The following is a 44,223-nucleotide window of genomic DNA, read 5'->3' on the forward strand; positions in this document are numbered from 1 at the left end:
ATCCGCGTCGAGGCCGTCGCCGAGCATGGCATGGCGACGATATGGGATGCTGACATCCTGATCTGGGCGGCCTCGCAAATCGTCGAGGCGCGCGATCTCGGCCTGCGGCCGTCGCGCCTCATGGCGACGACGCCCTACGAAATCCTCAACTTTATCGGCCGCGGCGTGTCGCTACGCGACTACGACCGCCTGAAAGCGGCGCTGGACCGGCTTCAGTCCACCACCGTTGCCACCTCCATTCGCCAGATCTCCGAGCGGCGGATGCACCGCTTCTCCTGGATCAACGAATGGAAGGAGCGCGCCGACCATCGCGGCCGACCGCTCGGCCTCGAACTGATCGTTCCCGACTGGTTTTACGGCGCGGTGCTTGACGACGCGCTCGTCCTCACCATCGACCGCAATTATTTCGGCCTCACCGGCGGGCTCGAACGCTGGCTTTACCGCCTCGTGCGCAAGCACGGCGGCCGCCAGGAATTCGGCTGGAGCTTCGACTTCCCGCATCTCCACGCCAAGTCCGGGAGCCTCTCGCCGCTCAAGCACTTCGCTTACGACCTGCGCGCCATCGTCCGCCGCCAGCCGCTCCCCGGCTACCGGCTCACCATCGAGCAATGCGGCGGTGGACCCGAAATTCTTTCCTTCGCACCGACCGACCCGGATGCCCTGGGCATCCCGCGTCGCCGACGCCGCCGCAAATCACGTCCTGGGGATAAGCTGTGAATTGTCTCGTGCTATCAGGGACCGGCGCTATCGTGCCATCAGGGACCCGATCCTCGTGCTATCGGGGACCGAAATCGACGAATCCTCGCTTTGAATCAGTACCTTGCGAGCCCTGTAACTTATCTAACCTAGATTCCTTCGGAATCTGTCTAACGCAGCAGCGTCATTCGCGTGCTGTGGACACCTCCGCGTTTCGCGGGAGCCGGTCATGATCGTCGCGCTGCTCAATCAGAAGGGCGGTGTCGGCAAGACGACGCTCGCTCTGCATCTTGCCGGCGAATGGGCGCGTCATGGCCAGCGCGTTACGCTGATCGACGCCGACCCCCAGGGATCGGCGCTCGACTGGTCGCAGCAGCGCAGCCGGGAGGGACTGGCACGGCTGTTCGGCGTCGTCGGCCTGGCCCGCGATACGCTCCACCGTGAAGCGCCGGAACTGGCCCGCGACTGCGACCATGTCGTCATCGATGGCCCGCCCCGTGTCGCCAGCCTGATGCGCTCGGCGCTTCTCGCGGCCGATCTCGTGCTGATCCCTGTGCAGCCGTCGCCGCTCGATGGCTGGGCCTCGGCAGAGATGCTTTCCCTGCTCAGCGAGGCGCGCATCTATCGCCCGCAGCTCGCCGCCCGCTTCGTGCTCAACCGCTGCGCGGCGCGCACGGTGCTCGCCCGTGAAACCACCGAGACGCTGGCCGATCATGAGCCGCCCTTGCTCTCCGCAACGATTGGCCAGCGCATCGTCTTCGCCGATGCCCTGCAGACCGGCCGACTTGCCGCCGAGCAGGACGAGGCCTGTCCCGGCGCGCGCGAAATCACGCGGCTCGCGGCCGACGTCGCGAGGATCGGTGCATGAGTGAGCATTCCCCCAAACGCCGCTTCGCGTCTCGCCCCGGCGATGCCGAAAGCTGGATCAAGGCGCCCGAGCGGCACGCGCGGCAGGGTCAAGCTGGTGAGGCTTTCCCGGCCAGGCTGACCATCGATGTCACCGCCGACATGCGCGGTCGCATCAAGATCGCCGCGTTCCAGCGCGGCCAGACCGTTGCCGACATGCTGCGCGAACTGTTCGAGCGTGAATTCCCATCCCAGTCAGGAGAAGCATCATGACCGCGCTTGTTGCCGCACCTATGTCGGCCGGCGGTGCCGACGCAAACGCGCCGACCGACGACCTCACCCAGGTCGAACTCGTCTGGATCGAGAAGCGGACCGAGCACTGGATCCGCTTCGGCCGCGACGTGGGCGAACAAATCCTCGACCGCCGCAGACGCATTGTCTTCTTCGCTCCCGGCGCGGTGTTCGCGCTCGTGCGCTGGGCATCGAACGACTATGGAACCATCTTCTCTCGGCTCGACATCGTGCGCGCCGTCCGCAGCGGCGAGGCATTCCAGACGCACCCCACGGTAATGCCCGGCGGCGCCATTCTCTTGCGCGCGAACGGCTGGCCGGACGTCGAGCGCGTGCTCCAGATCATCGATGCGGTCGAGGCGGTCGGCATCGATCCGGTGGATGCCGCCCCCGATCATTGGCGCCACGTCCACAACCGGCTGGCCGCCGGCGAAACGCCGCGCGCCTACACGCTGGCTCGCCATCGCGCATTCGGCATGCGCCGGGAGATCGGCGTATGACCCGCTTCGGTTATGTGATGGCGACCTATTTCGCGACGATGGGCGTCGCGATCGCCTCGATCGTCGCGCACCCGACGAAGCTCGTCTGGAACGCGTCGGCCAGCACACCCATCGGCCTTTACACAATCGCACCGGATCGGTCGCCGCAGCTCGGCGATCTGGTCGCCGTGCGCGCGCCAGAACCGCTTGAGAGCTTCATGGTCAGGCGCGGCTATATCGGTCGAAGCGTGCCGCTCATGAAGCATGTTGCCGCGATTGCCGGACAGCGCGTCTGCCGCAACGGCCACACGATCACGGTCGATGCCGAACCGTTGGGCGAAGCGCTTGCGCGCGATCGTCTCGGCCGCGCGCTGCCCGTCTGGAAGGGATGCCGCGTCCTCGCCAAGGACGAGCTGTTCCTGATGAACTGGCAGGTCCGCGACAGTCTCGACGGCCGCTATTTCGGTCCTCTGCCCGTCGCTGCGGTCATCGGCCGAGCCACTCCACTCTACACCGACGAGGACGGCGATGGCCGCTTCGTCTGGCGCGCGCCGACGCGGTGACGACGCACGCCTGGTCATCCTCACCGCCCATCCCAAGGAAGAAACCATGTCTCTCATCGGTCAATTCACCCGCGATGATTCCGGCTTCATCGGTCATCTCGACACACTCTTGCTGCACCAGGATATCATCATCCTTCCCGCCGAACCTTCCGAGGCCGAGAACGCGCCCCATTTTCGCGTTCACATCTTCGACGGCATGAACAACGAAGCCGGCCCCGAGATCGGAGCGGGCTGGAATCGCACTGGCGACAAAGCGGGCGACTATGTCTCGCTTCAGTTCGACGATCCGAGCTTCGGGCAGCCTATCCGCGCCAACCTGTTCCAGTCGTCCGACGATAAATCCTCCTGGGTGCTGCACTGGAGTCGCCCGCCCAAACGCGGCGAGCGGGATTGAAAAATGCCAGCCTGCCGCAATCAACGTGTCGCCGGGCGGTTCACCACCGTCCGGCTGACAGTCCTCCTTCTCCTTTCCGGTCTTGTTCTGACCGGCGCTCCTGCCGCCTTGGTCGAGGCGCAGACGCCGCCGCCGACCGCCGGTTCGGTCCGCGATCCTTATGCGCCTTTCGTTACCGAGGCAGCGCAGCGGTTCGGCATTCCCGAGGCGTGGATTTATGCTGTCATGCGTATCGAGAGTCGAGGCGATGCGCGCGCGATCTCACCCAAAGGCGCGATGGGCCTCATGCAGATCATGCCTGCCACCTGGACAGTGTTGCGCGCGCGATATGGGCTGGGCAGCGATCCCTATGATCCGCGCGACAACATCCTTGCCGGCGCCGCTTACTTGCGCGAAATGCACGACCGTTACGGCGCACCCGGCTTTCTCGCGGCCTATAATGCCGGTCCCGGCCGATATGAGGCATATCGCGCGACCGGCCGTCCATTGCCGGCTGAAACGGTCACCTATGTTGCGATGATCGCGCCGCGGATCGGTGCTCAAGGCCGCATCGCTCCCGTTGCTGTCGCCGTGCCCGACCCCCTCGCATGGATGCGTGCGCCGCTATTCGTCGAGCGCACCGGCAGCAGTCCGGTTGCAGATGACGAGCAGAATTTCAGTGCTTCGATGGCATCCACAACGCCGTCGGCTGCGCGCCAAATTGCTCCTGTTGAGACCGTTTCCAGCGGCCTGTTCGTGCGCCAGGCGGATGGAGCACGCGGGCAATGATAGGAATGCTGCCCGATCGCGTCGTGGCGAAGCGCAGCGTGGAAGAGGCGGCATGGCGGGGAAGGACGAGCACCACAACCGGACGATGGCAGGATAAAAGGGCGCACATTGTGCGCCGGTCGGTCGGTTGGTTTTCTGGGCGTTTTGCCTGCGCTCCGCACATTGTCCACGCGTGGCACAATGTGCGCTCCGAGCTCAGAGCAGCGGATTTCCGTCATTTTTCGCACAGTGTCGAGCGATTTCATGGCCGATGAACGCGAGTTCCGCATCCGGCCTGGCCGTATCCGCTCGACGCGTGCGCAGGCGGCACGGCCCTTCATCGCGCAAGCATTGGCAGCCGCAAAGAAGGCGGGTGGCGGCGTGTCGCGATCCGGGCGCATCACGTCCGGCAATCGCTCGCGCTTCGGCCACGGCCAGCGCGCCAGCATCCAGGCCAACCGCCTCATCACAGCGCGATCGCGGGGCGCCGTCATCAAGGCGCGCGTGGTACGCCAATCGGCACGCACGGCGCCGCTCGCTACCCATCTCGATTACCTGCGCCGCGATGGCGTCACCCGGGATGGGGAAAAGGCGCGGCTGTTCGGACCGGGAGAGGAGGAAGCGGATGGCCGCGCCTTTGCCGAGCGGTGCGAGGGCGACCGGCATCATTTCCGCTTCATCGTCTCACCCGACGACGCGCTGGAAATGTCCGATCTGCGATCCTTCACAAAGGAACTCGCGGGTCAGATGGAAAGAGATCTCGGCACCAGCCTTGACTGGGTGGCGGTCGATCACTGGAACACCGAGCATCCGCATGTCCATCTCATCGTGCGCGGCGTGCGGGACGACGGCGAGGATCTCGTCATCTCGCGCGACTATATCAAGCAAGGCATGCGCGACAGGGCGCGCGATCTCATCACCCAGGAGCTTGGCCCGCGCACCGATCTCGACATCCGGCGCAGTCTTGAAAGTCAGATCGCATCCGAACGCTTGACACAGCTCGACCGCCAGCTCCTTCGCGACGGTCGACGCACCGGCATCATCGATGTCGCGCCGCCGACTGGCGAACAGCCCGACGCATTCCACGCACTCAAGGTCGGACGCCTGCGCAAGCTCGAAACACTCGGCCTCGCCGAGCAGATCGGTGCCGGCCAATGGACGATCGACGACAAGGCCGAGGCAACGCTGCGCGAACTCGGCGAACGCGGCGACATCATCAAGCGCATGCACCATGCGTTGACGGCACGCGGCATCGAGCGCGGATCAGCGGATTATGTACTGGCGGCTGAAAGTCTCGATGCGCCGATTGTCGGCCGCCTGGCCGAGCGCGGCCTTGATGACGAACTCAAGGGCAGCGCCTATGCCGTGGTCGACGGCATCGATGGACGGAGCCATCACATCAGGCTCGCTGATCTCAACGCCGCCGGCGACAGTGCTCCAGGTTCGATCGTCGAGCTGCGCGCCTATGACGATTCGCGCGGCCAGCGCCGTGTCGCGCTCGCGGTGCGCTCGGATCTCGATATCGAACATCAGGTAACCGCGATCGGCGCAACCTGGCTCGATCGGCAGAACACCTCGCGCGACCCGGCAGTGCTGTCCGAGAGCGGGTTCGGCGCCGACGTCCGCGATGCCCTCGACCGCCGTGCGGAACATTTAGTCGAGCAGGGCTTCGCCGAGCGGCAAGGTCGGCGCACAGTCTTCGCTCGCAGTCTCCTCGAGACGCTGCGCCGCCGCGACGTGGAGGCGCTGGGCGAGAAACTCGCCGATCAGACCGGCCAGTCTTTCCAGCGCGCCGAAAGCGGTGAGTATGTCGCCGGCACTTATCGTCGCCGCTTCACGCTTTCCTCTGGCCGCTTTGCGATGATCGACGATGGCCTCGGCTTTCAGCTCGTCCCCTGGACACCCTCGATGGAAAAGCATCTTGGCCATCACATCTCCGGCGTTGGGCGCGGCGATGGCGGAGTCGACTGGAGCTTCGCTCGCCAGCGAGGACTCGGCCGTTGAGCGCGGGTGTCAATCCAAGCGCAAAGCGCCAAAGCGCGGTCGGCTCCGCACACCCGCCGTTGTGTATCCGTTAGCCGCCGTTCCCTCGATCGCCGGGCGGCAGGTCTTGTCCGCGCTGCTCCTGCCTCCCAGCGTAGTGCTATTTGCACGGGTTATTGCTCATGTCAGGCACGAAAATTCTCTGGGGCCAGATCCTCATCGTATTCACAATCGTCCTCGCCACGACCTGGGCGGCGACGGAGTGGACGGCATATCGGCTCGGCTTTCAGCCTCAGCTCGGGACGCCATGGTTCGAAATCGCCGGTTGGCCGGTCTATTATCCGCCTTCCTTCTTCTGGTGGTGGTATTTCTACGACGCCTACGCGCCGCCGATCTTTGTCGAAGGCGCCTATATTGCCGCGTCCGGAGGATTCATCGCCATCGCGGTCGCGATCCTCATGTCGATCTGGCGCGCACGCGAAGCGCGCAATGTCTTTACCTATGGATCGGCGCGATGGGCAAACCAGGATGAAGTCGAGGCGGCCGGGCTCCTCGGTCCCGATGGCGTCGTTCTTGGAAAGCTCAGAAACGATTACCTGCGCCACGAGGGGCCGGAGCATATCTTGTGCTTCGCCCCGACGCGATCCGGCAAGGGCGTCGGGCTCGTCATACCCTCGCTACTCACTTGGCCCGGATCCGCCATCGTCCACGACATCAAGGGCGAGAATTGGCAACTCACGGCAGGCTTTCGCGCGCGGCACGGCCGTGTGCTGCTCTTCGACCCGACCAATGCGAAATCGGCTGCCTACAATCCACTTCTGGAGGTCCGGAAAGGGGAATGGGAGGTGCGCGACGTTCAGAATATCGCCGATATCCTGGTCGATCCGGAAGGGTCGCTGGAAAAGCGCAACCACTGGGAAAAAACCAGTCACGCGCTCTTGGTCGGCGCAATCCTGCATGTCCTCTACGCCGAACAGGATAAGACCTTGGCCGGCGTTGCTGCCTTTCTGTCCGATCCCCGACGGCCGATCGAGTCAACCCTGGCCGCGATGATGAAGACCGCTCACCTAGGTGAGGCCGGCCCACACCCGGTCATCGCCAGCGCCGCCCGCGAGTTGTTGAACAAGTCCGAGAACGAGCGGTCCGGCGTACTTTCAACAGCCATGTCGTTCCTTGGCCTTTACCGCGATCCCGTGGTCGCGCGCGTGACGCGCCGCTGCGACTGGCGCATCACCGATATGGTCGGCGGCAAGCACCCCACGACGCTTTATCTGGTCGTGCCTCCCTCCGACATTAACCGCACGAAGCCCTTGATCCGCTTGATCCTCAATCAGATCGGGCGGCGGCTGACCGAAGACCTGCACGCGAAGACCGCTCGTCACAAACTTCTGCTGATGCTCGACGAGTTCCCGGCGCTCGGCCGTCTCGACTTCTTCGAGAGCGCGCTCGCCTTCATGGCGGGTTACGGGCTCAAGAGCTTCCTGATCGCGCAATCGTTGAACCAGATCGAAAAAGCCTATGGGCCGAACAACTCGATCCTCGATAATTGCCATGTCAGGGTGAGCTTCGCCACCAACGACGAGCGAACCGCCAAGCGCGTGTCAGATGCACTTGGCACCGCAACCGAGATGCGGGCGATGAAAAACTACGCAGGGCATCGCCTCTCGCCTTGGCTCGGACACCTCATGGTGTCGCGGCAGGAAACCGCGCGGCCGCTGCTTACGCCCGGCGAGGTCATGCAGCTCCCTGCCGCCGATGAAATCATCATGGTGGCTGGCACTCCGCCGATCCGGGCGAAGAAAGTGCGCTATTTCGAAGACAGGCGCTTCGGGGAGCGCATCCTGACACCGCCGGCAACGACGGCATCGCCCAGAGGGAAGGCCGATGACTGGACGAACCTGCCATTGCCTGCCGTCCCGCAAGTCAGCGCCGATAGGAGCCTGTCCGACGACGAAGACACGACCGGTTCGGAGCCTCGGCGCCAGCCTGAGCTCGACCGCACGAAGCCGGTCGAAAAGAAGCCTCCGCTCGAAAATGAGTTCGATTTTGACGCTGCCGATGACGATCAGGAAGCCCCGGCGCGCAACAATCGAATGAGCCGAATGATGCAACGCGTGGCACGACAGGTTTCGATGGACCCGAAAGACGGCCTGGAGCTCTGAAGCATGTCAGGTCGCAGGAAGAAAACGCAAATCTCAGTCTATCTCGACCCGGAAGTCATGACGATGCTTGCCGATTATGCGGCGCGCCGTGACCGCTCGCAGTCCATGGTTGCCGAAGCCGCGATCGCGTCGTTCCTCTCTCCCGACGACGCGGAACGACGCGAGGCCGTAGTCGCCAAACGGCTCGACCAGCTCGATCGCCGCATGGCCCGCCTCGAGCGCGATCTCGGGATTTCCGTCGAAACATTGGCTGTGTTCGTTCGCTTCTGGCTCACGACGACGCCGGCACTGCCCGAGCCGGCCGCCCAAGCGGCCCGGGCCAAGGCGGGAGAGCGCTATGAGGCATTCGTCGCCGCACTGGGCCGGCGCCTCGCCAAGGGGCCAAAGCTCCGCCAGGAGATCTCCGAGGATATCAGCCCCTCCGGTGATTGAGAGGCTCGCCATATCCTGGTGCGGCTGTCCGATTCGCTTTCCTTGCGCCTAAGTCACTCGACCGTTCGCTGAACGGAATCCGCCGATTCCCTGTCTTTCTACGCTACAGCACGATGGCCACGCATCGGTTGTTGAACTCGTCGAATTTCTGCCTCTTCTACTTTTCCCCAATCCATGGCCGCGCGCAGGGCGCGCCCGAACAAGGATGGGGCGACATGGCGAATGTACAGAACATTACGGAGGCAAGCTCACGCGGCGCGCGCATGCTGCGCACGGCGCTCGGTCCCGCGATCGCCGAATTTCTGGAAGACGTCGCCGTCGTCGAGGTGATGCTCAATCCCGACGGACGCCTTTGGGTCGACCGCCTTTCGGAGGGCCTCACCGAAACTGAAGAACGGCTGTCTCCCGCCGACGGCGAGCGGATCATTCGTCTCGTCGCCCATCATGTCGGGGCCGAGGTCCACCCCGGCGCGCCGCGCGTCTCCGCGGAGCTACCGGGAACGGGGGAGCGCTTCGAAGGTCTCCTGCCGCCTGTGGTCGCCGCGCCGGCGTTCGCGATCCGTAAGCCCGCCGTCGCTGTCTTCACGCTCAACGACTATGTGGCCGGGGGCATTATGGTGGCGGCCCACGCGGAGGTTCTGCGCCTTGCCGTTGCCGAGCGGCGCAACATCCTTGTCGCCGGCGGCACGTCGACCGGCAAAACGACGCTGACCAATGCCTTGCTCGCCGAGGTCTCGAAGACCGCCGACCGTGTCGTACTGATCGAAGACACGCGCGAGCTGCAATGCGCCGCGCCGAATCTCGTCGCGATGCGCACCAAGGACGGCGTCGCCACACTCTCCGACCTGGTGCGGTCCTCGCTCCGTCTGCGTCCCGACAGGATTCCGATCGGCGAGGTTCGCGGCGCCGAAGCGCTCGACCTGCTCAAAGCCTGGGGGACAGGACATCCGGGCGGCATCGGTACGATTCACGCCGGAAGTGCGATCGGTGCGCTACGGCGCCTCGAGCAGCTCATCCAGGAAGCAGTCGTCACCGTGCCGCGCGCGCTTATCGCCGAAACCATCGACATCGTTGCCGTCCTCGCCGGCCGCGGCCGTTCGCGCCGGCTCGCCGAACTCGCTCGCGTTGAAGGGACCGGCGCCGATGGCGACTACCGCATCAGCCCTGTCACCTTGCCCATCGAAGGAGCACCCGCATGATCAGCCGCATTCCTCGCTTTCGCAAGCGTATCGCCTCGACCGCCTCGGTCCTTCTTTTCAGCATGATGCTGGCGCCGGCGGCGCATGCGTCGGGTTCGTCCATGCCCTGGGAGGCGCCGCTCCAGTCGATCCTGGAGTCGATTGAGGGGCCGGTGGCGAAGATCATTGCCGTGATCATCATCATCATCACCGGCCTGACGCTGGCATTCGGCGATACCTCGGGTGGCTTTCGCCGGCTCATCCAGATCGTCTTCGGCCTTTCGATCGCCTTTGCAGCGTCGAGTTTCTTCCTTTCGTTCTTCTCGTTCGGCGGCGGAGCGCTCGTATAATGCCCGGGCCGATCGATCAGGGCGAGGTTCCGGGCTTCGCCGTGCCGGTCCACAGGGCGCTGACCGAGCACATCCTGCTCGGAGGCGCGCCCCGCTCGGTGGCGATCCTCAATGGAACGCTGGCAGCGGCGCTTGGACTTGGCCTGCGTCTCTGGCTCGTTGGTCTGGGTCTGTGGGCGATCGGTCACTTCGCTGCGGTCTGGGCAGCAAAGCGTGACCCCCAATTTGTCGATGTCGTGCGTCGGCACCTGCGCATTCCCGGTCATCTGAGGGTCTGACGCGATGATGAACCTCGCCGAATATCGTCAGACCGCCACGCGCCTCGCCGATTTCCTGCCTTGGGCCGCGCTGGTGGGAGAAGGTGTCGTCCTGAACAAGGATGGCAGCTTCCAGCGCAGCGCGCGCTTTCGCGGCCCCGACCTCGACAGCGCGGTCCCCGCTGAACTGGTCGCGGTTGCGGGCCGGCTCAACAATGCCTTGCGTCGCCTCGGTTCCGGCTGGGCGATCTTCGTCGAAGCTATGCGACAGCCGGCACCCTATTACCCCGACAGCCGCTTTCCCGAACCCGCCTCTGCACTTGTCGATGCCGAACGAAAGGCCGAGTTCGAAGAAGAGGGCGCCCATTTCGAATCGGGCTATTTTCTCACATTCGCCTGGCTGCCGCCCGCCGAGGATGCGGCGCGCGCCGAAAGCTGGCTTTACGAAGGCAAAGCCGAGCGCGGCGTTGACCCGCATGAAGCGCTCAAGGGCTTTCTTGATCGCACTGATCGCGCCCTCCAGCTCATCGACGCCTTCATGCCGGAATGCGCCTGGCTCGATGATGCTGAGACGCTCACTTATCTCCATGCGACCGTCTCGACCAACCGGCACAGGGTCCGCGTACCCGAAACCCCGATGTATCTAGACGCGCTGCTGGCCGACCAACCGCTCACCGGCGGGCTCGAGCCGAGGCTCGGCACCGCGCACCTGCGCATTCTCACGCTTGTCGGATTTCCCACTGCAACCACGCCGGGAATACTCGACGATCTCAACCGGCTCGCTTTTCCCTATCGTTGGTCGACGCGCGCGATCCTCCTCGACAAGACCGACGCCAACAAACTTCTGACCCGCATTCGTCGGCAGTGGTTCGCCAAGCGCAAGTCGATCGCCGCGATCCTCAAGGAAGTCATGACCAACGAGGCGTCGACCCTGGTCGACACCGACGCCGCCAACAAGGCGGCCGATGCTGATCTCGCGCTGCAGGAGCTGGGTGCCGACTATGCAGGCCAGGCCTATGTGACCGTGACCGTGACCGTCTGGGATGCCGATCCGAAAGCCGCAGACGAAAAGCTCCGACTTGTCGAGAAGGTCGTACAGGGCCGCGACTTCACAGCGATGTCCGAGACCGTCAACGCGGTGGATGCCTGGCTCGGCTCGTTGCCCGGCCATCTCTATGCCAATGTCCGGCAGCCACCGATCTCAACGCTCAATCTCGCCCACATGATCCCCCTGTCAGCCGTGTGGGCGGGGCCGGAACGGGACGAGCACTTCGACGCGCCCCCACTGCTCTACGGCAGAACCGAAGGCTCAACACCGTTCCGGCTTTCCCTTCATGTGGGCGATGTCGGGCACACGCTCGTGGTCGGACCGACCGGCGCCGGCAAATCCGTGCTGCTTGCCTTGATGGCGCTTCAATTTCGGCGCTACGCCGGTTCCCAGGTCTTCGCCTTCGACTTCGGCGGCTCCATCCGGGCTGCAGCGCTTGCCATGGGCGGCGACTGGGAGGATCTCGGCGGCGGCCTGGCGGAGGGCGACGGTGATGCCGTTACCCTTCAGCCGCTCGCACGGATCGGCGACACGCAGGAACGCGCATGGGCGGCCGACTGGATCGCCGCAATCCTGATGCGCGAGGGCGTCGCTGCATCGCCGCAGGTCAAGGAGCATCTATGGACGGCGCTCACATCGCTCGCCTCCGCTCCCGTCGAGGAACGCACGCTCACCGGCCTGGTCGTGCTTCTACAGTCGAACGATCTCAAGCAGGCCCTACGGCCTTACTGCGTCGGCGGGCCTTATGGCAGACTGCTGGATGCAGAAACCGAGCGTCTCGGCGCGGCGTCGGTGCAGGTTTTCGAGACCGAGGGGCTCATCGGGACCGGTGCCGCGCCGGCGGTGCTCGCTTATCTCTTCCACCGCATTGAGGACCGCCTGGATGGCAGCCCGACGCTGCTCATCGTCGATGAAGGCTGGCTGGCGCTCGACGATGAGGGATTTGCCGGGCAACTGCGCGAATGGCTGAAAACCCTTCGGAAGAAAAACGCCAGCGTCGTCTTCGCCACCCAAAGTCTCTCGGACATCGACGGCAGTGCGATCGCGCCTGCCATCATTGAAAGTTGCCAGACCCGCATTCTCCTGCCGAACGAACGCGCGATCGAGCCGCAGATCACCGCCATCTACCGCCGGTTCGGCCTCAACGACCGCCAAATCGAGATTCTCGCACGCGCCATGCCCAAACGCGACTATTATTGCCAGTCGCGCCGCGGCAATCGTCTGTTCGAGCTTGGTCTCGGCGATGTGGCGCTCGCGCTCTGCGCCGCCTCCTCCAAATCCGACCAGATCATGATCGCCGAAATTCTCGCCGATACCCGCGACGTGGGATTTCTGGCGGCCTGGTTGCGCCGGCGCGGCGTCGCCTGGGCCGCCGACCTTATTCCCAATCTCAACAACCTGGAGAGCCAGCCATGAATCCGCGTTTCCCTAAGACGGCCCTTGCTGCCGCGTTGCTTACGACGTCGATCGCGACAATATCGTTTTCTGCGACGCCGGCCCATGCCCAGTTTTTTGGTGGAATCGTCTACGATCCCACCAACTACGCCCAAAACCTGCTCACTGCGACGCGCGCGCTACAGCAGATCAACAATCAGATCACGTCGCTCCAGCATGAAGCGCAGATGCTGATCAACGAGGCGCGCAATCTCGCGAGCTTGCCATATTCCTCGCTCCAACAGCTTCAGCAATCGGTGAGCCGGACGCAGGCGCTTTTGCAGCAAGCCCAAAACATCGCCTACAATGTCCAGCAGGTCGATCAGGTCTTCGATCGTCAATATAAGAATGTGAGCCTCAGCGCACCGGATCAGCAACTCATCACCGATGCCAAGACGCGCTGGCAAAACACGGTGGGGGGCTTGCAGGACGCCATGCGCGTGCAGGCCGGCGTCGTCGGCAATATCGACACCAATCGCAGCGAAATGGCCGCGCTCGTCGGACAGAGCCAGGGGGCAACCGGTGCCCTGCAGGCGACCCAGGCCGGCAATCAGCTTCTCGCGCTCCAAGCGCAGCAGCTCGCCGATCTCACGGCTGTTATCGCGGCAAATGGCCGGGCACAGGCACTCGCTGATGCCGAGCGCGCCGCAGCCGCCGAGCAGGGACGAGAACAGCGCCGCCGCTTTCTCACGCCGGGCGAGGGCTACAAGCCCGGCAATGCGCAAATGTTCTACGGCAACGATTGAGCCGTGGACCCAAGCGATGGAAGGGAAAACGACCGCCCGCATTGCCGCAGCGATCTTTGTCGGGTTCGCGATTGCGGCGTCGCTGATCCAGCTCTCCCGGAAGGAGGAGTCGCCGATTGCGGCGAGGCCGGCGCCCGTGGTCGTCCCATCCGATCCGCTCGCACAAACACTGCGGCACTGCCGCGACATGGGCATCGCGGCGGAACGCGATCCTGTCTGCCTGGATGCCTGGGCCACCAACCGCGAGCGTTTTCTCGGCCATACTCCAAAACCGCGTCAAGCGCCGGCCGCGCACCCGCCTGCCTCGATGTTCCCCAGCGAAGACGAGGCGTCCCTTAGCAAGGAGTCGGCGCCGGCTCCCCTGCCGGAGCAATGAGCATGGGCGGCACGGGCGTTATCGACCATTTCCTCGAGGTCTTCACACGGTACATCGACGGCGGCTTCGGCCTGCTCGGCGGCGAGGTGGCGTTCATCGCCACGACCTTGATCGTCATAGACGTCACGCTTGCCGCGCTCTTCTGGTCGTGGGGCGCGGATGACGACATCATCGCCCGGCTCGTGAAAAAGACCCTGTTTGTCGGCGTCTTCGCCTACATCATCGGCAATTGGAACAACCTGGCCCGCATCGTCTTCGAGAGCTTCGCCGGACTTGGGCTGAAGGCATCGGGTACTGGGTTCACCACCGCCGATCTTCTGCGCCCTGGGCAGGTGGCCCAGACGGGGCTCGACGCCGGCCGGCCGTTGCTCGATTCCATCTCCGGCCTGATGGGCTGGGTCTCCTTCTTCGAAAATTTCGTCCAGATCGCCTGCCTGCTCTTTGCCTGGGTGCTGATCCTGCTTGCCTTCTTCATTCTCGCAATTCAGCTCTTCGTCACGCTGATCGAGTTCAAACTGACGACGCTTGCCGGCTTCGTCCTCATCCCCTTCGGGCTGTTCGGCAAGTCGGCCTTCATGGCTGAGCGTGTGCTCGGCAATGTCATTTCGTCGGGCATCAAGATTCTCGTCCTTGCGGTCATCATCGGCATCGGCTCGACACTCTTCTCCGAATTCACGGCCGGATTCGGCGGGGCTACGCCTTCCATCGACGATGCCATGGCGATCGTACTCGCCGCGTTGTCGCTGCTGGGACTGGGGATCTTCGGTCCTGGAATTGCCAATGGCATCGTCTCCGGCGGCCCGCAGCTCGGTGCCGGCTCGGCCGTTGGAACCGGTCTGGTGGTCGGCGGCGCGGCGATGGCAGGCAGTGCGGCCGTCGGTATGGCCACGGGGGGCGTCGGCGCCCTTGCAGGCGGAGCCGCAGCAGCGGCGCGCGGTGGCTCGACACTCGCCGGCGGCGCGACCGCGGCCTACCGCGCGGGAGGCGCGACCGGCGTCGCGCGCGCAGCGGCCTCCAGCGTGGGTTCGGCTGCGACCAGCCCCTTCCGCCGCGCTGCCGCCTCGATGAAGAGCAGTTTCGAGGCAGGTGGCCGATCTGTCACCGGCGCGGCCGATCCCGCCGCAGCGGGCGCTGGTGCGGCCTCGGCTACGTCCTCAACACCCGATGGGCCGCCTGCCCGGGCAAAACGCATGAAGCGGTCCCAGTCGATGAGCCATGGCGTCACGCTTGCCGCGCACTCGCTGCGTGCGGGCGATAGCCACGGCGGCGGTTCCTCCATCTCCGTTTCTGAAAGCGATCGACCATGAGCCTCTTCAAGCGCCCCACGACCCACTATGGCAAGAGCCCCGAGCCGGTGACACCATATCAGCGTGCAGCCCAGATTTGGGACGACCGCATCGGCACCGCGCGCGTGCAGGCGCGCAATTGGCGCTTGATGGCCTTTGGCTCCCTGTTTCTCTCCGGAGGCTTCGCAGCAGCGCTGGTCTGGCAATCCACGCAAGGGACGGTTGTGCCCTGGGTGGTCGAAGTCGACAAGCTCGGCCAGGTCCAGGCCGTCGCACCGGCCACCGCGGGCTATACGCCATCAGACGCCGAGATCGCATACCATCTTGCGCGTTTTATCGAGGAGGTTCGCGCGATCCCCTCGGATCCCATCGTGCTGCGTCAGAACTGGCTGCGGGCCTATGACTTCACGACCGACCGCGGGGCAGCGGCGCTAAACGATTATGCGCGCGAGAACGATCCTTTCAAGGACATCGGACAGCGCGAGATCGCCGTCGACGTCTCGAGCGTTATCCGTGCTTCGCCGACCAGTTTCCGCGTGGCCTGGACGGAGCGGCGCTACGAAAACGGACAGCTTGCCGGCACGACCCGGTGGACGGCAATCCTGACGATCGTCCTCCAGCCCCCGCGCGACGCCGACCGCCTCCGCAAGAACCCGCTCGGCATCTATATCAACGCCATAAACTGGTCGCGGGAGCTCGAACAATGAGTGCGGGCTCTCACGAACGCGGATTGCCGCTATTCCGTAAATCCGCACTTCCGCTTCTCATCATTGCCGCAAGTGCGCTTGGCGGTTGCGCGTCGACCGGCAAACCTCCGCAGATCGGCTACGACTCCAGCGTACCGCCGCTACCGGCCGTGCCTGAGGTGAAGGTGGTCAGGCCCAAGCCGCTCCAGGTTCCGCCGGCATGGACGCCCGCGCATGGCGGCGCCGATGCTGCGACCCCCGCGGGGCGCATCGAAAATGCCAATGCGGCTGCACGGATCGAACCGCGCCGGGACGGCTATTACAATGCAATCCAGATCTATCCGTGGAGCGAAGGGGCGCTCTATCAGGTTTATGCCGCACCCGGGCATGTTACCAACATCGCGCTGGAACCCGGCGAAACACTGACTGGCGAGGGTCCGATTGCCGCTGGAGACACCGCGCGCTGGATCATCGGCGACACGACCAGCGGCAGCGGCGCGACGCAACAAATCCATGTCCTCGTGAAGCCAACGCGCGATGATATCAGCACAAACCTTGTCATCACCACCACGCGGCGCACCTATATGATCGAACTGCGCGCCGGCAAGACGCTCTTTATGCCTGCCGTCTCTTGGTCCTATCCTGCGCCGCTAGCGGGACCGGACGCAGCCGTGCCGGCGACGCCCGCAATCCCGCCTACGTCTGCACGGCATTACCGATACGCTCTGACAGGCGACACTCCACCCTGGACGCCGGTTTCGGTGTTCGACGATGGACGCCACGTCTATATCGAATTTCCCGGCGGGATCGCGCAGGGCGAAATGCCGCCGCTGTTCGTGATCGGCGCCGATGGCGAGCCGCAGATCGTCAATAGCCGCGTCTATCATCACATTCTGATCGTCGACCGGATTTTTGCCGCGGCCGAACTGCGTCTTGGCAGTGGCAAGCGACAGCAGACCGTCCGGATCGTGCGCGTCGACGGGAGACCGACATCATGAACGAATCCGAATTCCACGACGAGCGCGATGACAACGATGAGGCCGAAATTGTGCAGCAGCCGTCGGCCGATACCAATGCGCCGATGCGGCTTCGGGGGGCAACGCCGCGTGTTACCCGCATCTCGCGCAAGGTCTTGGGCGCCCTCGGTGTTGTTGCAGGCGTCGGAATCGGGGGCGCGCTGATCTACGCGCTGCAGAGCGCCCATGATGGCGCACCGCCAAAGGAACTCTACTCAACCGACAATCGATCGACCGCCGACGGCCTGGTCGGACTGCCATCGACTTACAGTGACGTTCCGCGGCTAGGGCCGCCTTTGCCCGGCGATCTCGGACGCCCGATCGTCAGCGCGCAAGGCCGCGGCCAACCCGTGCCGGGCGCAGCGGCTCCAGCGCCGGCCGCGGATCAGGCGAGACAGCGGCGCATTGCCGAAAACGAAGCTGCGCGCACGAGCCGGGTCTTCTTTCAAAGTCAGCCCTCGGCGTCGCCGCCCGTCGCAGGAGCCGGCCTCGATCTCTCGCAGTTGGCCGGTCCCCCGGCAGCGTCCGCCACGCCCACGACGCAAGATCGTCAGCTCGCCTTTCTCAACGCTGCCGCCGATCGCCGCACCGTTGCGCCTGATCGCATCACGCCGCCGGCCTCGCCCTTCGTATTGCAAGCAGGATCGGTGATTCCCGCTGCCCTCATCACCGGCATCCGCTCGGACCTTCCCGGTCAGATAACCGCTCAGGTGACAGAGAATATCTATGACAGCGCAACCGGCCGCTTTGTCGTTGTGCCGCAGGGCACCCGCATCATCGGGCAGTACGACAACAACGTGCAATTCGGCCAAAGCAGGGTCCTGTTGGTCTGGAACCGCCTGATCTTCCCCAACGGACACTCGCTTGTGTTGGAACGCCAACCTGGCGCCGACGGCGCAGGCTATGCCGGATTGCAGGACGGCGTGGACTATCACTGGTGGGATCTGGCGAAAGCCGCCGGCTTGTCGACACTACTCAGCGTGGGCACCGAACTCGCAATCGATGACGATGATCGTTTGCTACGCGCGATCCGCAATGGCGGCGAAGATACCTTCAACCAGGCCGGCCAGGAAATCGTGCGCCGGCAGCTCAATATCGCGCCAACCCTCACAATCCGGCCAGGGTTTCCTGTCCGGATTATCGTGACCCGCGATTTGCTCCTCGAACCCTATGGGAGTTGAAAATGACCAAGCTGAAACTTGGTGCCATTGCGGAAGACAAGCCCGTCAAGGTCTCGCTGGAATTGCCTGGAAAGCTGTTTCGGGACCTGCAAGACTATGGTGAGATTCTCGCTCGCCAGGAGGGCGTGACAGCCCCGGACCCTGCGAAGCTGATAGTCGCGATGCTACAGCGCTTCATACAAACGGATCGAGGATTTGCGCGAGCCCGCAAAATGAAGGATCCATCAACGCATTAAAACCGGTCGCAATCATAAGAGCCGCGCCAGCGCCATTCGCACCAGCATGCGAGAGCCACCCGGACGCGATGTTTTTCACGAGCCGTAATAAATAGCGCAGTGCGGGATTCGAGTTGGTCGGCGACCAGACCGCGCTCCACGCGAGTTGCTCAAGGTCACCCCGGATCGGCAGGAAGGTCACACCTTCCGACATGCCCGAAGCGATCGACGCGCTCGCGAGCGATATGCCGTAACCCATCGCAACGATGTTCAGCAGGCTATGCCGGCTGACGTCGTGAACATCAATCTTGGGTCTGAAGCTGGGCGCCGAGAGCTTCCGCACGAGATAGTCGCGGATTTCCGGACCTGCACCGTGCTGGCTTACGACGAAGGTTTCACTGGCGATGTCGTCCCAGTCTAGCGCCTCGCGCTCGGTCAATTTGTGGTTTTCGGGCAGCGCGACGTAAATGCTCTCCGTCCAGAGCTGCAACGCCTCCTGGCCGCTCAACTTTGGCGTTCCGGCCATGAAGGATATATCGAGCTCGCCTGTCATCACGCGCGCCAAATCCTGCTGCTGGGATCCCTCATGAAGACAGACCCGTATATGCGGATAGCGTTGGTGAAACTCTTTGAGCGCCAGGTGCAAGCGACCGCCGGCAAGCGGCAGCAATACACCCACTTGAAGATCTCCTCGTTCCCCTTGCTGAATAGACGTGGCAAGCTCGATGGCTTGGCCGAGTTGCTGCGCGCCGACCCAGGCCTCTTTGAGGAACAGTTGCCCGGCGGCGGTGAGACGAACACCGCCAGCGCTACGATCGAAAATGCGAAACCCGATGCGATGTTCCAGCAATTGCACGCGCCGCGTCAGCGTCGATTGCGAGATGTTGAGGGCTGAAGCAGCCTTTCTCAAGCTTCCATGCTGGGCAGCCGCAACAGCGTACCGCAGATTCCTCAGATCAAGTGCGAGATCCGGCACTGGTCACGCATGCCGAGGCGTATTTTCGGTCCACCCACAGGGGCTTGCCGGTGTTCTCGATCGAGCCGGTGAACGCTGGGGAATGACAGCGTTCCAAGCAAGCCGCATAGCGTCCTGTTCGTCATGGGTCGACGCAGAAAGCGTCATCGTGGGTTGCTCACCTACCATTACCCGAACCGTGAACGCGATTTCCGAGCATTCCGAGGGCGGCAGCGATCCGAAAGTCCGCAAATCCCGCGCTACGTAAACCGCTGTCGATTTCTTCGGTCGTGATATCGCCGTGCTGAAACAAAACGCCAAAGCGGCGCAGGGTCTCAAGTTGCGGGTCGGCCAAGGCATTGGGATAGTATGCACCGAAGATCAGGCCAAATGCGCGGCTTATTTTACCCGGACGGATAAGCGAGCGCTTGCTGTCCTGCAGACCTAACGCGAGTGCCTGAACGTCAAGCGCAAGGACTCTGTTCCTTGCGCGATCCCAAAGACCGTGTGCCTCGAATTCGTCGAAAGCCAAGGGCCGCTCGCCGTGGGAGGGTTCGGGGGCACGGCGAGCGGCCGGTTCCATCCCGGGGGGCGATCGGGATGGAAGATGGTCATTGAGATTGAGAGGGCTGGCGAAAATGGCATGGCTCGCCACCTCGCCACGCGCGCTAGGGACATCAAAGGCCACGTGGTGATGGTACAAGCTCACCCCCAAGACCTCCTGTCATGCACGAAATCACTTGCAGACAGAGGCGATTCTCGACGCTCACATTCATCGGAGCTGAGCACGCGTAGCAGCCAAGCCAATGACAGGAGGATCTCTTCTCGAAGCGCCAAGAAAGCCACTTTCCATTTGAAGGCGAGCATTCGCCACTCTCCTCAACACATCGGTTCGCCCATGAAGAAGGTCGCCGACCTGCGACTCATGCCTAATCCAACCGAACCGTTCGGTCAATTCTGGAATGCGTGTAGCGCTCTGCATATCGCTGATGTGCCACGGCTCGTCGCTCTAACCGAACGGTTCGGTTGACCTTGGGGCAAAGTTCTTCATCGTTGGGGCGCGGTGCCTTTGAACCCTGGCGCCCCCGGAGGATCGCCCCATGCGCGAGACACGCTCGGCTTACGCAAGCCTGAATCCACGATCCCTCGTGATCGACCTGGCGCGCTGCTGGCAGTACGCACGCCGCTCCCAACGATCTCCGCAAGCGCATCTGTCGCGTGTCCTCGAACGCCTGGGATGCGAAATACTGGCGCCGGCGCTGAATATGTTCCTGTCCAGCTTCGAAGCGCAGCTTGGCCGCTCAACGGAAATTGGTTACCGCAATTCCATTACCAGCGACGAGCGCGAACTGACGATTCTCGTGGATCGCATTCTTGGCGACGAGGCCGACTTACCTGCAATCGCGCGAAGACTGCAGGATGCTGCTATTGTCGGCAATTTCCCGATCGCTACACCGACGCAGCGGGCCATCGATCCCGACGCGCAATCTGGCTTCGCAGTACCTCTTCCAATATCGCTCGCGCGTGCGACGAGCCGTAATGCATGACAAGGACGACAATCATCTACGCTGTAGGTCGAGGCTACGAAATCTGTCGATCCTTACAGGCAGCCTTGGCGTCTTCGCTGGGCTGGTTTTTTGGTTCAGAAATTGGGTCTCTGACACACTGGTCGCCGCCATCCTTGCCTCGCTCGTCATGCTCGGCATCGTTACAATCTTTGCGCCCCAGCATGATCACACGGTATAAGTCGTCCAATCCTGGCAGGCGCTCCCAATCAGCAGGACTGTCTAATGGCTTCGCTTCCGTTTTTCCCCTCAATGCGTTCCAGGAAGCAGGCTCATGACATCCTCCTTGAACAGCCCGGATCAAGCCGTTTCGGCCATCACACAGGTTCTCGCCGGCGCGGAAAAGCGCACGCTTGAGCTTGCGGATGTCGTGGCGAGTGCGGGTCTCGAGTGGAGCAAGGTCGTCACACTCTTTCCAGATCCCCAGGATATTCTGGTCGAAATTGCGCGCGCCGAGGCCGCACAGGCTTGCCAGCCACTCTTGTCAGCGATCAACGCCCCGCGCGATGAGACATGGGATATCGAAGCGGTCCTGCGCGAATTTGTCGTCCGGATTGAAAGCAATTATGCAGGCGTCGTGGGCGGCCTGGTGCGCGTCGCGATCACGGAAAGCGCCAAAAATCCCGACCTCCGGAACCGTATCCATCACGAGGGGCCGGCTTCGGTTCTCGCGACCCTACGTCAGTTCCTGCAGGCCGCCGTTGAGCGCTCTTTTCTCGAAATCGACGACGTGGACATCGCCGCCGAACAGTTGATCGGGCTGCTGCGAGCGACCTTGTACGAAAGACTTACGCCAGCGCTCGAACATCCAATGTCGTGCGGCGTTGATCCCATCACGCTGTTCTTGCGCGGCGCAGCCAGACGCAAAGGGGGGAGGAGCGTGTGAAAGACACCGGACGAACTGAGAGCAAGGCGGCCGCGGCCAGGGCATCTGTGCCGCGTCATGATCGGCAGGATGTCATTCAAGGCGTGGCCCCCGATCTTGCCCACAGCATTGATGAAAATGGTTCCCTCGTCACCGTTCCCCCGGCTGATTGGATCGTCTGTTTCGTTCCGGGTTTGAAAAAGCAATGGTGGCATCGCTTCTGCAACCGCGATCACAAGCACGTCTTCGCATTGCGACCTATGGAAACGGGAAGCTGGGTGCTTGTCGAACCCTGGTGGACACGGTTGATGGTGACGGTTTTGCCCTCATCAGACGCTGTCAGGTTTCTTCGCTGGGGCGCCGCCGGAGACATGGTGCGTCTGCGCGAAGCGGTCCCTGGCCGTGGCAATCAGTTAAAGGGCTGGTTCAACTGCGCAGTGATGGTCGGCTTTCTGCTCGGGCGTTCCAGTTGGGTTTGGACACCTCATGCGCTCTACAAGCAGCTTGTCAGCGAGACTGGCGCCGAGCATGAAGATGTCGAGAGCCTGCTCGTCGAACATTTCAGGAAAGTCCTGGATCGCAATATGCGCCGGGCGCTTTCACTCGATGCCCGAATTGCCCGTCACTCGACTGCCGAAATACTCACCGAGTTGGCACGCAATATTCTCTCCCTGATCATGTCGCGAGAGATCATCGACCTCCATCACACGGCGATCATTGAAGCCGAGCGATTTCCCGGCGTGGCACAATGCTATCAGGACCACGCCGAACGGCCCGCAGTTTCGGCAATCGCTGACGTGCTCAGATCCGCCGCCGAAGCGGACGAGTTTGAGATGGAAGACCCTGATGCGCTCGCGCGCAGTCTCATGGGATTGATGCGCGGTACATTACACCTGGATCTCATGATCGGCGTTGCAGCCCAACCCACTCCTGAAGATATTGATTGTAGAGCCCGCGCAGCCGTCGACTTCATACTGAAAAGCCTGTGAGAAAATCCGCAAATCGACCTAGCGTCGTGAGGACGTCAATGCCCCCGCTTGGTTATTGATTCGGTGCATCCCATTCAATCAAACGACGACTTTCGAAGAGAAGAGAACGGTAATAGCCGCTCTCTCGCCCTCATTCGGTAGCGGCCATGCGTCCTATTTTTCTGCTGCACTGCCATAGGCTGCCATGAAGACTCTTACGGCTTCGGTCACAATATGGTCGATTTCTTCATCCGTGGGCGCCTTGCGCACGCCGAAGAGGAAGTCGAGCATGATTTGCGCCTGACATAGCCGATTGAATTGGCTCGCCGCCAACTCGATATCGTCAATCACCAGATGACGTTGTTCAGTGCATCGCTTGAGAAACGCCTTGAGCTTCACATGTCCCGCATGCGGCCCCTCTTCATGAAACAATTCGCTGATTTCCGGGAAGCGAACCGCCTCGGCAACCACGGTTCGCAAAATCTCCACCACGATTGGGTCAGTAGTCAACTTCAAATAGCGAACACCGAAATCATGAAGGACCGATACAGGGTCATCGATTTCCTCAGGAAGATCGAACACCGGCGTTGAGCGGGAACAAATCTCCAGGCGCATATATTCTTCGAAGAGTTGCTCCTTGCTGTCGAAATAGGTGTAAAGCGTTCCCTTGGAGCCGGCGCCAGCCTTGGCGATGTCGCCCATCGACGTCCCAGCAAATCCCTTTTCCAGGAACAGCTTACCAGCCACGTTCAAAATGTGCGTCCGCTTATCGGTTCGCTGCGTCGTTACCATCTCGACCCCAAGTCAAAAAGTCATTCATACCCCATGTCGCCTGCGCGACAAGGCAATTACCATATGACCGAACCGTTCGGTAGGCAAGGCGCGAGGTTCACACTACCGATCCGCCGTGGCAGATCGGCGCGAGTCCGGATCACAAAGAGGAACGGTATGAAGCGTATTTCTGATCTGCCCCCACCGAGTGGCCCGATTGGAGTGTTATTGGATTAAGCTCATCGCCGCCATATTCGGATGGAGGTGGAGCGAAGTGGAACCGGGCGCCGGATATGGCGATGTCGCCGTTTCCAGTGACGGTGATTGGTAGCCCAGGTTGCTGTTAGGGCCAACGGTGTTGTAATGCCGCCGCCATGCTTTGATCAGCACCTTGGCCTCTGCGAGGCTGTAGAAAATCTCGCCGTCAAACAGTTCGTCGCGAAGCGACCCGTTGAAGCTTTCGTCATAGCCATTCTCCCATGGTGATCCCGGCGTGATGTAGAATGTCTTCACGCCGATCTGCTCCAGCCATTTCTGGACGACGGTTGCGATAAATTCCCTGCCATCATCGAACCGTAAATGTGCTGGCGGGCCGCGCGAGATGAACAGGTCAGCCAAAGCCGCCAGAACATCCTCGTGCTTGAGTTACCGTGCCACGATGAGCGCCAGGCATTCTCTGTTGGCCTCGTCGATAGTGGTCAGGATCCTGAATTTGCGGCCGTCATGCGTGCGCCCCTCGACGAAATCGTAGACCCACACATGGGCTGTCCAGCGCGCCCGCTACATGACGCTTGAAACCATGGTTCCCGTCAGCGACGATCCCATCGTCATGCACTCGGCTGTACCTGGCGCATGACCGGCTCATCCCGATGCCGAAATGGGCGGTGGCAAGGAAAACCTACACCACCCCGTGGGACACTATCAGGGGTTCAGACCAAACTTACGTCGTTTGCATGGCTCCGTCGCTTCACAAACTCCAGTTTCCCCGATTGGAAGGGATCTAGGACTTGCGGGCAATTATCTGCACTGTAGCTCCGCTGCCATTGTGAAATGCGCCCTCGTTCACGTCTCGTGTGACTTCTCGCCCAACGATAAGCTCCAATCCTGCCAATTCGTCGCGCAGTTCGGCCAAGCTCATCATCATAGCGGCATTGGGCGGCCCCCCGGTACCATGTTTCAATTGCGCCGGCGTATACGCTTCCAATATGAAAACGCCGTTCGGGCGCAGAGACTGAAAGATGTCTCGATGCACCTTTTTACGCAGGCTTGTCGGAAGATGGCAGAATATTGAAACAATCCCGTCCCAACGGTTAGGCTCCATTTTGTAGTCGGCCAAATCGGCGTGTGCGATACCAATCGTCACATTTTTCTCTACTGCGAGCCTCTTCGCCTTTTCCAAGCCTACTGCAGACGCGTCGAGAGCCGTAACCCTGTGACCGTGCTCCGCCAGGAAAACAGCATTCCTTCCTTCGCCTTCTCCCAGGCACAAAGCATCTCCTACCGGAAGCAATTCCATGCTTTCTCGCAGGAAGTCATTCGGTTCAGTACCGTAGGCAAAATCGTCGGTGCTATATCGTTTGTCCCACATTAATCTGCGCTCCTCCTACATATCGCGAGCGGCAATTCATCGCTTTTCGATCGGGATTTATTCGGATCAGGCAATCGCCAATACCTTGGCCAAGATGGAACGCGGCTTGTGATTAAACGAAGTGCGCTCGGTTATGAGGGACGCTGTAATCGACCTGCGGTCCGTACGGAACGATGCGAGAAGGGTTTATGGACTCGTGGCTCGCGTAATAGTGGCTCTTGATATGGTGGAAATTGACTGTCTTGGCGATGCCGGGCTGTTGATAGAGATCCCGAAGATGGACACCTCGAAGAACCGTCTGATTTCGGCATGATGGCGGCTTGAAGGCTCAAGAGGGAAGTATGAGCCTCGGTTTCGGGGGCTGATCTGCTGATTTTCGTCGGTGCGGCGCCTTCACAGGCCGTCTTTGGCGTCACGCGGGCGCAATTCGCCCCTCGAGCCAGGCCAGGCGCTGGAAGTTATAGGCAAGGTTGGTCATGCCGATCTTGATACGGGCACGAGCAATGCCGATGGTGCGCACCACCAGACCCATGCGGTGCTTTTGCCCGGCAAAGACGTGCTCGACGGCGGAGCGGACAGCGGACCGCTTGGCATTGGCGCGTGCAATACGCTCAGGCATCGCTCGGCGGTGCGGCTTGCGCTGGTGGATGTGGCTGGTGAACATGCCTTTGGCGAGGAAGGCCTCGTTCTTCTTCGAGCGGTAGGCCGTATCGGCCCATACGCCCGAAGCCGTGTTGCCCCGGCTGATCAGCGTCGGCAATCGCGCGCCGTCGTGGGCATTGGCAGCGCTGGCATCCCAGGTGCGGATCAGGCCATGCGCCCGGTCGATGCCGATATGGTTCTTGTAGCCGAACATCGGGATGGCCAGATCGACCGGCTTAAAGGCCTTGGGGTCCGCGCCTTCCTTCACCTTGGCCTTGGCGTACTTCACGCTCCAGCGGGCATCGCGATCCTTTTGCCGGATCTTCGCAGGGTTATTCTGCCAGCGCTCGGGTATCCGGCCCTCCTTGATGGCCGCCTTCTCCTCCTCGGTGTTCCGCTGCTTCGGGGCGGGTACAACGGTGGCATCGATGATCTGCCCGCCCATGGCGAGATAGCCCCGGTCCGTGAGGGCGGCATCGAAGCGGGCAAAGAGCCTGTCGATGGCCCTGGCCTTCACCAGACGCTCCCGGAACAGCCACACTGTCGTCGCATCGGGCACCGTGCCATCCAGGCCTAGCCCCAGAAAGCGCTGGAACGAGAGGCGGTCCTTGATCTGAAACTCGGTCGCTTCGTCAGAAAGCGAGTAGAGCGCCTGCAGCACGAGGATCTTGAACATGAGGACCGGGGCGAATGGCGGGCGGCCACCCTTGCCGCGAGGATTACGGCGCAGCGCGGCTACCAGCGGTCCTCGGAAAACCTCGAAGTCCACGACGGCCGCCAGACGCTCCAGCGGATCGCCCGCAGCGCTCAATGCCTCATATCGGTCCGAAAGATCGAAGAAACCCGGCTGCCCTGCCATCATCGCCTCCGCTATCGCGCAAAGGCAGTGAATCACTTCAGGCCCTCAGGCGCCACGGGTTTTTCGAGGTGTCCAGCTTCGTGCTGGACGCACTGGAGCAGGCTATCCACGAACGACGCCCTGTCCATCGGGGTGGTCTCATCCATCACAGCGACCGCGGATCGCAATACGTGTCGATCCGATACTCGGAGCGGCTTGCCGAAGCCGGGATCGAGCCATCGGTTGGTAGCGTCGGCGACAGCTATGACAATGCTTTGGCTGAGACGATCAACGGCCTTTATAAGGCCGAGGTGATACATCGGCGAGGACCATGGCGGTCCTTTGAAGCCGTGGAATATGCCACGCTGGAATGGGTGGACTGGTTTAACAACCGGCGCCTGCTCGAACCCATCGGCAATATCCCGCCGGCTGAAGCTGAGGAACTGTACTACGCAATGCTGGACGACGTCCCCATGGCTGCGTAACTTAAACCAAATAGCCTCCGGCAAACCCGGGGCGGTTCAGTCCCCGGAATAGCTCAAAGTCCACCACCGCCGACAACCGCTCCAACGGATCGCCCGCCGCGCTCAATGCCTCATATCGGTCCGAAAGATCAAAGAAACCCGGCTGTACTGCCATCTCTGCCTCCGCTGTCGCGCTCCGGCAGTGAATCACCTCAAGCCGTCAAACGCCACCGGTTTTTCGAGGTGTCCAGATATCCCGACAGGTTTGGATAATCCGCAATGCGTCGAATATTACATTTGAAGTGCCCAACATAGACCGAATCAAACCGCACCAGCGTTGTAAATAGCCGCCAATCAGCCTCGGTTATCACATCGCCGGTGAGATATCTCTGGGAAGAGAGCGTGTCTTCAAGCCAGTCGAGCGTATCAAAAAGCGGGACGACCGCCTCTTCGTAAGCATCCTGGGTCGTAGCAAAACCAGATTTGTAGACGCCGTTGTTGAGGGTGTCGTAAACCCGCTTGTTCAGCTCATCGATTTTTTGGCGAAGTATATTAGGGTAGTAGTCTCCCTTTGCTGCGCCAACAGCGTCGAATGCAGTATTGAACATTCGAATAATCTCTGAAGACTCATTCGAGACAATGGTTTGTTGCGCTTTATCCCACAGCACCGGAACCGTAACGCGGCCGGTGTAGGATGGGTTTGCCTTTATATAGATCTCGTAGAGAAAATTCGCCTCGCCCAGATTATCACCGACAAGACCGTCACTATCCCTTTCAAAAGTCCAGCCGTTCTCGCCCATAAACCAATGGACCACGGAAACACCTATCATGCCCTCCAACCCCTTGAGCGTACGCATGATCAAGGTGCGGTGAGCCCATGGACAGGCCAAGCTGACGTAAAGATGATAGCGCCCCGCTTCGGCCACGAAACCGCCTTCGCCGGTCCGACCAGGCTTGCCGTCCGCCGTTATCCAGTTGCGAAAAGCACTATCCTTGCGGACGAACCGCCCGCCAGTTGACTGGGTATCATACCATTGATCATGCCAGACACCATCGATCAGCAAGCCCATAAATCGATCCTCCAATTGTGACCGGGCCGCAAGCGAAATGCGACCCGGTCAAGCCGAGTGTCAGTCAGACAGTTTCTCGGCGGTCCTTGCGACGCGTGCTCCGAGATAGCGGGCACCGGCAAGTTCTTCCTCGTCCGGCTGACGGCTGCCATCTCCTCCGGCAATCGTTGTCGCGCCGTACGGCGCACCCCCTCGGACTTTGTCGTGACCCATCTGGCCGGCGAACCCGTAATCAAGTCCAACGATGGTCATGCCGAAATGCAGCATGTTGGTGATGAGCGAGAACAGGGTGGTTTCTTGTCCGCCATGTTGCGAAGCGGTCGAAGTGAACGCTGCACCGACCTTGCCGTTGAGCGCGCCACGTGCCCAAAGGCCGCCAGCCTGATCGAGGAATGCAGCCATTTGAGAGGATAGCCGGCCGAAGCGCGTGCCGGTGCCGATGACGATCGCATCGTAGTTCTCGAGATCGTCCACCGTTGCAACAGGGGCGGCTTGCTCAAGCTTAAAATGTGCGCCCCTTGCGACGTCTTCGGGCACCGTTTCGGGCACGCGCTTGATGTCGACGATGGCGCCCGCCTCGCGGGCACCCGCAGCGACAGCTTCGGCCATGTTTTCGATATGGCCGTAGGTCGAATAATAGAGAACAAGAACTTTAGGCATGGCGTAACTTCCTTTCGAAATGAGGGCTGGTCAGTTTACGAAGGCGTAGGAATCTCAATGAAATGCGCGGTGGGTGTTGCTCGCATCGAGCTGGGTTGAGGCCGCGTTCGGACCGACGTTTCGTGCGTACACGAACGGTGGCCTCAATAACGCGTTAGCTGTTGCGCTTCGTGGGATCGCCCAGGGCATAGGCGCCATCGCCGAGCATGGCCTGCACAACCAGGACAAGCGACCAGAAGACCGGAAATTCCCAACCGCCGCCCGGATTGGAAAAGAGCAAGCCATTGCCCGCATGTGGAATGATCGAACCAATCAGGATCGGCAACGCGGCAAGCGCCGCCCATCGTGTCATAAAGCCCAACACAAGCGCCAATCCGAGCACGACCTCACCAGCCATGACCGGATACGCAAGGATTCCGGGGAAACCGATGCTCTCAAAAAAGCCGACAGTGCCTGCCGGCGTAAATACGAATACCTTGATCAGCCCGTGAGCGAGGAGAAAGCCTCCACTCGCGACCCGCAGCAGGGCGATAGCCCGCGAAGCCGATTCAGATTGTGTCATGCTGAACCTCCAATGTCGTTGGCGACCTCCTACCTCTCATCGAACGGGCATGAAATTCTCAAATATTGACTAGCATCCATGCGTTTTCGTATAATTGGGGATGGACTGGGACGACCTCCGCACCTTTCTCGCTATTGCCCGCCACGGAACATTGTCCGGCGCTGCCCGAGCATTGGGCGTAACCCAGCCGACTATGGGGCGCAGGCTTGCCGCGATGGAAAGCCGCACCGGTGCTCGCCTGCTGCAACGGTTGCCTGGACGTTTTGCCCTGACTCCACTTGGTCAGAGCGTGCTCAGCAATGCTGAGCGGATCGAACTCGAAGTGCTGTCAGCCGAGAGAATGATTACGGGGCGAGACGTAGCCCTTGAGGGTGTGGTGCGGATGACGACGGTCGATACGTTGGCTGCTCAGCTTGTCGTGCCCGCCTTGGCGGCCTTGCAGGAAAGGCACCCGGGGATAATCGTTGAGCTTGTACCCGATACGCGATCACTCAGCCTTTCCAAACGGGAAGCTGACATAGCATTACGCCTATCGCGCTTCGAAGGGCATGAAGTGGTCGCAAGGAAAGTCGGTTCGCTCGCGCTGGGTCTCTATGCGAGCCCAAAATGGCTAGAAGCCGAAGCGCTTGTCGAAGCACGCGTGATCACAGTGCTCGACGATCAAGCCCACCTTCCCGAAGCAAAGTGGCTGCACGCCCAGTTTCCCAACGCCGAGGTAGCATTGCGTTCCAATAGCCGAGACGTTCAAGTCTGGGCTGCAAAGTCTGGAATTGGTATAGCCGCCTTCGCCTGCTACTATGCTGAGGAAGAACCTGGCCTTGTCCGCTTGAAGCAGGATGTACCGAACCTAACTCGTGACATCTGGCTGGGCGTACACAGCGACATGCGTGACATGCCCCGCATTCGAGCGGTCATGGACGCGGTAATTAAGACGCTGCGCGACAGGAAAGGGGTACTTGTTCCCGTCCATTAAATTGATCGGAGGCTGATCTGCTCGGCCGCGAAATGTCATCTCTTCGCCGTGGCATCTCTACTCCATTTCAACTGCCCATGCGCTCATCGATGAACATCGTCGTTGGTGTTGCCCCCGTTTAGACGGACACCATCAAGCAGTATGTCAACCGCCGACCGGACGATGGTATCTGCCTCTTTCTTGCAGGGCGGTTCACGCAAGCCGAGCACCACCTGAAGGTGGAGGTTGCTCCGCAGCATGCCTACAAAATGGTTGGCCGCCATTTGGCAATCATCGATATCGATCTCGCCTCGAGAGCGAGCTTCTTCCAAGACTTCTGCAAGGCGAGTTGCCGAGCGTTCAGGGCCTTTTTGGTAAAAGGCACTTGCCAGGTCGGGAAAGCGAGAAGTTGCGGTAACAATCGTACGATAGACGCCGACCAAATTTTTGGACATATAGATCGATAATAGACGCCGGCCAAATTCCAGAAGTGTATCCTCGATATTCCGACCAACCATTTCTTCAACCGCCAATGCGGTAAGCGCCTCGTCTGCGCTCTCCGTTACTAGCGCAGTGAACAGCCCTTCCTTATTCCCAAATTCATTGTAGATGCTGCGCTTTGATCCACCTATGCGCTCAATGATTGCGTCGATACTCGTCGCTTCATAGCCATGCTCAAAGAAGGCTTCTGCGGCAGCCTTTAAGATGGTGGCCCGACGTTCCTCTGAGGATGGTCTCTTCATTGTTAAGCAGTCTGTCTACCCATGGAATTCGGTAAGAGTCAGATTCGAAACTATTTTGTTTGAGGACGAGCTCTTGCGGCTCGACGGACGAAGATTTGGATCGATGCGATGAACAGCCAGGCGGTCGCGGAGGCGATTGACTGTTCGAAATCCTTGGCCAGGCGGCGGTTGCGATTGAGCCAGGCGATCGTGCGTTCTACCACCCAGCGCCGGGGCAGAACCTCGAACCCCTTGGCGGCATCCGATCGCTTGATGATGGCCACGGTCCATTTGCCCATGTGCCGCAGGGCGTCCTTGAGTTTATCGCCGGCATAGCCGCCGTCGGCGAAGAGGTGCCGTAGCCAGGGGAACCGTTCGATCACGCCGGCCAGCACCAGCGGGGCGCCGTCGCGGTCTTGGATGTCGGCGGTGTGGACGACGGCGTGAACCAGGTTGCCTTCGGTATCGGTGAGGAGATGGCGCTTGCGTCCCTTGGTCTTCTTGCCCGCGTCATAGCCCCGAGGGCCGCCGGATTCCGTAGTCTTGACGCTCTGGCTGTCAATGACACCGGCGCTGGGGCTGGCGTCGCGACCGTGGGTCTCGCGCACCAGCATGAGGAGCGCATGGTTGATGGCAAGCCACAGGCCGCTGTCGCGCCACAGATAGAACCAACGTCGCACCGTCGAGACAGGCGGAAAGCATGGTGGCAGCATCCGCCACGGCAAGCCTCCGCGTAGCAGGTAGAGAATGGCCTCGACGATCTTGCGCATCTTCCACTTGCGCGGTCGACCGGTTGTCGCTGGTGGTGGCAGCAGCGGCTCAAGGATCGCCCATTCGGCATCGGTCATATTACTTGGCAAAGCCAGCCCGCTTCGCCCATGAAGGGCGCGAGTGGTATCAGTCCACATCGATGAACTCCGGATGTTTGTAGCAAAACCGCCAGAATCAGCGATCGAGACAGCCGTCAAGCTATCTCACTGATATCACTCACCTTAGTTTCGGCGCGGACACTAAGGCAAGGTACCATACCAATCTAGTCCAACGAACCTTGCCTAGCCTATGGAGTGAAATAAGTGTCCGGCATGTTCCGGCGTCTCGTCATAGATTTTCTTCGGCGGCCATTCCCATGATGTTATAGCCGCCATCCACATAGATGACCTCACCGGTTATGCCGGCGCTAAGATCAGACAGCATAAAGAGAGCCGCGCTGCCGACTTCGTCTAATGTGGCATTGCGGCGGAGCGGTGCGTTACTCGCAGCTTCCATATGAACTTTTCGAACGTTGCGGATGCCAGAGGCAGCCAATGTCCTCATTGGACCTGGAGAAAGAGCGTTTACGCGAATTCCCTCAGAACCGAGGTCGAAGGCGAGATAGCGCATGCTTGCTTCAAGGGCGGCTTTGGCCACACCCATGACATTGTAATTTGGAATGACTCGCTCTGAACCAAGATATGTCAAGGTGAGCAAGGATGCTCCGGGCCTCATCAGGGGACGCGCCCGCTTCGCCAAATCCGTGAACGAAAAGCAGGAAATTTCCATGGTATTCAAAAAGTTGTTTCGGCTGGTGTTGAGATAGCGCCCCTGCAATTCAGTTCGGTCAGAATGGGCGATTGCATGTAGCAGAAAATCGAGGTGCCCCCATTTCATCTCTATTGCCTCAAATAGTGCATCCAAGCTGCTTGCGTCTTGTACGTTAGCCGGCAGCACAAGCGGGGCTGCGACGCGTTCTGCCAACGGTGCAACACGACTCTGGAAAACATTGCTCTGGTAGGTGAAGGCCATTTCGGCACCATGAGCATGCAACGCTTGGGCAGCGGCCCACGCGATTGAACTCTGGTTGGCTACTCCCATCACTAAGCCGCGTTTGCCCTCCATCAACCCAGCCGCCATCATTTCTCCGTTGCCCATTCCTCGTATCTTCAGTTTGTTAGAACGCCTCTTGACGGATACGGTACGTCACCTTATCCGTCAAGGGAAGTGGTAACGCCTCGTACCCCTTCTGCTTGCGCGGCGGGGCGTTGCGATCATCCGGGCAAACAAGTCAGCCACAAGCATGTGTGAATTGCGTTGAGGGTAGTGGTAGAGAAATGAACGGACGGATCACGAATTCGTACAATCAACGGCGACTATGCACTTCTGGCTCGCTGCTATTTGCGGCCTTGCTCTCTGGTTGCACCGTAGGCCCAGATTTTGTTCGACCGACCAGTGGGCTCGAACAGGCAACGTTGATTCCCAGAGTCAGCTATCCCGACGGGACTCAGATCAAAGCGGCCGACGTTCCATCGAATTGGTGGCTGCTTTTCGACGATCCGGTACTCGCGGAACTGGAAGCCCACGCGCAGACTTCCAGCCTTACTCTGCAGATGGCTTCGATGCGGATTCAAGAGGCCCAGGCCCAGTTAGGAATCGTCAGCTCTCAACTATGGCCGGTTATCGGTACTGGCGGCAATTATTCTCGGCAGGCATTAAGTGAGAATGGAAGACTCGCAGCGTTGGGTGCGCCGACAGAGCCGAGTAATTATTGGCAGCTTGGTTTCAATGCGAGTTGGGAGATCGATCTATGGGGAAGAGCGCGGCGGGCCAATGAAAGCGCAGCGGCATCTTTGGAAGCCGCGACGTTTGAGCGAGAAGCGGTCCGTGTATCACTGACCGCCGAAGTCGCACGCGCATATCTATTGCTCCGTCAGACACAGGCACAGATCGGAATTGCGGAGAGTAATCAAGAGATAGCCACCAGAGTAGAGGCCCTCACGGAAAGTCGACAGCGCAACGGAGTGGCTACTCGCTTTGACGTCGCAACCGCTCGGAGCCAAGTCGCGATCATAGACGCAATGCTTCCTGAACTGCTTCAACGTCGCAATGCATTGATGAACACATTGGCGTTGTTGTTGGGTGAAGCGCCTCGTGCGCTCGATACGGCGCTTCAAGAAGCCTTGCCTCTGCCGTCGCTTCCCGAAGCCGTCCCTGTCGGGCTGCCTTCGGAACTTGCGCGTCGCAGGCCTGATATTCAGCGTGCGGAAGCGCAATTGCATGCGGCGACGGCCGCGATCGGTGTGGCGAAAGCGGACTTCTATCCTCGCATAAGCCTGACCGGAGCGTTGGGGACGGAGTCCTTCGAAGCGTCCGATTTGCTTGACTGGGACTCTCGCGCCTTTTCCGTCGGCCCGACTGTTTATCTACCAATATTTCAGGGGGGACGACTAACTCAGCGCCTAGCATTGACCGAGGCGCGTCAGAAGACGGCAGCCATCTCTTACAGACAGACTGTGCTTAGCGCTTGGCATGAAGTCGACAACGCCTTGGATGCATGGGTTTCGCAGCAACGTCAGCACGCTGACCTGCTCATCGCATATGATCAGAGCCGCCAAGCTCTGCGCGCGGCTGAACGAGGTTACGAGGAAGGTTCGGCGGACTATTTGACGGTGCTGATCGCACAACGCAACGTTCTCACCAGCCAGACACGCCTCAATTCGAGTTCAACCAACGTCGCTCTCGCACTTGTCAATCTTTACAAGTCATTGGGCGGAGGGTGGGTCCCTGGAGAATTGGCACCCTTATCTGCGAGTGCTGATGACACACATCTTTCGGCGCAAGGAGAGATTGCGGGGGAAAGGCCATGAGCAGCATTGCGGACAGCCCCGCTTCCGTAGCGCCGCCTGCGCCCCCGACGGCAAAGCCCAATCCGCGCGTCATTGGCGCGCTCGTTGGGATTCTCCTGGCAGCAATGATTTCGGGGCTCAACAATCGCGTCGGCGCACTGGCTCTGGCCGATGTGCGCGGCCTGCTCGGCGTCGACTCCGATGAAGGGTCCTGGATCGATACCGCTTACGCTGCCGGCGAACTCGTCATAATGCCTTTTGCAGCCTGGTTTGCGATCACGCTTTCAGTGCGGCGTTTCCAATTGTGGTTCCTGGGAACGTCAGCTGCACTCGCAGCGATCTTGCCTTTCGTTCACAATCTCAATCTCCTGGTGGGCCTGCGGTTTGTTCAAGGCGTCGCCGCTGGCGGGCTAATTCCCATCCTGATGATGGCAGCGCTGAAGTTCCTGCCACCGGCTATTCGCCTTCACGGTTTGGCGCTCTACGCTCTGACCGCCACTTTTGCGCCCAATCTCTCGATCTGGCTTGCCGGGCAGTGGACGGACGCATTGTCCGATTGGCGCTGGATATATTGGCAGTTCATTCCTGCTGCCCTTCTCGCCGGGTTTCTCATGGAGCGCGGCCTGCCACGAGAGCCTATACAATCGGAACGGTTTCAGCAAGGAAACTGGCGTGGCATGGCGTTCGGGATTCCGGCACTTGTTCTTATTGCTGTAGCGCTTACTCAGGGCGTCCGCCTGGACTGGTTCAATTCACCACTCATCACACAGTCGCTCATTGTCGGCATCGGACTTTTGGCCATCTATCTGATAACGGAGTGGTTTCACCCCACGCCTTTCGTCAGGCTTCATCTGCTAGGTCGGCGCAACCTCGGATTTGGCTTTCTGCTTTTTACCAGTATTCTGATCGTATTGCTGTCCGGGGTTCTACTTCCAGCGCTCTATCTCGGCGCTATTCAGGATTATCGTCCGCTGCAGACCGCTCCCGTAGGCCTGATCGTTGCTTTGCCACAACTGGTACTGGGTTTTTTTGTTGCAGCGATATTGTACCAAAAATGGGTTGACGCGCGTGTAGTCTTCGTTCTCGGCCTTTTCACGATCGCACTGGCCTGTTTAGAGGCATCGCAATTGACCTCTGATTGGAACTGGAGACAGTTCGTTCTTCCACAGGCACTCCAGGCTATCGGTCAGCCCTTGGTTGTCGTGTCAACCCTGTTCTTGATTACGAGTGTGGTGAGACCAGACGAGGGGCCCTCCGTCTCCGGCATGATCAACACACTCCGGGTCTTCGGTACGTTGATCGGTAGCGCCCTCATCCAGCAGCTTGTCACAGTGCGTGGTCGTTTCCACACTGAAATGCTTTTGGATCATGCGGCTTTCATTGGCAATTCGCTGCCTCAGCAACCCGACCCTTCATCACTCATGGGCATCATCGGTTCGCAAGGCTTAGTGTTGGCGACCGCCGATGCGTACCGCGTACTCGGCGTATTGGCCGTCCTACTGATCCCCATTGTCTTTTTACTAAACTACATTCCCGCGCCCGACCTGAAGAGGGCCGCAGATCAATCTTCGTCTTCGCAAGGGTGAGATAAAAATGGCGCGAAAGCCAATCAAAATCGCTGTCGCTTTTCTGCTGGCTGTAGCAGCTATCGGCGTGTTCCTGTTACTCAACCGTCCGGAATCCAGTTCATCAACTCAGTCCACGAACGATGCCTATGTTCAGGCAGATTTTACGGTCGTCGCACCGCAAATATCGGGCGTCGTAGCCAAGGTATTGGTTGACGACAATCAGCGGGTCGAAGCGGGTGATTTGCTGGCGATGATTGATGATCGTGATTTTGTTGTTGCCCTGGAGGCTGCCAGAGCAAGAGTGGCTGCTGCGCAGGCGGATATTGATAAACTGGAATCGAGCTTGGGGTTGCAGCAAAGCGTTATTCGCCAAGCGCAGGCGGCGTTGGTAGCTGACAATGCGGCGCTCACTCTCGCTGGGGCCAACGCCGAGCGTTATCGTAACTTGGCGGCAGATGGTTCCGGTACGCAGCAAGCAAAACAGCAAGCTGAAGCGGAGCTAAGCATCAAGCATGCAGGCCGGGATAGGAGCCAGGCCGGGCTGTTGGCCGCGCGGCAGCAAGTGAGCCTTCTTGAGGCAGATATCCAACGTGCCCGAGCAGGACTGGCTCAGGCACAAGCCGCAAAGTCGACTGCTGAACTGCAGCTTTCTTACACAAAGATCGTTGCGCCTATCGGTGGGACGGTCGGTCAGAAAGCAATCCGCGTGGGAGCATTCGTCAATGCAGGAAAACCTCTTCTGGCGATCATTCCGCTGCAGGACGTCTACATCGCTGCCAACTTTCGGGAAACGCAGTTGGCGCGTGTGCGGGTCGGGCAGACGGTGAAAATCAGGGTCGATGCCTTTCCTGGAGAAGTATTGAACGGCACGGTCGAAAGCTTGGGACCGGCGAGTGGGGTGAGTTATTCACCGGTCCCGCCGCACAACGCCACGGGTAATTTTACCAAGATCGTGCAGCGTCTGCCTGTGAGAATCCGTTTAACTCCCGACCAGCCTTTAGCCTCCAGCTTGCGTGTCGGCATGTCGGTTCAGCCGGAGATTGATGTGACGAGCGCGCAATCGCAATCCACTGCTCGAAGCGAATCCGCCCGTCGCTCACACTCAACGAGACGGTGAAGCCGCGCCTAATGCGAGCCGCATAGCAATGCACTGTGGGCATCCGTTGTACCGCTCGGTCTCGCGAGGCCGACATTCGACCGAGACCGATTTCTGTGTTGGCCGAGACAAGAGCTGTTCGCACTGGCGAAGCGCTGGCTCGCAGTCCATAGTTCGTAAACCATGGTACTATCAAAAGGACACGATGAAATCGCGGTAGCGGGACACGCGCGAAATCGCAGAGACTTGCGCCACATAAAAAGGCGCCAGGCCATAATCGACATCGCCCGAAAGCAATTTCTGGCCTCGGGTTATTCGGCGACGTCGATGTCGCTAATCGCTGAAAACCTGGGCGGCTCGAAAGGGACGCTGTGGCGTTATTTTCCTTCCAAGGAAGCTCTCTTCAAGGCTGTGATCGAGCATGAAGCCGCGAAATTCCGACGCGAACTCATCGTGGATCTTGACCTGGCAGACGATCTCCAACCTAGCTTGCTCAGGTTCTGCCGGAGGCTGATCCAACTCATCGTTTCGCCCGACGCCTTGGCGTTACGCCGCGTTGTGACAGCAGAGGCCGTGCGCTTCCCCGACGTCGGCTGCTTCTTTTACTCGAAGGCGCCCGCACGCCTCCACAGTGCTTTGGCCGAAGCGCTGAAGGCGGGCATGACCAAAGGCCTCCTCCGGGAGGCCGATCCCCTCGAGGCGGCAGAAGTGCTCGCCGCGCTTTGCCACTCGCGATGCTACCGTCGCGCCGCTTTCGCGCTAACATCCTCGGTGAGTTTGAATGAGATTGATGCGGACGCCGCACTGGCCGTCGATATATTTCTGCGATCCTATCAGCGGCAAAGCGGCTTATGAATCGGGACTCTGCCCTATTGGAACGTGCGAAAACAACTGTGCTCGGTAACCTTCCATCGGGAAACACGAAGCCTGATTTTTCGTTGTGACGGCATGACTGATTCCGCCGAACACCGCGCTGAGACGACGCACACAAAACTCGAGCATAGCGCGCGAGTGATGAAAGCGAGCGCGGTTGAACAGGTTGATAGCGCCGATCACCGTACAGAACTGGCCGCTGATAGAACAGTGCTCGCGGCCGAGCGGACTTACGCGGCTTGGATGCGTACAGGCCTTGCCGCACTTGCGTCCGGGATCGGCGCACGCGCCCTGCTCGATGGTGTAGTCGCAGACTGGTTGATCGTCTCGACCGGTTGCCTGATCGTTCTATTCGGCGGATTTTGCTTCGTCACCGCGGTATGGAGAGAGCTGTTGCCAGACATTCGGCCTCCTCCGGCGATGCGGCGCCTGCCCGCATGGCTCTTCATTTCCGTGAACGGTTTCCTCGTGCTGGTTTCCATCGCCGCTTTTGTCGGGCTTCTGACCATCGACTAAGCTTGCACATTGCCGCTGTCATGTGCCGTAGACATGACTCGATTATGAGCCTCAAAGCTCCCGTTGGCGAGTCGAAACGAACGGCAGTGTGCAGGATCCAACTCACACATGGCGCGCGCTGAAACTAGGGCTGTGTAAAATATTTCGACCGTCCCCGAGTTCGAAAAGCGCTCGATCGCCAAGTTGGGACTGTCAATCAACCCGAGCAATTCATGCTCGTCAGAAGACAAGTAATGTCTTCGCCCCTCAAGGATCGACCTTCCAAGACAGGCTTCAAAGCTGGAAAACAATGCATCGAAAACAGGCGCAAGCATTTCGCCGCAATAGGGTGCCAAAACTTGGACTAGTCGCGGAAGGACAGCCAACTTCTCGCACCGCGCGGAGCACCACCAGCGCACTGCATATATGATAAGATCAGGGGGGTGTTCGGCCAGGCACGGAGCCGGACCAGCTCGCAGCTCCATTTTGGCATCCTCTCCGCGCCGCTTTTATCATGCTTGTATCTCTGACGGCGTCTAAGCTGGCATGCTCCAGTGTTTGCGACTCGAAGGGTGCATGCATCCACACATTCCGATTATTTCGGTTCGGCGCCACCAAGCATGGCTTCGGCCGCAGAACTGATGTCTTTGAGGTAGTCTTGGAACGCGTTGAGCCGCGCTCGAATGAATTCCGACTGAAGCTGCGTCGCTTCCTTGAGGTCGTGCGTTTTCGTCATTCGCATCAGGTGTTCTGCAGTTTCGGCGGCGGCTGCCTGGGAAAAAGCGAGGGTTTTGGTGGTCGTTTCGACGGCGAGCTTGCTGGCTTGAATACTTTTTTCGCCGGCAGCATTCAGTGACGAGCGACCCGTCTGCATCGCCATGTCGACAAATTTGTGCATCCTCTCAAAGTTCGCGTCAGCCTCTCGCTCAAAGCCCGCTTCGGTTCTTTTCACTGCATCTTGTTCCATGATTGCGTTCGCCTTTGTTCTGACAGAAGGTGCCATAAGCTCTCCAGGAAGGCGAGTCAACCGAACCGTTCGGTTATCTTAGGCGTCGTCGTTGGCCGTTTGGTTTGCCACTGACCAATCGCAAAAACTGGGGATGCCGGACGTGGGCGTAAAGAAAATGTATTATGTTGGTTTCGCCGCGCTGGCACTCATCTCGGCTCCAGCAAACGCCCAGAATCCTCTCGAGGTCGTCGTGGTGCGTGTCGGAGACCGGTTGGTTGACGGAACCGCGATTGTGGAGATCAGGATACTCAATGCAGGCGATCAGACGCAGAACGTCGATTTGCCCCAACGCATTTCCGCTCAATTGGTGATGCGCGATGACAATCGCAGAGTCTGGCTCGACCGCGCCGCGCAGACGCCGGCTTCGATTTCGATTGCTGCGCGCGGCTTCGCTTCAGCCCGATACTGCGTAGATCTGCCACAAATCGCCGACACCGCGATTCTTTCGGTTCCCGCCTGGAGCAATCAACACGTCGCCATCGTCGCCAACACCCGCAACCCATCCCATAGGGCTAACATTAAAGGCATTGCCGAAGACATGGCGACAGCGACTTCCGTTGCGCCAACGCCCATACCGCCGACGCCGCCACCGACAGACCGCGGGATAGGTAATGCGTTCCTCAGCAATCTCTCAGCATATGAGCCCATTTATGCTGTCTACGGTCCCGGTACAAATACCGATGCACGCATCCAGCTTAGCTTCAAATATCAGCTCTTTGGGAGCCATGCGCGCCAGGACGGCGCATCGTCCTTGGCCGATGGCCTCTACTTCGCTTACACCCAACGCATGTTCTGGGATCTGGAGGCGGAATCCTCACCGTTCCGCAATATCGACTACCAGCCTGAGCTTTTCTATCTCTCGCCAGCTATGACAGTCTCGCAAAAGGCGACGGCCAGTGGCCAGGTTGGCATTCGCCACGAGTCGAATGGCAAGGCTGGACCGGACTCGCGCAGCGTGAACGGAATTTACGTCTCTCCGATGGGCGCATTCTCATTGGGCGGGGATGCGAGGCTAATCGTAGCGCCCCGCTTCTGGCTTTATGTCGGAGACCGCTCCGACAATCCTGATATACGCCGGTATCGCGGCAATACAGGATTGGTTGTTCAGATCGGCAGAGACAATGGGCTTCGGCTCACCACATCGTCACGATTCAATTTCTCGAGCGGCAAAGCGTCGCTGGGCGCTGATTTGTCTTACCCGATGACCCGGCTCCTGGGGGGCGGCCCCGATTTCTATCTCTTCGCACAGAGCTTCGTTGGCTATGGCGAAAACCTGCTGGATTACAACAAGAGCACCACGCGTCTGCGGATCGGGGTGGCGCTAGTACGGTAGGCGCAGAAACACTCCGTATCGTACAAGCTGGAGAAAATCAGCGCTCACCTTACTCAATCGAGCGCGCGAGCATCGAGAATTTTCCGCTAATCTGATCACTCGTAGTCACGGACGAGTCCACTGACCGCCACGGACGAAAAGCGTCCTATGGCTCGCAGGATCGAGCCTGGGGCCATCCAGGACAGGTCTCGAGGGCCGAGACGAACACTACGCCAAAAGGCGCGGCTCACAGCCATCGCATTTCACCTAGCAAGTCGAGCGATCATTTCTTCCGGTCGGGGATCGCGGACGACGTGGGCCGCGCAGCCTTGTGCTTTCGCGCGCTATAGGAAAGCGACAGCTTCTCCCGTCCACGCTTGACCTCGGCGGTCACTTGCTCGTCCCGCTCGTCCGGGCGATCGCGATCATCTGCAGCCATGAGTGATTGCACTCCTGATTGGGACTGATTCGGGCCTACTAGGCAGAGCAGCGCAGCAAGTCAACCGAACGGTTCGGTTGACTTGCTGCGCGGTATCGACCTATTGTCTCGCGTGCGCGCCATAACGGGATTGTCGCAGGGACGAGTCACAGGAGCATCGCCTAATGAACATCGATGAGGTTAAGGAACGCGCATTCGCGATGCCGGTTTGCAACCCTGCCTATCCGCGACCGCCATACCGCTTCTACAATCGCGAATATATCGTGATCAAATACCGCACCGATCCCGATGCGCTGCGCGAAGTAGTCCCCGAACCCCTCGAAATCGTCGAACCAGTCGTGAATGAGAACGGCGGAGCAATATTCGACCACGGTAGCGGCGGGATAGTCCTGCTGCGGGCGGCGTAAAAGTCGTCCACCTTGAAGCCTTTCTGCCGAGTCAGGGAGGTGTGGGGATCTACAGCGTGGAACTTTATCTTCAGGTCCGTCTGGCTTGCGCGGATGGCATGAGCCAACGGGCGGCGGCGAAGCGTTTCAATGTGTCGCGCGATACGGTACGCAAGATGCTGTCGTTTTCATCGCCGCCGGGTTACCGGCGCCAGTCCGTACCGCAGCGCCCGAAGCTGGACGGGTTTGTGGCGATCATTGATGGATGGCTTGAGGGTGACCGCAGTGTCCCGCGCAAGCAACGCCATACGGCGAAGCGGGTATTCGACCGTTTGCGCACCGAGCATGGTTTCACCGGCGGCTATACGATCATCAAGGATTACATCCGGGAGCGCGAACAGCGCAGCCGGGAGATGTTCGTGCCGCTGGCGCACCCTGCGGGAGATGCGCAGGCCGATTTCGGGGAAGCGCTGGTGGAGATCGGCGGGGTGGAGCAGAAGGCCTACTTCTTCGCGCTCGATCTGCCGCACAGTGATGCCTGCTATGTGCGGGCCTATCCGGCGGCGGTGGCGGAGGCCTGGGTGGACGGACACGTGCATGCCTTCGCGTTTTTCGGCGCGGTACCGCGCTCGATCGTCTATGACAACGATCGCTGCCTTGTGGCGAAGATCCTGCCCGACGGCACGCGGCAGCGTGCAACATTGTTCAGCGCTTTCCTGTCACATTACGTGATCCGCGACCGCTATGCTCGCCCGGGCAAGGGGAACGAGAAGGGCAATGTGGAGGGGCTGGTAGGCTATTGCCGGCGCAACTTCATGGTGCCGATCCCGAAGTTCCCGACCTGGGAGGCGTTCAACCTGTGGCTGGAGGAGCAATGCCGCGAGCGCCAGCAGGACAAGGTGCGCGGGCAGAGCGAGACGATCGGTGAGCGGCTGCAGCGCGATCTTGCCGCCATGCAGCCTCTGCCCGCTACACCCTTCGAGGCCTGCGATCAGAAAGGCGGGCGGGTCTCCTCGCAATCCCTGGTGCGCTACAGGACCAACGATTATTCGGTTCCGGTGGCCTGGGGCCATCAGGAGGTCTGGATCAGGGCCTATGTCGATGAGGTGGTGATCGGCTGCCGCAGCGAAGTCATCGCCCGTCATCCTCGTTGCTATGCCCGCGAGGAGGTTGCCTTCGACCCGCTCCATTATCTCCCGCTGATCGAGCAGAAGATCAACGCATTCGACCAGGCTGCGCCTTTGCAGGGCTGGGACCTGCCCGAAGCGTTCACGACACTGCAGCGGTTGATGGAAGGGCGCATGCACAAACATGGCAAGCGCGAATATGTGCAGGTACTGCGCCTGCTGGAAACGTTCACCCTCGCCGATCTCCAGGCGGCGGTCGAACAGGCCATCGATCTTGGCGCCATCGGCTTCGATGCCGTCAAGCACCTCGTCCTGTGCCGGATCGAACGCGTACCGCCCAGGCTGGACCTGGACGTCTATCCCTTCCTGCCACGCACCACGGTCGAGAAGACCTTTGCCAGAGCCTATCTGAGCCTGCTCTCCGACCGGCAGGAGGCCGCATGAGCGATCAGGCCCCGGAGATCCTTCTCGCTCACCATCTCAAGGCGCTCAAGCTGCCTACGTGCCTGCGTGAGCATCACAAGCTCGCGCGGCAATGTGCCGCTGAAGGCGTCGATCATATCCGCTTCCTCGCCCGCCTCGTCGAGATGGAAATGATCGACAGGGAGCGTCGCATGGTCGAGCGGCGCATCAAGGCCGCGCGCTTCCCCGCCGTCAAAAGCCTCGACAGCTTCGACTTCGCCGCCATCCCCAGGCTCAACAAGATGCAGGTGCTCGAGATGGCGCGCTGCGAGTGGATCGAGCGGCGTGAGAACGCCATCGCTCTGGGGCCATCAGGCACCGGAAAGACGCACGTAGCGTTGGGGCTCGGACTGGCAGCATGCCAGAAAGGACTGTCGGTGGGCTTCACCACCGCGGCAGCGCTGGTCAGCGAAATGATGGAGGCCCGCGACGAGCGCCGTCTTCTGCGCTTCCAGAAGCAGATGGCCGGATACAAGCTGCTCATCATCGACGAACTGGGCTTTGTGCCGCTCTCCAAGACCGGCGCCGAACTGTTGTTCGAGCTGATCTCCCAGCGTTACGAACGCGGCTCCACCTTCATCACCAGCAACCTGCCCTTCGACGAATGGACCGAAACCTTCGGATCTGAGCGTCTCACAGGCGCGCTCCTCGATCGCCTGACCCATCACGTCAGCATCCTCGAGATGAACGGCGAAAGCTATCGCCTCGCGCACAGCCGGGCCCGCAAGGCCAAAACCAGACCCTGAAAATTACACCAATGCCGGGGGGAGTGGCCCTCGGGCTACGCCCTCACGCCACTACCCCCGGCATGTAACACGATGGCCTGGTTTTACGCCGCCGAATGGCCGACTTTTGCTCCGCCGTTGACA

47 protein-coding genes and 3 pseudogenes (1 of these 50 cut by a window edge) are annotated in these 44,223 nt (G+C 60.5%); 35 read left to right on the top strand and 15 right to left on the bottom strand.

The features are described from left to right. From M529_RS27665 to M529_RS48035, 21 genes are all read left to right on the top strand, one after another. Positions 1-717, top strand: the 3' portion of a protein-coding gene (locus M529_RS27665; protein ID WP_021316522.1) for a replication initiator protein A. It extends 171 nt beyond the left edge of the window; 717 of the gene's 888 nt are visible here — the last part of the coding sequence; its start codon lies beyond the left edge, outside the window; the stop codon is at positions 715-717. A gap of 208 nt (positions 718-925) precedes the next feature. Next, positions 926-1,564 carry a ParA family partition ATPase gene (parA, locus tag M529_RS27670; RefSeq protein WP_021316523.1) on the top strand — a complete coding sequence of 213 codons (639 nt, stop codon included), beginning with the start codon at positions 926-928 and terminating at the stop codon, positions 1,562-1,564. Continuing rightward, positions 1,561-1,815 carry a hypothetical protein gene (locus M529_RS27675; RefSeq protein ID WP_021316524.1) on the top strand — a complete coding sequence of 85 codons (255 nt, stop codon included), beginning with the start codon at positions 1,561-1,563 and terminating at the stop codon, positions 1,813-1,815. The genes parA and M529_RS27675 overlap by 4 nt, the downstream gene beginning before the upstream one ends. Beyond that, positions 1,812-2,333, top strand: coding sequence for a DUF2840 domain-containing protein (locus M529_RS27680; protein ID WP_021316525.1), 522 nt, complete (start codon positions 1,812-1,814; stop codon positions 2,331-2,333). Before M529_RS27675 ends, M529_RS27680 begins: the two co-directional genes overlap by 4 nt. After that, positions 2,330-2,875, top strand: a complete 546-nt coding sequence (locus M529_RS27685; protein ID WP_021316526.1) for a S26 family signal peptidase — start codon at positions 2,330-2,332, stop codon at positions 2,873-2,875. The genes M529_RS27680 and M529_RS27685 overlap by 4 nt, the downstream gene beginning before the upstream one ends. A gap of 46 nt (positions 2,876-2,921) precedes the next feature. Further along, the gene (locus M529_RS27690) at positions 2,922-3,269 is read left to right on the top strand and encodes a DUF736 domain-containing protein (protein ID WP_031294197.1); all 348 of its coding nucleotides are present in this window, start codon (positions 2,922-2,924) and stop codon (positions 3,267-3,269) included. Positions 3,270-3,377: 108 nt separating this feature from the next. Beyond that, a complete protein-coding gene (locus M529_RS27695) occupies positions 3,378-4,037 on the top strand; it encodes a lytic transglycosylase domain-containing protein (protein ID WP_456242874.1) in 660 nt (219 codons plus the stop codon). 243 nt (positions 4,038-4,280) lie between these two features. Next, positions 4,281-6,020, top strand: a complete 1,740-nt coding sequence (locus M529_RS27700) for a relaxase/mobilization nuclease domain-containing protein (RefSeq protein WP_031294201.1) — start codon at positions 4,281-4,283, stop codon at positions 6,018-6,020. Between the two features lie 161 nt (positions 6,021-6,181). Continuing rightward, positions 6,182-8,161: a conjugal transfer protein TraG gene (locus M529_RS27705; protein ID WP_021316530.1), complete on the top strand. Its 1,980-nt coding sequence runs from the start codon at positions 6,182-6,184 to the stop codon at positions 8,159-8,161. A gap of 3 nt (positions 8,162-8,164) precedes the next feature. Then, positions 8,165-8,593, top strand: a complete 429-nt coding sequence (locus tag M529_RS27710) for a hypothetical protein (protein ID WP_021316531.1) — start codon at positions 8,165-8,167, stop codon at positions 8,591-8,593. Between the two features lie 215 nt (positions 8,594-8,808). Further along, the gene (gene trbB / locus M529_RS27715; protein ID WP_021316532.1) at positions 8,809-9,792 is read left to right on the top strand and encodes a P-type conjugative transfer ATPase TrbB; all 984 of its coding nucleotides are present in this window, start codon (positions 8,809-8,811) and stop codon (positions 9,790-9,792) included. Then, a complete protein-coding gene (locus M529_RS27720) occupies positions 9,789-10,121 on the top strand; it encodes a TrbC/VirB2 family protein (protein WP_021316533.1) in 333 nt (110 codons plus the stop codon). The genes trbB and M529_RS27720 overlap by 4 nt, the downstream gene beginning before the upstream one ends. Then, the gene (locus M529_RS27725) at positions 10,121-10,399 is read left to right on the top strand and encodes a VirB3 family type IV secretion system protein (RefSeq protein ID WP_021316534.1); all 279 of its coding nucleotides are present in this window, start codon (positions 10,121-10,123) and stop codon (positions 10,397-10,399) included. Before M529_RS27720 ends, M529_RS27725 begins: the two co-directional genes overlap by 1 nt. A 4-nt stretch (positions 10,400-10,403) precedes the next feature. Further along, complete coding sequence (gene trbE / locus M529_RS27730) at positions 10,404-12,842, top strand: conjugal transfer protein TrbE (protein ID WP_021316535.1); 2,439 nt, start codon at positions 10,404-10,406, stop codon at positions 12,840-12,842. Beyond that, complete coding sequence (trbJ, locus tag M529_RS27735) at positions 12,839-13,606, top strand: P-type conjugative transfer protein TrbJ (protein ID WP_021316536.1); 768 nt, start codon at positions 12,839-12,841, stop codon at positions 13,604-13,606. The genes trbE and trbJ overlap by 4 nt, the downstream gene beginning before the upstream one ends. Before the next feature lie 16 nt (positions 13,607-13,622). Continuing rightward, the gene (trbK-alt, locus tag M529_RS27740) at positions 13,623-13,982 is read left to right on the top strand and encodes a putative entry exclusion protein TrbK-alt (protein WP_021316537.1); all 360 of its coding nucleotides are present in this window, start codon (positions 13,623-13,625) and stop codon (positions 13,980-13,982) included. Positions 13,983-13,984: 2 nt separating this feature from the next. Then, complete coding sequence (gene trbL / locus M529_RS27745) at positions 13,985-15,289, top strand: P-type conjugative transfer protein TrbL (RefSeq protein ID WP_031294206.1); 1,305 nt, start codon at positions 13,985-13,987, stop codon at positions 15,287-15,289. Next, the gene (gene trbF, locus M529_RS27750; protein ID WP_021316539.1) at positions 15,286-15,975 is read left to right on the top strand and encodes a conjugal transfer protein TrbF; all 690 of its coding nucleotides are present in this window, start codon (positions 15,286-15,288) and stop codon (positions 15,973-15,975) included. The genes trbL and trbF overlap by 4 nt, the downstream gene beginning before the upstream one ends. Next, positions 15,972-16,952, top strand: a complete 981-nt coding sequence (trbG, locus tag M529_RS27755; protein ID WP_031294208.1) for a P-type conjugative transfer protein TrbG — start codon at positions 15,972-15,974, stop codon at positions 16,950-16,952. Before trbF ends, trbG begins: the two co-directional genes overlap by 4 nt. After that, positions 16,949-18,151, top strand: coding sequence for a TrbI/VirB10 family protein (locus tag M529_RS27760; RefSeq protein WP_021316541.1), 1,203 nt, complete (start codon positions 16,949-16,951; stop codon positions 18,149-18,151). Before trbG ends, M529_RS27760 begins: the two co-directional genes overlap by 4 nt. Positions 18,152-18,153: 2 nt before the next feature. Next, positions 18,154-18,387, top strand: coding sequence for a DUF2274 domain-containing protein (locus tag M529_RS48035; protein WP_084490767.1), 234 nt, complete (start codon positions 18,154-18,156; stop codon positions 18,385-18,387). On the opposite strand, the gene M529_RS48040 is transcribed toward M529_RS48035, so the two are convergent. Together M529_RS48040 and M529_RS0124070 are read right to left on the bottom strand one after the other, a co-directional pair. After that, a complete protein-coding gene (locus M529_RS48040) occupies positions 18,326-19,342 on the bottom strand; it encodes a LysR family transcriptional regulator (protein WP_084490770.1) in 1,017 nt (338 codons plus the stop codon). The genes M529_RS48035 and M529_RS48040 overlap by 62 nt on opposite strands. Before the next feature lie 157 nt (positions 19,343-19,499). Continuing rightward, a complete protein-coding gene (locus M529_RS0124070; RefSeq protein WP_152522513.1) occupies positions 19,500-19,853 on the bottom strand; it encodes a hypothetical protein in 354 nt (117 codons plus the stop codon). 568 nt (positions 19,854-20,421) lie between these two features. On the opposite strand from M529_RS0124070, the gene M529_RS27765 reads away from it, so the two are divergent. The 3 genes from M529_RS27765 to M529_RS0124075 all read left to right on the top strand — a co-directional run bounded on the left by M529_RS27765 (position 20,422) and on the right by M529_RS0124075 (position 22,740). Beyond that, positions 20,422-20,868, top strand: coding sequence for a hypothetical protein (locus M529_RS27765; RefSeq protein ID WP_021316545.1), 447 nt, complete (start codon positions 20,422-20,424; stop codon positions 20,866-20,868). 292 nt (positions 20,869-21,160) lie between these two features. Continuing rightward, a complete protein-coding gene (locus M529_RS27770) occupies positions 21,161-21,772 on the top strand; it encodes a TetR/AcrR family transcriptional regulator C-terminal domain-containing protein (protein WP_021316546.1) in 612 nt (203 codons plus the stop codon). Further along, complete coding sequence (locus M529_RS0124075; RefSeq protein ID WP_152522514.1) at positions 21,769-22,740, top strand: TetR/AcrR family transcriptional regulator C-terminal domain-containing protein; 972 nt, start codon at positions 21,769-21,771, stop codon at positions 22,738-22,740. Before M529_RS27770 ends, M529_RS0124075 begins: the two co-directional genes overlap by 4 nt. Before the next feature lie 153 nt (positions 22,741-22,893). Here the strand turns inward: M529_RS0124075 and M529_RS27775 are convergent, their stop codons facing one another. From M529_RS27775 to M529_RS27795, 4 genes and pseudogenes are all read right to left on the bottom strand, one after another. Next, complete coding sequence (locus M529_RS27775; RefSeq protein WP_040600111.1) at positions 22,894-23,511, bottom strand: TetR/AcrR family transcriptional regulator; 618 nt, start codon at positions 23,509-23,511, stop codon at positions 22,894-22,896. Between the two features lie 204 nt (positions 23,512-23,715). Next, positions 23,716-24,255: pseudogene (locus M529_RS27780) on the bottom strand (integrase core domain-containing protein); the annotation flags it as partial. 235 nt (positions 24,256-24,490) lie between these two features. After that, on the bottom strand, positions 24,491-25,078 hold the full coding sequence (locus M529_RS27785; RefSeq protein ID WP_021316551.1) for a class I SAM-dependent methyltransferase: 588 nt from the start codon (positions 25,076-25,078) through the stop codon (positions 24,491-24,493). Between the two features lie 412 nt (positions 25,079-25,490). Continuing rightward, positions 25,491-26,579 carry an IS5 family transposase gene (locus tag M529_RS27795; RefSeq protein WP_021316553.1) on the bottom strand — a complete coding sequence of 363 codons (1,089 nt, stop codon included), beginning with the start codon at positions 26,577-26,579 and terminating at the stop codon, positions 25,491-25,493. Positions 26,580-26,650: 71 nt separating this feature from the next. On the opposite strand from M529_RS27795, the pseudogene M529_RS27800 reads away from it, so the two are divergent. Further along, positions 26,651-27,043 (top strand): annotated as a pseudogene (locus tag M529_RS27800) (DDE-type integrase/transposase/recombinase); the annotation flags it as partial. A gap of 40 nt (positions 27,044-27,083) precedes the next feature. Here M529_RS27800 and M529_RS48930 read toward each other — a convergent pair. The 4 genes and pseudogenes from M529_RS48930 to M529_RS27815 all read right to left on the bottom strand — a co-directional run. Beyond that, positions 27,084-27,197: pseudogene (locus tag M529_RS48930) on the bottom strand (IS5/IS1182 family transposase); the annotation flags it as partial. A 37-nt stretch (positions 27,198-27,234) separates the two neighbouring features. Beyond that, positions 27,235-28,092 carry a glutathione S-transferase family protein gene (locus M529_RS27805; protein ID WP_021316556.1) on the bottom strand — a complete coding sequence of 286 codons (858 nt, stop codon included), beginning with the start codon at positions 28,090-28,092 and terminating at the stop codon, positions 27,235-27,237. A gap of 60 nt (positions 28,093-28,152) precedes the next feature. Next, entirely contained in the window at positions 28,153-28,752 is a 600-nt protein-coding gene (gene wrbA, locus M529_RS27810) for an NAD(P)H:quinone oxidoreductase (RefSeq protein ID WP_021316557.1), read from the bottom strand. Positions 28,753-28,906: 154 nt separating this feature from the next. Continuing rightward, a complete protein-coding gene (locus M529_RS27815) occupies positions 28,907-29,314 on the bottom strand; it encodes a DoxX family protein (protein ID WP_021316558.1) in 408 nt (135 codons plus the stop codon). A 100-nt stretch (positions 29,315-29,414) separates the two neighbouring features. Here M529_RS27815 and M529_RS27820 point away from each other — a divergent pair, with 100 nt between their 5' ends. Continuing rightward, positions 29,415-30,287, top strand: coding sequence for a LysR family transcriptional regulator (locus tag M529_RS27820; RefSeq protein ID WP_021316559.1), 873 nt, complete (start codon positions 29,415-29,417; stop codon positions 30,285-30,287). Positions 30,288-30,370: 83 nt separating this feature from the next. Here the strand turns inward: M529_RS27820 and M529_RS27825 are convergent, their stop codons facing one another. From M529_RS27825 to M529_RS27835, 3 genes are all read right to left on the bottom strand, one after another. Further along, positions 30,371-31,009: a TetR/AcrR family transcriptional regulator gene (locus tag M529_RS27825; RefSeq protein WP_021316560.1), complete on the bottom strand. Its 639-nt coding sequence runs from the start codon at positions 31,007-31,009 to the stop codon at positions 30,371-30,373. Positions 31,010-31,059: 50 nt separating this feature from the next. Then, entirely contained in the window at positions 31,060-31,896 is an 837-nt protein-coding gene (locus tag M529_RS27830) for an IS5 family transposase (RefSeq protein ID WP_031294226.1), read from the bottom strand. A 190-nt stretch (positions 31,897-32,086) separates the two neighbouring features. Continuing rightward, positions 32,087-32,896, bottom strand: coding sequence for an enoyl-ACP reductase FabI (locus M529_RS27835; RefSeq protein ID WP_021316562.1), 810 nt, complete (start codon positions 32,894-32,896; stop codon positions 32,087-32,089). A 179-nt stretch (positions 32,897-33,075) separates the two neighbouring features. Between M529_RS27835 and M529_RS48050 the strand changes: the two genes are divergently transcribed. The 5 genes from M529_RS48050 (at position 33,076) to M529_RS27860 (ending at position 38,640) form a co-directional block, all read left to right on the top strand. Beyond that, positions 33,076-34,608, top strand: coding sequence for an efflux transporter outer membrane subunit (locus M529_RS48050; RefSeq protein ID WP_084490773.1), 1,533 nt, complete (start codon positions 33,076-33,078; stop codon positions 34,606-34,608). Then, complete coding sequence (locus M529_RS27845) at positions 34,605-36,173, top strand: MFS transporter (protein WP_021316564.1); 1,569 nt, start codon at positions 34,605-34,607, stop codon at positions 36,171-36,173. The genes M529_RS48050 and M529_RS27845 overlap by 4 nt, the downstream gene beginning before the upstream one ends. Positions 36,174-36,180: 7 nt before the next feature. Further along, positions 36,181-37,272 (top strand): HlyD family secretion protein, encoded by a 1,092-nt coding sequence (locus M529_RS27850; RefSeq protein ID WP_021316565.1) that lies wholly within the window; start codon positions 36,181-36,183, stop codon positions 37,270-37,272. Positions 37,273-37,434: 162 nt separating this feature from the next. Further along, positions 37,435-38,106, top strand: a complete 672-nt coding sequence (locus tag M529_RS27855) for a TetR/AcrR family transcriptional regulator (protein WP_084490774.1) — start codon at positions 37,435-37,437, stop codon at positions 38,104-38,106. Between the two features lie 93 nt (positions 38,107-38,199). Further along, the gene (locus M529_RS27860) at positions 38,200-38,640 is read left to right on the top strand and encodes a YidH family protein (RefSeq protein ID WP_021316568.1); all 441 of its coding nucleotides are present in this window, start codon (positions 38,200-38,202) and stop codon (positions 38,638-38,640) included. Between the two features lie 574 nt (positions 38,641-39,214). Here M529_RS27860 and M529_RS27865 read toward each other — a convergent pair. Continuing rightward, the gene (locus M529_RS27865; protein ID WP_021316569.1) at positions 39,215-39,586 is read right to left on the bottom strand and encodes a phasin family protein; all 372 of its coding nucleotides are present in this window, start codon (positions 39,584-39,586) and stop codon (positions 39,215-39,217) included. 91 nt (positions 39,587-39,677) lie between these two features. Here M529_RS27865 and M529_RS27870 point away from each other — a divergent pair, with 91 nt between their 5' ends. Then, positions 39,678-40,961, top strand: coding sequence for a phospholipase A (locus M529_RS27870; protein ID WP_317154193.1), 1,284 nt, complete (start codon positions 39,678-39,680; stop codon positions 40,959-40,961). Between the two features lie 262 nt (positions 40,962-41,223). Here the strand turns inward: M529_RS27870 and M529_RS49615 are convergent, their stop codons facing one another. After that, entirely contained in the window at positions 41,224-41,379 is a 156-nt protein-coding gene (locus M529_RS49615) for a hypothetical protein (RefSeq protein WP_021316571.1), read from the bottom strand. A 164-nt stretch (positions 41,380-41,543) separates the two neighbouring features. Between M529_RS49615 and M529_RS27875 the strand changes: the two genes are divergently transcribed. From M529_RS27875 to istB, 3 genes are read left to right on the top strand one after another with little or no spacing between them, the layout of a single operon-like run. Beyond that, positions 41,544-41,786: an acetoacetate decarboxylase family protein gene (locus M529_RS27875; RefSeq protein WP_021316572.1), complete on the top strand. Its 243-nt coding sequence runs from the start codon at positions 41,544-41,546 to the stop codon at positions 41,784-41,786. Positions 41,787-41,842: 56 nt separating this feature from the next. Then, positions 41,843-43,336, top strand: coding sequence for an IS21 family transposase (gene istA, locus M529_RS27880; protein WP_031294232.1), 1,494 nt, complete (start codon positions 41,843-41,845; stop codon positions 43,334-43,336). After that, positions 43,333-44,100, top strand: a complete 768-nt coding sequence (gene istB, locus M529_RS27885; protein WP_007686288.1) for an IS21-like element ISSsp5 family helper ATPase IstB — start codon at positions 43,333-43,335, stop codon at positions 44,098-44,100. The genes istA and istB overlap by 4 nt, the downstream gene beginning before the upstream one ends. Positions 44,101-44,223: the final 123 nt, after the last annotated feature.

The organism is Sphingobium ummariense RL-3 (genome assembly GCF_000447205.1).
Lineage (GTDB): Bacteria > Pseudomonadota > Alphaproteobacteria > Sphingomonadales > Sphingomonadaceae > Sphingobium > Sphingobium ummariense.

Bases quoted from the DNA above. Each gene is read 5' to 3' on its own strand.
- parA (WP_021316523.1), top strand. From the start codon at position 926: ATGATCGTCGCGCTGCTCAATCAGAAGGGCGGTGTCGGCAAGACGACG.
- M529_RS27675 (WP_021316524.1), top strand. From the start codon at position 1,561: ATGAGTGAGCATTCCCCCAAACGCCGCTTCGCGTCTCGCCCCGGCGAT.
- M529_RS27680 (WP_021316525.1), top strand. From the start codon at position 1,812: ATGACCGCGCTTGTTGCCGCACCTATGTCGGCCGGCGGTGCCGACGCA.
- M529_RS27685 (WP_021316526.1), top strand. From the start codon at position 2,330: ATGACCCGCTTCGGTTATGTGATGGCGACCTATTTCGCGACGATGGGC.
- M529_RS27690 (WP_031294197.1), top strand. From the start codon at position 2,922: ATGTCTCTCATCGGTCAATTCACCCGCGATGATTCCGGCTTCATCGGT.
- M529_RS27700 (WP_031294201.1), top strand. From the start codon at position 4,281: ATGGCCGATGAACGCGAGTTCCGCATCCGGCCTGGCCGTATCCGCTCG.
- M529_RS27705 (WP_021316530.1), top strand. From the start codon at position 6,182: ATGTCAGGCACGAAAATTCTCTGGGGCCAGATCCTCATCGTATTCACA.
- M529_RS27710 (WP_021316531.1), top strand. From the start codon at position 8,165: ATGTCAGGTCGCAGGAAGAAAACGCAAATCTCAGTCTATCTCGACCCG.
- trbB (WP_021316532.1), top strand. From the start codon at position 8,809: ATGGCGAATGTACAGAACATTACGGAGGCAAGCTCACGCGGCGCGCGC.
- M529_RS27720 (WP_021316533.1), top strand. From the start codon at position 9,789: ATGATCAGCCGCATTCCTCGCTTTCGCAAGCGTATCGCCTCGACCGCC.
- M529_RS27725 (WP_021316534.1), top strand. From the start codon at position 10,121: ATGCCCGGGCCGATCGATCAGGGCGAGGTTCCGGGCTTCGCCGTGCCG.
- trbE (WP_021316535.1), top strand. From the start codon at position 10,404: ATGATGAACCTCGCCGAATATCGTCAGACCGCCACGCGCCTCGCCGAT.
- trbJ (WP_021316536.1), top strand. From the start codon at position 12,839: ATGAATCCGCGTTTCCCTAAGACGGCCCTTGCTGCCGCGTTGCTTACG.
- trbK-alt (WP_021316537.1), top strand. From the start codon at position 13,623: ATGGAAGGGAAAACGACCGCCCGCATTGCCGCAGCGATCTTTGTCGGG.
- trbL (WP_031294206.1), top strand. From the start codon at position 13,985: ATGGGCGGCACGGGCGTTATCGACCATTTCCTCGAGGTCTTCACACGG.
- trbF (WP_021316539.1), top strand. From the start codon at position 15,286: ATGAGCCTCTTCAAGCGCCCCACGACCCACTATGGCAAGAGCCCCGAG.
- trbG (WP_031294208.1), top strand. From the start codon at position 15,972: ATGAGTGCGGGCTCTCACGAACGCGGATTGCCGCTATTCCGTAAATCC.
- M529_RS27760 (WP_021316541.1), top strand. From the start codon at position 16,949: ATGAACGAATCCGAATTCCACGACGAGCGCGATGACAACGATGAGGCC.
- M529_RS48035 (WP_084490767.1), top strand. From the start codon at position 18,154: ATGACCAAGCTGAAACTTGGTGCCATTGCGGAAGACAAGCCCGTCAAG.
- M529_RS27765 (WP_021316545.1), top strand. From the start codon at position 20,422: ATGCGCGAGACACGCTCGGCTTACGCAAGCCTGAATCCACGATCCCTC.
- M529_RS27770 (WP_021316546.1), top strand. From the start codon at position 21,161: ATGACATCCTCCTTGAACAGCCCGGATCAAGCCGTTTCGGCCATCACA.
- M529_RS27775 (WP_040600111.1), bottom strand. From the start codon at position 23,511: ATGGTAACGACGCAGCGAACCGATAAGCGGACGCACATTTTGAACGTG.
- M529_RS27785 (WP_021316551.1), bottom strand. From the start codon at position 25,078: ATGTGGGACAAACGATATAGCACCGACGATTTTGCCTACGGTACTGAA.
- M529_RS27795 (WP_021316553.1), bottom strand. From the start codon at position 26,579: ATGGCAGGGCAGCCGGGTTTCTTCGATCTTTCGGACCGATATGAGGCA.
- M529_RS27805 (WP_021316556.1), bottom strand. From the start codon at position 28,092: ATGGGCTTGCTGATCGATGGTGTCTGGCATGATCAATGGTATGATACC.
- wrbA (WP_021316557.1), bottom strand. From the start codon at position 28,752: ATGCCTAAAGTTCTTGTTCTCTATTATTCGACCTACGGCCATATCGAA.
- M529_RS27815 (WP_021316558.1), bottom strand. From the start codon at position 29,314: ATGACACAATCTGAATCGGCTTCGCGGGCTATCGCCCTGCTGCGGGTC.
- M529_RS27820 (WP_021316559.1), top strand. From the start codon at position 29,415: ATGGACTGGGACGACCTCCGCACCTTTCTCGCTATTGCCCGCCACGGA.
- M529_RS27825 (WP_021316560.1), bottom strand. From the start codon at position 31,009: ATGAAGAGACCATCCTCAGAGGAACGTCGGGCCACCATCTTAAAGGCT.
- M529_RS27830 (WP_031294226.1), bottom strand. From the start codon at position 31,896: ATGTGGACTGATACCACTCGCGCCCTTCATGGGCGAAGCGGGCTGGCT.
- M529_RS27835 (WP_021316562.1), bottom strand. From the start codon at position 32,896: ATGGGCAACGGAGAAATGATGGCGGCTGGGTTGATGGAGGGCAAACGC.
- M529_RS48050 (WP_084490773.1), top strand. From the start codon at position 33,076: ATGAACGGACGGATCACGAATTCGTACAATCAACGGCGACTATGCACT.
- M529_RS27845 (WP_021316564.1), top strand. From the start codon at position 34,605: ATGAGCAGCATTGCGGACAGCCCCGCTTCCGTAGCGCCGCCTGCGCCC.
- M529_RS27850 (WP_021316565.1), top strand. From the start codon at position 36,181: ATGGCGCGAAAGCCAATCAAAATCGCTGTCGCTTTTCTGCTGGCTGTA.
- M529_RS27855 (WP_084490774.1), top strand. From the start codon at position 37,435: ATGGTACTATCAAAAGGACACGATGAAATCGCGGTAGCGGGACACGCG.
- M529_RS27860 (WP_021316568.1), top strand. From the start codon at position 38,200: ATGACTGATTCCGCCGAACACCGCGCTGAGACGACGCACACAAAACTC.
- M529_RS27865 (WP_021316569.1), bottom strand. From the start codon at position 39,586: ATGGAACAAGATGCAGTGAAAAGAACCGAAGCGGGCTTTGAGCGAGAG.
- M529_RS49615 (WP_021316571.1), bottom strand. From the start codon at position 41,379: ATGGCTGCAGATGATCGCGATCGCCCGGACGAGCGGGACGAGCAAGTG.
- M529_RS27875 (WP_021316572.1), top strand. From the start codon at position 41,544: ATGAACATCGATGAGGTTAAGGAACGCGCATTCGCGATGCCGGTTTGC.
- istB (WP_007686288.1), top strand. From the start codon at position 43,333: ATGAGCGATCAGGCCCCGGAGATCCTTCTCGCTCACCATCTCAAGGCG.